The following is a 57,671-nucleotide window of genomic DNA, read 5'->3' on the forward strand; positions in this document are numbered from 1 at the left end:
CACAAACCCGCGAGGTCCTCATCGCCTCCCTCGCGATGCTGCGCACCAAGCACGCCGACCTGCCCTCCCGCAAACACGGCAACCCCCCGCAGTAAGGGCGCCCGGGCGGCCTGATCCCCCCATCCGCTCCCGGGCCCGCCAAGGACCCCCCCTTTGGTCCCCCGACCAGCGGGCCCCGACCCTTTTGGAGACATCTCTTGCACAGCACCCGGCCGTCCCTTGCGGCCGAACGCGACCCCCGGCGCTGGGTCATCCTCGGCGTGATCTGCCTGGCCCAGCTCGTCGTCCTGCTCGACAACACCGTCCTCAACGTCGCCATCCCGGTCCTGACCACCGACCTGGGCGCCAGCACCGCCGACATCCAGTGGATGATCAACGCCTACGCGCTGGTGCAGTCCGGGCTGCTGCTCACCGCGGGCAGCCTCGCCGACCGCTACGGCCGCAAACTGCTGCTGATGGCCGGACTGGTCCTGTTCGGCGCCGGATCCGCCTGGGCCGCCTTCGCGCAGGACTCCGCGCAGCTCATCGCCGCCCGCGCCGGCATGGGCGTGGGCGGCGCCCTGCTGGCCACCACCACCCTCGCCGTCATCATGCAGGTCTTCGACGACGAGGAACGGCCCCGCGCGATCGGCCTGTGGGGCGCGGTCTCCTCCCTCGGCTTCGCCGCCGGCCCCCTGCTCGGCGGCGCCCTGCTCGACCACTTCTGGTGGGGCTCGATCTTCCTGATCAACCTCCCCGTCGCCGCCCTGGGACTGCTCGCCGTCGCCCGCCTGGTGCCCGAGACGAAAAACCCCGAAGGCAAACGCCCCGACCTTCTGGGCGCCGCCCTGTCCACCCTGGGCATGGTCGGCGTCGTCTACGCGATCATCTCCGGCCCCGAACACGGCTGGACCTCACCCCAGGTCCTGCTGCCCGCCGCGGGCGGCGCACTGGCCCTGGCCGCGTTCGTGCGCTGGGAGTTGCACGTCCCCTTCCCCATGCTCGACATGGGCTTCTTCACCAACCGCCGCTTCAACGGCGCCGTCGCCGGCGGCCTGCTCGTCGCCTTCGGCATGGCCGGCTCCCTGTTCCTGCTCACCCAGCACCTCCAACTCGTCCTCGGCTACGACGCCCTGCAGGCCGGCCTGCGCACCGCGCCGCTCGCCCTGACCATCGTGTGCCTCAACCTCGCCGGCATCGGCGCGAAACTCCTCGCCCAACTCGGCGCGGCACGCAGCATCGCCCTCGGCATGAGCCTGCTGGCCGCCGGCCTGACCGCGGTGGCCGTCCTCGGCTCCGGCCCCGGCGCACACTACGGCGGCATGCTCGCCGGCCTGCTCCTGATGGGCGCCGGCATCGCCCTGGCCATGCCCGCCATGGCCACCGCCGTCATGTCCTCCATCCCGCCCGCCAAGGCAGGAGCCGGCGCCGGCGTGCAGGGCACCATCACCGAATTCGGCGGCGGCCTGGGCGTGGCGATCCTCGGCGCGATCCTCGGCTCCCGCTTCGCAGCCCACCTGCCGGGCGCGATCACCAAAACGGGCTCCCTCGACGCGGCTCTGCGCGACGCCACACCTCAGCAGGCCCCCCAGATCCACGACGCGTTCGCCGACGCGGTCAGCACCAGCCAGCTCATCGGCGCGGCCGCCGTCTTCACCGGCGGCCTGCTGGCCGCCCTCCTGCTGCACCGCGCCGACCGCGCCACGACCGCCGAGGCCGCACCCCAACCGGCCGCCCCGCAGGAGGCCACCACCCCCTGACCGCCCGGCGCAGCCCCGCCCCGGGCCCGCCGGGGCGAAGGCCCCGCCACAGCCGGGGCTCCGGCCCGCCCCGCGCCTCAAACGCCGGCGGGGCCGAAGAGGCGCCCGTGCACAGGCCGGTCGGACCCTGGCGGGACAGCGCCCGCCTGCGTGTGTGCCTCAAACGCCGGCGGGGCTGCCCGCGTCCACCCGGTTGGGGCCTGCCGGGGACATGCCGCTGCAGGGGCGCCTCACACTTTCGGCACGGCGGAAAAGGCCGCCCCCGTCGGCCGGTTGGGGCGGCCAGGACCCCCCGCGCCCGGCGGCGTGAATCGTGAAGCGGCGAGCGGGCCGGGTACCGGTCTCGTGCCGCGCGCCGGGCCCGGGGGCGACTCGCAGCCCCCGGGCCCGGCGCATCCCTGTGCGGTTCAGTGGCCGGGGGTGCCGCCCTGGCCCCAGCGGCGCGGGGGGATCGCCGACAGGGCGATCCACGTCTGGTCGCGGATGTCCTCGCCGAACACATCCACCGTGGCCTGGGTCAGACGCTCGATCAGCTCGCGTTCCGACTGCTCGTCGAGCCGGCGGTCGTAGATCTTCACCTCGATGAACGGCACAGCGCCCACCTCGCTTTCTGCTGTCCTGGCATGTCATGTGCGGGCGGCGCCCACCGGGGCCGCCGGGTCGTACGCCTCGTGCAGGGCACGGGTGACCGCCGTGACCATGTGGTCGACCTGCGCGTCGCTCAGGCCCGGATGGCACGGCAGGTTCATGTGCTCCTCGAACCAGATGCGTTCGGCCTGCGGGCACATCCCCGGCCCGTGGCCGCGCAGACGCCACTCGGGGGACAGATGGAGCGGGAAGTACCGCAGCTGCACCTCCACCCCCAGCGCGTCCAGGACGCGCACGAACCGTTCGCGCACCTGGCGGCCGCCGGTGAGGAAGAACGTGTACAGGTGGTAGGCGTGGCGGCTGTCGGGTGCCGCGCGGTGCAGCCGGGTGCCCGCCACCGTGGAGACGGCCGCATCGAGCCGGGCGGCGATCTCGCGGCGGCGGGCCACGAAACGCTCCAGCGAGGCGAGTTGTACGAGTCCCACCGCTGCTGCCGCTTCCGACATCGTGGCGTTGGTGCCCGCGGCGCGGATCCCGACCGCCCGGTGCCGGTAGACACTGTCGGCGAACTTCATCCACGGCAGCAGCGCCGGCACCTCGGCCTGCCCGGCGGGCAGCGCCGCATACACGCCGTCGGCCTCGTTGTCGCGGATCCGCAGCACCCGCTCGGCCCACTCGTCGCGCGCCAGTGTGATCATGCCGCCCTCGCCGAGGGTGGTGATGTTCTTCGTCGAGTGGAAACTGAAACAGCCGATGTCGGCCAGCGCGCCGGGCCGCCGCCCCCGGTAGCGGGCGCCCAGCGCGTGCGCGCTGTCCTCGACGACGATGATGCCGCGGCGCCGGGCCAGGGCCATGATGCGGTCCATGTCGGCCACCAGGCCGCCGTAGTGGACCAGCATGATCGCCCGCGTGCGGTCGGTGACCAGCGACTCCAGCACCACCGGGTCGATGTTCAACGTGTCGGGATCGATGTCGCAGAACCGGACCCGTATGTCGTGGTCGAGCAGCGGCTGCACGGTCGCCTGGAACGTCTGCGGCGTGGCGATCACCTCGTCCCCGGGCGCCAGGTCCAGCATCCGCACCGCCATCTCCAGCGCGACGGTACCGCTGGTGAGACTCAGCGCGTGCCGGGCACCGGTCAGCTCACGAAACCGCTCCTCGAACCTGTCGCGCCACACCCCCGACGTCAACGGACCGTCGCAGTGCACGAGTTCGGCCAAGGCCGCCAGGTCCGCCTCGCCCACGACGCTGCCGCGCCGCGCGAAGGGAACCCGGTAGCCGCCGGGCCCGGACGCGTTCACGCCGCCTCACCCCGCCCCGACGCCGCACCGGCACCGGCACCGGTGGTGGTCTGTTTGGCGGCGATGTCGGCCGCCAGCGCCTTCTTGTCGACCTTGTTGAGCCCGGTCAGCGGGAACGCGTCGACGACCTCCACATGGTCGGGAAGCTTGTAGGCGGCCAGGCCCCGCGCCCGCAGAAACCGCCGCAGCTGCGCCAGAGCGGGCGCGCTGCGCCCGGGCGCGGGCACGATGTAGGCGCAGACCTTCTCGCCCAGCACCGGATCGGGCATCGCGACGACCGCCGCCTGCTGCACATCCTCGTGCGCGCCCAGGTGCCCTTCGACCTCGGTCGCCGAGACCTTGTCGCCGCCGCGGACGACGACGTCCTTGACACGGCCCTCCACCACGATCTCCCCGGTCCCGGTGAGCCGCACCAGGTCGCCGCTGCGGTAGAACCCGTCGGCGGTGAACGCGCGCGCATTGTGCTCGGGCGCACGGTAGTAGCCGCGCAGCGTGTAGGGGCCGCGGGTCAGCAGTTCCCCGATCCCGCCCACCGCGACGGGCCGGTCCTTACCGTCCACGACCCGTATCTCGTCGCCCGGCGACACCGGCCGGCCCTGGGTGCCCAGCACCACCTCGGGCGTGTCGTCGTCGCGGGTGAACGTCAGCAGCCCCTCGGCCATCCCGAACACCTGCTGCAGCCGCACCCCCAGCTCCGGCCCGATCCGCCTCGCGACCTCCCGGTGCAGCTTGGCGCTGCCGACCTGCACCACCTGAAGACTGCTCAGGTCCCGGCCGTGATCGGTGGCCGCCGCCGCCAGCCACAGGTGCACGATCGTGGGGATCAGCGAGGTCAGCGTGACACGTTCGCGTTCGATCAGCGCGAAACACTCCTCGGGCTGCGCGCTCAAGCCGAACACCACCCGCCCCCCGCTGTGCAGGGTGCCCAGGATGCCGGGGCAGCCGAAGGGGAAGTTGAACTCGGCCGGCAGCACCGCCAGATACACACTGCCCTGGTCCAGGCCGCAGATCTGGGCGGTGACCCGGCTCTGGTAGGCGTAGTCGTCGTGGGTGCGCGGGATCAGCTTCGGCAACGCCGTCGTGCCCCCCGACAGCAGGAAGAACGCCACCTGCGAGGCGTCCGGCTCGGGCAGCGGCCGCGGATCGCCGTCCACCTCGGACAGCCACCTCCAGCCCTCCCCGGCCTTGGGGGTGTCCGGGTCCGCGGCGGTGGCGCCGGTGACGAACACGTGCCGCAGCTGCGGATGCTCACCGCGCATCCGCACCGCGAGCTCCCGGTGGTCGAAACCGTTGAACGAGGCGGGCACGATGTAGGCGCAGGCCCCCGACAGCCGCAGCAGATGCCCGATCTCGTTGCTGCGGTAGGCGGGCAGCGCGAACACCGGCAGCGCCCCGAGGCGGAACAGCGCGAAGCAGACCGCGACGAACTCCGGCGTGTTCGGCAGCTGCACCAGCACCCGGTCGCCGGCGCCCACCCCCCGCCCGGCGAACCCGGCCGCGAGCCGGTCGCACCAGCCGTCAAGGTCCCGGTAGGTGATACGGCGGCGCCCGTCCGCGCTGATCAGCGCCTCCCGCTCGCCATAGGAGTCGGCCCACTGACCCAGCAGCCGGCCCAGCGGCTCACCGCGCCAGTACCCGGCCTGTCGGTACCTGGCGGCCAGTTCGGCGGGCCAGGGAACGCATCCGTCCAGCATCGTGGGTCCTTTCCCCTCTCGTCCCTCGCGTCGCGCCCAGTGTCATCAGCGCCGTTGACACGCCGCTGATGCGCCGCACCACCGACGCCGCGTTCCGTCAGGCGCCGCACCACGCCGCGTTCCGTCAGGCGCCGCACCACGCCGCGTTCCGTCAGGCGCCGATCAGGGCGGCGTCAGCCGGCCGGGACACGATGAGCGCCGCACGGCCCGGCCACCCCCGGGTACCGGCGACACGACGCGATCAAGGGGGAGCACCCGATGGAGACCTGGGTCCTGAGCCGGCACGATGTCGCCGAGGTGGTGGCGGCGGTCGGGCGCGATGCGCTGATGCGCCGCATCATCGACCGGCTCGCCCAGGGCCTGGCACAGGTCGGCCGCGGCGAGCGGCACCTGTCCCCGCTGCGCGGCGGGTTCGAACGCCACACCCCGCAGCCCGGCGTCTGGGAGTGGATGCCGCACCGCGAGCCGGGCGAGCACATCACCCTCAAAACCGTCGGCTACAGCCCCGCCAACCCCGCCCGCTTCGACCTGCCGACCATCGTGGGCACCGTCGCCCGCTACGACGACACCACCGGCGCGCTGACCGCCCTGATGGACGGGGTGCTGCTCACCGCCCTGCGCACCGGCGCCGCCTCCGCCGTCGCCTCCCGCCTGCTGGCCCGCCCCGGCAGCCGCACCCTGGGACTGATCGGCGCCGGCGCCCAGGCCGTCACCCAACTGCATGCCCTGTCCCTCGTCTTCCCCCTCGAGCGGGTGCTGGTGTGGGACAGCGAAGCGGCCCACCGCGCCGGCTTCGCGCGCCGTGCCGCGTTCACCGGCGTGCCCGTCGAGATCGCCCCGCCGCCCACGATCGCCGCGCAGGCCGACCTCATCACCACCGCCACCTCCGTGCCCGCCGGCCAGGGCCCCGTCCTGCCCGACGCGAACACCCGGCCGCACCTGCACATCAACGCCGTGGGCGCCGACCTGGTCGGCAAGACGGAACTGCCGCTGAGCCTGCTGCGCCGCGCCCACGTCCACGCCGACCATCCCGAACAGGCCCTGCGCGAGGGCGAATGCCAGCGCCTGCCGGCCCGCGACCTGGCCCCGGCGCTGGCCGACCTGTGCGCCGACCCCGAGCGCGCCGCCCCCCACCAAGGCGCCCTGACCGTCTTCGACTCGACCGGCTTCGCCCTGCTCGACGCCCTGGCGATGGAGGTGTTCCTGGAGGTCGCCGCCGAACGGGATCTGGGCATGCGGCTGCCGATCGAGCACCACCCGGCCGACGCCCTCGACCCCTACGCCCCCCACCCCCACACCCAACCGCAGGCCCGCAACCGGGCCCTGGCTGTGTTCCCGGCCCGCTGACCACACCCCGCGAGGAGAGCACGATGCCCCCCACCACCGCGCCCGCCGCCCGGCCCACGGTCGCCGACGGCGGCAGCGACCTGTTCGCCTGGCTGGCCGCCATGCGCCGAAGCCATCCCGTCCACGAGGACGAGTACGGCGCCTTCCACGTCTTCCGCCACGCCGACGTCCTCGCCGTCAGCTCCGACCCCCAGCTCTACTCCTCCCAGCTCAGCCGGCTGCGCCCGCAGTCCACGGCGCTGAGCGAACAGATCCTGTCGGTGATCGACCCGCCCGTGCACCGCACCCTGCGCCGCCTGGTCAGCCAGGCCTTCACCCCGCGCACGGTCGCCGACCTTCAGCCGCGGATCACCGACGTGGCCGCCCAGCTCCTCGACGACATCGACGGCGACACCTTCGATCTGGTCACCGACTTCGCCTACCCGCTGCCGGTGATCGTGATCGCCGAACTCCTCGGCGTGCCCGCAGCCGACCGCGCCCTGTTCCACTCCTGGTCGCAGAAGATGCTGCAGATGCAGGTCGCCGACCCGGCCGACATGCAGTTCGGCGACGAGGCCGGCGAGGACTACCAACGGCTCGTCAAACAACCCCTGCGCGACCTGCACGCCTACCTCCAGGAGCATGTCACCGACCGCAGGGCCCGCCCCGGCGGCACCGACCTGATCTCGGAACTGGTCACCGCCCGCGTCGAGGGCGAACAGCTCAGCGACACCCAGATCGTCGAGTTCGGCGCCCTGCTGCTGATGGCCGGCCACGTCTCCACCTCCATGCTGCTCGGCAACACCGTGCTGTGCCTGGCCGACAACCCCGAAGCCGAGGCCGCCGCCCGCGCCGAGCGCAGCCTGATCGGGCAGGTCGTCGAGGAAGTGCTGCGGATGCGGCCGCCGATCACCGTCATGGCCCGCGTCACCACCCGTGACACCGTCCTGGCCGGCACCCCCGTCCCCGCCGGGCGCATGGTCGTGCCCTCCCTGCTGTCCGCCAACCACGACGAGCAGGTCTTCCCCGACCCCGAACGCTTCGACCCGCACCGCTTCGACGCCGAACGGGCCACGGGACGCCAGATCGCCTTCGGCCACGGCATCCACTACTGCCTGGGCGCCCCGCTGGCCCGCCTGGAGGGCCGCATCGCCCTCGAGGCCCTCTTCGACCGCTTCACCGACCTCACCATCACTGCCGGCGCACCACTGCGCTACCACCGCGACGGGCTGTTCGGTGTGCGGAACCTGCCGCTGACCGTACGGCGACGCTGACACGAAAGGGGGCACCCGGTGCGCACCGTGCGAACCCTGCTGATCGACAACTACGACTCGTTCACCTACAACCTCTTCCAGATGCTGGCCGAGGTGAACGGGAGGGAACCCCTCGTCGTCAAGAACGACGACGAGGACACCTGGGCGGCCCTGCACGTGGGCGACTTCGACAACATCGTCGTCTCACCCGGACCCGGCCACCCCGCCACCGACACCGATGTGGGCCTCAGCCGCCGCGCCCTGACCGAATGGGACCTGCCGCTGCTCGGCGTGTGCCTGGGCCACCAGGCCCTGTGCCTGCTCGCCGGCGCCGTCGTCGGCCACGCACCCGAACCGGTCCACGGCCGCACCAGCGAGGTCCACCACGACGGCAGCGGCCTGTTCGCGCACATCCCCTCACCGCTGACCGTGGTGCGCTACCACTCGCTGAGCGTGCACAGCCTGCCCGCCGGCATCGAGGCCACCGCCCACACCCGCGACGGCGTCCTGATGGCCGTACGCCACCGCAGCCGCCCCCGCTACGGCGTGCAGTTCCACCCCGAATCGATCAGCAGCCAGTACGGCCACCGGATGCTCGCCAACTTCCGCGACCTGTCCCTGCGCGCCCGCGGCCGCCGCCCGGCCGGCACCGAACGCCTCTTCACCCCCGGGCCCGCCCCCACCACCCCCGTGCCGGCGGGAGCGCCGGCACGGGGCCCGTACCGGCTGCATGTGCGCGAGGTGGACCACCTGCCCGACGCCCACGCCGCCTTCACGGCCCTGTTCGGCCAAAGCCAGGCCCGCTTCTGGCTCGACAGCAGCCGGATCGAACCGGGCCTGTCCCGCTTCACGTTCCTCGGCGCACCCGCCGGCCCGCTCGGCGAGATCCTCACCTACCACACGCACGAGCAGGCCGTGCACGTGCGCGACCACCACGGCACCACCAGCCGCCACCCCGGCACCCTCTTCGACCACCTCCAGCACCAGCTGGCCGCCCGCGCACTGCCCGCCACCGGCCTGCCCTTCGAGTTCAACCTCGGCTACGTCGGCTACCTCGGCTACGAGACCAAGGCCGACAGCGGCGGCACCGCCGCCCACCACGCCGACACCCCCGACGGGGCGTTCGTGTTCGCCGACCGGATGCTCGCCCTCGACCACGCCGGCCACCGCGCCTGGCTCCTGGCCCTCAGCAGCACCCGCCAGACGGCCGGCGCACAGCAGGCCGAGCAGTGGCTCACCGACGCCGCCCGCACACTGGCCGCCACCACCCCCGAGCCCCCCTTCACCCTCCTCGCCGACACCGAACTGCCCGACCTGGACGTCCAGTACCGCCACAGCCTGCCCCGCTACCGCAACCTGGTCGAACAGTGCCGCCGCCTCATCGCCGACGGCGAAACCTACGAGGTGTGCCTGACGAACATGCTGCGCGTGCCCGGCCGGATCGACCCGCTCACCGCCTACCGCGCCCTGCGCACCATCAGCCCCGCCCCCTACGCCGCCTACCTGCACTTCCCCCACTTCGCGGTCCTCAGCTCCTCACCCGAACGGTTCCTGCGCATCGACGCCGCCGGATGGGCCGAGTCCAAACCCATCAAGGGCACCCGCCCCCGCGGCGCCGGCCCCGCCGAGGACGCCGCCATCGCCCGCGCCCTGGCCGCCGCCGAGAAGGACCGCAGCGAAAACCTGATGATCGTCGACCTGGTCCGCAACGACCTCGGCCAGGTCTGCGACATCGGCTCCGTGCACGTCCCCGGCCTGTTCCAGGTCGAGACCTACGCCAGCGTGCACCAACTGGTCAGCACCGTCCGCGGACACCTGGCGCCCGGCGTCTCCCGCCCCGCCGCCGTCCGGGCCGCCTTCCCCGGCGGATCGATGACCGGCGCCCCCAAAGTGCGCACCATGCAGTTCATCGACCACCTCGAGAACGGGCCACGCGGCGTGTACTCCGGAGCGCTCGGCTACTTCGCCCTCAGCGGCGCGAGTGATCTCAGCATCGTCATCCGCACCATCGTCGCCACCGACCAGGCGGCCACCATCGGCGTGGGCGGCGCCATCGTCGCCCTGTCCGACCCGGACGAGGAGGTCCGCGAGATGCTCCTCAAGGCGCAGACCACCCTCACCGCACTGCGCCAGGCCCACGCCCTGGCCGGCACCCCGGGCCGCGAACTGCTGGCCGGCAGCCTGCGGTGAACCCCGCCGAGCCGGCCGCCACCGCTCACCGCAGCCGGTCGAACATCTGCGCACACACACGGGCCAGCTCCGGGCCCTGGTCGCCCAGCACCGAGCGCACCTCGGCGAACAACTCCTCGAACCCCGCCTCGCCGCCGGCCACCGCCCGCCCCACCCGCTCCAGCCCCCGGCCCACCGCCCGGCGCGCGGCCTGCGCACCGGGGTTGGCGGCCTGGATGTCGAAATACACCTCCGGCGTGCCCGACGTGATCCGCGCCAACAGCGCCAACAGCGCCAGATGCGGCGGCGGGGCACTGGCCCGCAGCGCCGCCACATCCACCGACAGCTCACCCAGCGCCAGCCCGAACGCCAGCACCGCGGCATGCGTGGCCACCTGCTGGGCAGCCGTCAGCGCATCGTGCTCGGCCGCCGACATCTCCACCACCCGCGCCCCGAAACCGGCCACCAGCTCCACCAGCGCCCGCACCCCGGGCCCGCCGCTCACCGTCACCGCCGCCACCACACGGCCCGCCCACCCCAGCGACGGCGCGAACATCGGATTCAACCCCACCCACTGCACCCCGGGCGCCTGCTCGCGCAGCCGCTCCGCGATCCGGCTCTTGACCGACAGCGTGTCCGCCAGCACCGCCCCCGGCCGCATCACCGCCGCCAGCGGCGCCACCGCCTCCAAAGCCACCGGCTCCGGCACCGCCAGCACCACCACATCCGCCCGCGCCAGCACCGCCACCGCATCCGGCCCCGGACACCGCACATCCCCGGCCACCGCCGAACCCCCCGCCGCCACGGCCACATCCAGGCACGTCACCGCCACCCCCGCATCCGCCAGCGACCGCCCCAACAGCCGGCCCACCTCACCCGCGCCGCCCACCACCACAGCGTGCCCGAACACCACCCGACCCCCTTCACCACTCACCTCGACCGGCCCCCTTTCGCGGAGGAACACCCATGCCCCAGCCCCTGCCCCAGGCCCCCCCGGCACCCGCGCCCGCCGTGCACGGCGACGACCTCGACCAGCTGCGCGCCCGCCTGGACCGCACCGACACCGCCCTGCTCGACGCCGTCCGCGAACGCCTGCAGATCTGCCTGCGCATCGGCGAGTACAAACGCCTCCACCAGGTCCCGATGATGCAGCCGCACCGCATCGCCACCGTGCACGCCAACGCCGCCCGCTACGCCGCCGAACACGGCATCGACCCCGCCTTCCTGCGCACCCTGTACGACACGATCATCACCGAGACCTGCCGGCTCGAGGACGAGTGGATCGCCCGCGGCGCACGCCCGGCGGCGCAGGCCGGCCGATGAACACCACGCCCGCATCCGCCCCCACGCCCGCATCCGCCTCCACCCTCGGCCAGGCGCTGCGCGAGGCCCAGGGCCAACTCGCCGGCGCCGGGATCACCGCCACCACCGCCCAGGCCGATGCCCGGCTGCTGGCCGCACACGCCTGCAACGTCGCCCCCGCCGACCTGGACGCCCACCTCGCCGGCCCCGTCCCGCCCCGCTTCTGGCCCTGCATCGAACGCCGCCTGGCCCGCGAACCCGCCGAACGCATCGTCGGCCACGCCTACTTCATGGGCCACCGCTTCGACCTGGCCCCCGGCGTGTTCGTCCCCAAACCCGAAACCGAAGAGATCACCAAGGACGCCATCGCCCGCCTGAACGCCCTGACCGACGCGGGCACCGCCACGCCCGTCGTCGTCGACCTGTGCGCCGGACCCGGCACCATGGCCGTCACCATCGCCCGCCACGTGCCCGCCGCCCAGGTCCACGGCATCGAACTCTCCCAGGCCGCCGCCCGCGCCGCCCGCCGCAACGCCCGCGGCACCGGCGCCCGCATCGTCCAGGGCGACGCCCGCGACGCCTTCCCCGACCTCGACGGAACCGTCGACCTCGTCGTCACCAACCCCCCCTACATCCCCATCGGACTGCGCACCTCCAGCCCCGAAGTCCTCGGCTACGACCCGCCCCTGGCCCTGTGGGCCGGCGAGGGCGGCCTCTCCATGATCCGCGCCATGGAACTGACCGCGAGCCGACTGCTCGCACCCGGCGGCGTCCTGCTCCTCGAACACGGCTCCTACCAACTCCACTCCGTCCCCCGCCTGTTCGCCGCCACCGGCCGCTGGAGCCACGCCACCTCCCGCCCCACCTGCAACGACGGCTGCCTGACCGCCATCCGCAACCACACCCCACCACCCCCCGCCTGACCTGCCGTCACCCCGACCCTACCAACACCAAACCGACCGTGCCGTTTCTGCTCATGGGTTGCGCCCAGTACCCTCCCCGGCCCGGCGGCCCGAACAGGACATGGCCGCGGCCGCTCCGGCCGGCCGCATGACAACCCGCCCCCGCATGAGCGAACGGCTCGAGCACGGGCGGTAGTCGGCGTGAGAGCGCAGAGGCGTTGAACCGGTGTGACCTCGCGGTGGGCGAGATCCGGCGGCTACGCCCGTGTGGTGTGGCTGAAGCCGAGGGAGGTCAGTCCTTCGGCCCGGCACAGCCGGTCGGAGGCACCGCCGGCCTCGGTCTGGAGGAGCTGGTAGGCGGCGCCGTGGGATTGGCCCCAGTGCATCGCGGCCCGCCACAGGATCCGGCCCAGGCCCCGTCCTCGGGCTTCGGGCAGGACGGCGAAGTACTGGGGCATGAGACGGGGGCATCCGATGGCGTCGGGGCGTACGGCCATCCGCACCATGCTCGCCAAGCGCGCTTCGTCCCTTCACCTGGGCCAGTGCGGTCACGAGCAGCAGGCGTCAGCCGCCCAGCAGTCCCTCGTCCACCTCCGGGCCGCCCAACAGCAGGCCGCCCGGCCGGCCCTCGCCCAGCTCGCCGCACGCGCCCCGAGTCCCCAAGCGCGGGACCGGCTCGCCGCAGCCGTCCGAGCCATGATCCCCGAGCACGCACACGCATCCTCGCCGACCCGGCTTGGCCCGCGCTGGCGACCGCTCTCGCCCAGGCCGAGTCCGCTGGCACCTCGCCCCGCCGGGCCTTGGCCGACCTGCCCGGGCAACGAGACTCGACACCGCGGACCGACAGGCCGAAATCCTGGTCTGGCGCTTGCGGACGCCACCGCCGTGCGAGTCAGCCAGCGAGCTCGGAGCGCGGCCACCCGTAGTACTCGCAGCACCCGCCTGACGACGAACACGGGCGCACCCGTTCCGGTCGTGCAGCCGCAACCGGCGGACGTGAAACGCCCGCGTCCAGGTCGCTGACGTGGACCTTCCCATGCTGGAAGCTACCGTCGCGCTTCAGCGAGGAGCGCGACGGCAGCACGTGGGGGAGGCAGGGCTGCTCAGGGGTGCAGCCTCTTCACCATGACCGCGTACACCGGGGAGTCGGCGAAGGGCTGCTGCTCGCCCGCCTTCTGGTAGCCCCACGTCTCGTACAGGTTTTTCACCTTCGGGTGTGTCACGTCGACCAAGAGCACCGCGAGATCTTCGCCGCGTTCCTTCAGCAGGGATTCGTGGAGCCGTTCCGAGATCCCCTGCCTCCGCCACTGCGGGCGCACCATGACCTCGGAGACGGCGTAGGTCGCGGTGTACCCGTTGTTCGGCGCGAACGTGGTGGAGCGCCACCACTCACGGCCCGGCTGGAGCGGGGCGCCGTACGCGAAGCCGGTCGGCTCGTCGCCGTCGAAGGCGACGACGCAGGTGAAGCCGTCCATCCCTGACCAGTGATCGACGAACCACGGGAACCGCTGGTTGAACTCGTCGTCCATCGCATCGGCGTAGGCGTCGGCGTGCACATCGATCAGCATCTCCTTGAAGCCCTCGGGGAGGCTTCCCTGTCCGTAGTGCCGCAGGTCGATCACCCTGGTCACGTTCGACTCCATTCATCTCGCATTCGGTCTGCCCAGTCGCGGGCGCACGTCGTCGACGGCGCCAGCCGGAACAGGTCTCGGTGGAAGTCTCCGATCAGGGTGCGCATGCGCCCGGGCAGTGGAGCGCCCTCCATGATCGTGAAGACGGTGGCCGCGGTCGCCGTGGCCTGCTCGGGCTCGCCCTGGCGGAGTTGCGCCAGGGCGAGCTGGCAGGTGGCCAGCGCGCGGTTGCGCTGGAACTCCGCCGGGATCTTGGCCAGGGCTCGGTGCGCCATCGCCTCGGCTTCGGCGGGCTCCCCGTTGTGGTTGAGGATGATCGCCGCGAGGTGGTTGAGTTCGGCCGGCCCGTAGAACGCGGTCCATCGGGGACGCTCGTCCTCGGCCGCCTTCCGGTAGTTCTCCTGCGCTGCGCCCAGGGCCCGCCGGGCGGCCCGCAGGTCCCCCAGCGACGAGTGGGCGAGCGCGAGACGGACGCGGCCCATGGAGCCGAAGAACGGATCCCTGCGGGCGGCAGGGGAGGCGTTGGCCGCCTGCGCGGCCGCGAGCTGTTCCGGCCAGTTCTTCCGCTGGTAGGCGAGCATGGCCATGTTGACCCACACGCGCATGCCCGTGGGCGGGTCCTGGGAGAGGCCGGCGAACGTGGACGACTCGTGCAGGTACGTCCGGGCCTTGTCCAGGTCGCGTAGGTCGATGCACGACCAGGCGGCGACGGTGGTGAACTCGGCCGCGAGTGCGTACAGGGCACGACGCACACGTTCGCTGGCGTTCCGCTGCTGAAGCTCCAGCACCTGGGCGCGAGCTTCGAGGGCTGCGGTCGCCAGGGAGGCGTGTCCGCCCTGGCGGTCGTCGGCCTCCACGAGCTGGTTCATGCCGGCCGATGCTCGGGCCACGTCCGTCATGCCTACCGACCGACGTTGCTTGACCACCGGAACGGCTGCGGCTGCCGTTCCGGTGGCGGAAGCGATGAAGTCGCGACGCCGCACGGGGCCCTCCGGGGGATGTTGCATGGAGCTGGGTGCGCTGAACCCTAAGTCCGCCACGGGGCAGCCGAACACACGCTCAAGTGCGGCGCAAGTGCGTCCGATTGGGCGTCGGCTTGATCCGTTGAGCAGGTTGCGGACCGTCCGGGAGGAGATGTCGCCGGGCCGGCCGGTGATCTCCTGTAACGCGGCGTTCAGCCGAGCCGCCAACTCCTCCTGAGTGAGACCGAGTTGATCCAATCGGCGCTGAAGAACGAGATTCCCTCCCATGTACCGAACGTAGTACCGCCGTCACGCTGACGCCCAGGCCCCAGGTAATGGGAACGCAAAGTCTTCCGGTTGGTGGGCGTGCACGAATCCGGGACTCTTCCTGTTGCCCTGCGCCCGTCGCTCGTTGACTGGTCATCGGTCGCCGAGCCGGGTTCGGCACGGCGGCACGGAGGAAAGCCCGGCCCTGCCTCGCTCGTCCGGACCGGGAACCCCACGCCGGAGGGAAAGACCTCGTGACCACGACCGTCGCTCAACCGAATGCGATCGGCGCCCCGGGTTACACCGCGGAGGTGCCTTGCGTCCGCGAGTCCGTGAGCCGCGCCCGCGTTCTCGTCTCCAATGTGCTGGCGGCCTGGGGCATGGCCGACGACGTGGCCGACTGCGGAAAGATCATCGTCACCGAACTGCTGGCCAACGCCGTCGAGCACACCGAGACCCCGGTGTCGAAGGTCATCATCGAGCGTCCGAGCAACGGCGCCGTCCGCATCGGAGTCTCCGACCGCTCGCACGGCGCGCCCCACCTGAAGACAGCCAACCCGAATGCTGAGAGTGGCCGGGGTCTGAGTCTGGTCGCGGCGATGAGTTCGCGGTGGGGCTACGACATACACCCGTGGGGCAAGGTCACCTGGGCTGTGATCGAGGCTTCGGCGGGCAGAGAGCAGTGAGCACCGCAGTGGCTCCGAAACGCCCGGCCGAGGAGTGGACGCCACCGCTCGGGGCAGACGGCTTACGGCTTGTGCTGGAGCGGTTCGGGGCCTGGAAGCCGCTCGACATCGAGGAGGTCTTTGACGATCTCGACGCGGCGATCGGCAATCAGCCGCCACCTGTCGCAACGACTGTCGCCCTGCTCGACCGCCTCCGCAGACACCTGAAGCAGCTCAGCGACATCACGGTGGCTGACGGCAGCTTCCCGCCCACCGCCGAGATGACCCGACTCGTCGAGCGAGGGGCCCCTCTGCTGGAGGAGCACACACCGGCTGCCTATCGGCAGGCTGTCGGACTCGCCCGCCGTCTCGCCTTCGTAACCGCTGACCTGATCGAAGAGTTGATCGAGGCCCGCTACATCAAGGGGACCGAGTGACGCACGCCCCCACCCACCCGCGTGCCACTCGGCGGGCTGGTCAACACGAACCGGCCCGCCGAACGGCCCTTCGCAGGCGTGGGCCTCCCAGCTCGCCGTCCAGCACACCGCCCCGTTGGTGAGCCGACGAGAACGGAGACCGTTCGCCCCGGCCTCCCGGCCCATCCGGCACGCGATGCCGGCCTGCATCCTCCAACACGTACGACCGAAGGAAGTCCATGACGAACACGACCGTCGAGCCCGAAGAAGCGACCCGCCTCCGGAACAAGGTGGTGGACGAGCTGTGCGCGGACGGAAACATCTCCTCCCCGGAAATTGAAGCCGTGATGCGCAAGGTGCCCCGGCACGCGTTCATTCCCGACACCCCGCTGGACATGGCGTACGACACGTACGCGGCGGTGATCACCAAGACGGACGAGCACGGTGTGCAGCTCAGCTCCGTCTCCGCCCCGCAGATTCAGGCGATGATGCTGGAGCAGGCCCAGGTGAAGCCCGGGATGCGGGTGTTGGAGATCGGGTCGGGCGGGCTGAACGCGGCCTACCTCGCCGAGCTCGTGGGTGCCCACGGTGAGGTCGTCACCGTGGACATCGACCCCGTCGTCACCGACCGGGCGCACCGGCTCTTGGACGAGCACGGCTACGACAGGGTGCGCGTCGTCACCGCCGACGCCACCGAGCCCATTCCGGACCTCGGCGAGGTCGATGTCATGATGGTGACCGCCGGGGCCTGGGACATCGCCCCGACGTGGACAGCGCAGCTCAAGCAGAGCGGCCGGCTCGTGGTGCCGCTGCGTATGCGCGGCCTGACCCGGTCAGTCGCCTTCACCCAGATCACGGGCGAGCACGGCCCCTACCTGGAGAGCGAGTCGGCGCGGATCTGCGGCTTCGTTCCGATGCAGGGCTCGACAGCCCACCGGGAAGAACTCCTCCTCGTCAACGGCACCCCTGAGATCGGGCTGAAGTTCGATGACGGGCTGCCGGCCGACCCGCACCGGCTGGACAACGCGGTCACGTTTTCGCGCCACGAGCTGTGGACCGGCGTCACCGTCCGCATCCAGGAACTCATCGACACCCTCCAGATGGCGATGGCGATCAGCCTGCCCGGCTTCTGCACGATGGCCGTCGACGAGGACCTGGACACGGGCCTGGTCGCCCCCGTGAACAAGCGGTTCGCCCTCGCCGCCGTCGAGGACGACACCTTCGCCTACCTCGTCACCCGCCGCACCGAGGACAACAAGCACATCGAGTACGGCGTGCACGCCCTCGGCCCGAACACGAAGCAGTTCGCCGACAAGGTCGCCGACGTGCTGCGCGACTGGGAGGCCAACCGGCGCGGCGGCCCCAGCCCGGTCATCCGGGTCTATCCGGCCAACACCCCTGATGACCAAATCCCGGCCGACCGGGTCATCGACAAGGTGCACAGCCGGGTCTCGCTCTCCTGGCCCTCGGCGTAACGCCGGAAGCCAGGTCGTTCCACACCATCCGAACACCAAGAGGAAAGGCACCAACATGACGAGCGCCACCCTGGCCCCGCCCGCCCCGCTGGCGGGCCTGGACGACGACTTCGCGCCCTTGGACGTGAAGGTCGTCATCGCCGAGCACGCGTACGGCAAGCTCATGTGCTCCACGGGCGACGGCTGCGGCACCACCTGCGCGACCGGCGCCTCCGCCTGCGGCTCCTTCACGGAGGACCCGGCCTGATCCAGGCCGTTCCCCTTCGGTGGGCCGGGCGAAGTGCTTCGCCCGGCCCACCGGCCCCTCATCCGCCCCGCTTGACGGAGGGCACCTTGGCTTCCCGAGCAGTCGCCGACTACCAGTGGCAAGGCGTTGCGATGCTGCGCGCCACCACCAACCCCGGACCCGCAGACATCCCCCGTACCCTCGACCTGGACAACGTGGCCGTCACCTGCGGATGGCTGAACCGCATCTGGCAGCGCGAGGACTTCCGCAGCGCGCTGGAGCTGGCGACCCCCGTCCTGTCCGAGGCCATCGAAGCAGTCGTCCAAGGTCGGCAGACCGAGCCCCGTCACGTCCGCCGCACCGCGGTATCGACGGTTTCCTATCTCCTGCGGTGGCAGCACCGGCCGACCCCGCTGGGCCTCTTCGCCGGCACCGCCCCGGTGGCAGTTGGGCCCCGAGCGACCGCGCGGTGGGGCGACAAGCACCGGGCGTTGGTCCGGCCGGACGCCGAATGGGTCACCGATGTGGTCCTCCGGCTCCAGCGCACCCCCGCGTTACTGAAGCGGCTCCCGCTCGTCGGCAACAACGCCGCCCACACGCGGGGCGATCGGCTCGTGGCGCCGGGCCCGCCCTCCGACGGCCACGCCGTCCTGCTGGCCCCGGTCGAGATATCCGTCCGCAACGCCCGGCCAGTCGCCGCCGCGATGGACGCGGCCCGCACCCCCATCTTCTACAGCGGCCTGCACGGCCACCTGCGCGACAGCTTCCCGCAGGCCACTCCGGAGCAGATCGACGCGCTTCTCACCAGCCTGGTCGAGCAGCAGTTCCTCATCACCAGCCTGTGGGCGCCCATGACCACGGTGGACACCCTCCAGCACCTGTGCCACGAACTGGAACGGCACGGCGCGGACAGCATCCCCGACGTGCGGAACCTGGTCCACGAGCTGTACGCGCTGCGCGACGAGGTGTCCGCCCACCAGCCGACGCTCTCCGACACCAGCGTGAGCGTCGTCGCCGCGCGGATGCGCGACCTCACCACCGTCACCCCGACACCGCTGCTCATTGACACCGCCCTCGACTGCGAGACCCAGCTCCCGCAGGCCGTGATCACGGAAGTGCAAGCAGCCGTGTCGGCCCTGTACCGGACCACCGCTCAGCCCTACGGCTACCAGCACTGGCGCGACTACCACCGCCGATTCCGGGCCCGTTACGGCGTCGGCGCCCTGGTGCCGGTGATGGACCTGGTCGCCGACAGCGGCCTCGGCCTGCCCGCCGGATACGTCGGCTCCGAACGCGGCGCCGCCCTGAAGGCGCGCACCGACCGCGACGAACTGCTACTGGCCTTGATGCAGCAAGTCCTCCTCGACGGCCGCGACGAACTGCGGCTGACGGACGACATGGTCCACGCCCTGGAGAAGGCCGCCGGAACGGACGAGCGCCTGTTCGTGCCTCGGGTGGAGGCCGCCTTCGAAGTCCACGCCCCCAGCACCCAGGCACTGTCCAGCGGCACCTTCGACGTGCTGCTCACCGCGGCACCCCGCCCCGGCAGCAGCATGGCGGGCCGGTTCGCCCACGTCCTGCCGCCCGAGCATCAAGACGCCCTCGCCGCCACCTACCGCGGGGCACCGGACGGCCTCACGGCGCAGCTCGTGTTCCCGCCGCGCCGGCACCGCAACGAGAACGTCACCCGCACACCGCGGCTGCTGCCGCACGTCATCGAGCTGTCCGGCCACCAGGAGAGCGACGAGACGACGATCCGGCTCGCCGACATCGCCGTCACCGCCGACCCGCGCAGCTTCCACCTCGTGCAGCGCTCCACCGGTCTGCGCATCGACGTGCGGGTCCTGCACGCCCTGGAAGGCGGTAACCAGACCCCGCCACTGGCACGGTTACTCGCCGAGGTGGCACACGGGCGGTACGCCGCCTACAAGCCGTTCGACTTCGGCGCCGGATCCCGGCTCCCGTTCCTCCCCCGAGTCCGCTACCGCCGCACCATCCTCACGCAGGCCCGATGGCTACTGATGGCCGACGAACTGCCCGGCCGGAAGGCTCCGCGGCAGGAGTGGGAGGACGCCTTCACCGCCTGGCGGGACCGGCTGCGGGTCCCGATGCAGGTCGCCGTCATCGAGTACGACCAGCGCCTCCCTCTCGACCTGTCCCATCCGGTCCACCTCCGACTTCTGCGCGCGCACCTCGACAATGCCCGGCGTGTGGAGTTGCGCGAGGTCCCGGAAGCAGACGCCCACGGCTGGATCGGGCGGGCACACGAGATCTGGCTCTCCCTGGGCCGGTCCGAGCAGGGCACCCCCTACGTGCCCCGGCCGCGCCCCGCCACGGCGACGGCAACCGGGAGGCACTTCCCGGGGGCCGGCGGCGTCCTCCACGCGCAGCTCCACGCCCATCCGCGCCGCTACGACGAGATCCTGAGCCACCACCTCCCCCACCTGCTCGCCGCGTTCGGAGAGGAGCCGCCGACCTGGTGGTTCACCCGCCACCGGGAGATGGCCCGGCCGGACGCCGACCAGCACCTCGTCCTCACCCTGCACCTGCCGCCAGACGCACACGGGGCAGGCGCACGGCACGTCTGCGCCTGGGCGGACAGCCTGCACAGGACCGGTCTGGGGGCCGGGCTCGTCCTGGCCCCGTACCAACCGCAGACCGGGCGCTTCGGCAGCGAGGCAGCCATGGACGCCGCACACCAGGTGTTCGCCGCGGACTCCGCAGCTGCCCTCGCACAGATCCAGCTCACCGAGCGCACCGACGCCTTCGCCCCGCAGGCCCTCGCAGCCGCCAGCGCTCTACACCTCGTCACCCCCCTGGCCCCGGACACCGCGGCGGCCGAAGAGTGGCTGGTGCGCAACCTCCCCCAGGGCGCCGGACGGTTGAACCGTGCCCTACGCAGTCAGGTACTCGAACTCGCCGCGCCGAACGGCACCTCCGCGCTCGCGGCCCTCCCCGGCGGCCCACAGGTCACCGAAGCATGGCGGGCCCGCGCCGCAGCCGTGGCCACCTACCGGACAACCTTGGCCGCTGAGCGTGATCCGCTCGACGTCGCCCGGTCGCTGCTGCACCAGCACCACGTCCGGGCTCTGGGCGTCGATCCGCGCACCGAGGAGACCACGATCCGGCTCGTGCGAACGGCGGCCCTACAGCACCGGATGGCGGCCCGATGACCACGCTGGCCGCCACCGCCGCGACGACCCTGCAGCAGTACACCGCCCATCTGGCGGAACCCCTGCCACCGTCCCCGGATGAGCCCTGGGCGGTGCAGTCACTCGCCGACGGCGCCGCCGGAATCAGCCTGCTGCACATCGAGACGGCCAGCCGGTACGGCAGCTCCTGGCGCTCCGCCCACCGATGGATCACAAGCGCGGCCTCCGGGCCCATCAGCGTGGCCGACCAGACTGGCCTGTTCCTCGGCGCCCCGGCCGTCGGCTTCGTCCTCACCGCCGTCCCTCCCGCCTACCAGCATCTGTACGCCTCCGCGCGCACGATCCTGCACCAGCACGTCACCGCCCTCGCCAACCGCCGCGTGGACGCCGCGCTCGCCCGCATCGACAGGGGAGACCTGCCGACCTTTGCGGAGTACGACCTCTTCTACGGCCTCACGGGTATCGGTGCCTACCTCCTGCGCACCGAGCCCGAGAGCCCAGCGCTGGAGAGGATCCTGCGGTACGTCGTCGCCCTGACCCAGCCACTCGCCGCTGACGGGCGCAGTCTTCCCGGCTGGTGGGTCCGCCACGACCCGGCGCGCGGCGAGTCCCCCCACTTCCCCGGCGGGCACGGCAACTTCGGCGCCGCGCACGGCATCACTGGCCCGCTTCTCCTCCTGGCCCAGGCCCTGCGGCGCGGAATCACCGTCCTTGGCCACCAGGACGCCATGTTCACCATCTGCGCCCACCTCGACGCCTGGTGCCAGCACGGTGATTCCAGCCCGTGGTGGCCCGAGCACATCTCGCGGCGCGATCTCGACCGCCGACGGCCCCACCACGACGCCCCCGCCCGTCCGAGCTGGTGCTACGGCACGACAGGCATCGCACGGGCAGGCCAGCTCGCCGGGATCGCCCTGCGCTCACCCACGCTCCAGAAGTTCTACGAGGACGCCCTGTACCGGGCCTTGTCCGATCCCGCGCAACTCGCCCTGGTCACGGACAACGGCCTCTGCCACGGATGGGCGGGCATCTATCAGACCGCTCACCGCGCAGCCGAAGTCGCGCTCGACCCGCGGCTGCACACCCTCCCGGAACGCCTTGGTGAAGCCCTCACCGCACCCGACCAGCTCAGCTCCTCATCGGCTTCCGGCCTGATCAACGGCACCGCTGGCACCGCGCTCGCCCTCACCACCTTCGCCTCGCAGCAGGCGCCGAGCACTGGATGGGACGCATGTCTCCTGATCAACTGACTCAGGCAACCGAGCCGAGCCCTACGCAGCACGCAGTCCTCGCCGTCCTGACCGGCCTGCCGCTCGCCGACGCAGCACAGCAATACCGGATGGACCCCGTGGTCCTCTCCGACGCGGTCGCGGTCTACGACCAAGCCGGCCGGGAAGCGCTGGCCCGCCAAGCGGCCACTACCAACTGGTGGCAGACGTACCTCCACTTCACCGACTGGCCGAACGCCGACACCGTCTTCACCACGCACGTCCTGCCCATCCTGCGCGAAGCGGAGACCGCCGGCGCGATCGAGGGCTGGTGGTACACCAGAAAGCACCCATGCTGGCGTCTGCGCCTCCGGATCCATCCCGCGGGCGGCGTCAAGGTGACCTTTGGAGACGCCCTCGACCGCCTCGTCTCCAAAGGTCACCTTCAACGCTGGTGGCCCGGCATCTACGAACCGGAGACTCCGGCGTTCGGCGGGAAGACCAGCATGACGGCCGCGCACGCCCTGTTCGTCACCGACAGCCGAGAGACCCAACAGTTGCGCCGGCGCGGCGGCCTCACTGTGGGGCCCAGAGAGCTGTCCGTCCTCCTGTGCACGATCATGATGCGCGCCGCCCGGCTGGAGTGGTACGAGCAGGGCGATGTCTGGGACCGCGTCATCACGACGGAACACCGCTCGGCCGTCAGCGACGTTCCGGTGGAACGGCTCAACGCCCGAGCCCAGGAGATCCGCCCCCTGCTTCTCGCCGACAGCGACGCCCTGCTGGGCTCCGGGGGTCCGCTGGAACCCGTCGCCGAGTGGGCCGCCACCTTCCGCAACACCGGCCAGACACTCGCCCAAGCCGTCCAGGACGGAACACTGGATCGCGGGCTGCGACAAGTGCTCAGCTACCACGTGATCTTCCACTGGAACCGGCTCGGGTTGTCCATGCGCGGGCAGAGCATCCTGGCCTGGGCAGCCAGGGCGGCGATCCTGTACGACGGAAAGCACGAGGAGAGCCAACGCCCGTGACGACGCTCACCATCGGCGGTAGTGGCATTCTGGGACCGAATTGATTGTCCGAACAGGTCCATGACCCGCAGCCGCACGGTGCCGGAGTCGCTGAGCTGGCGGGCCAGGTCCACGAACCGCTCGGTGCCGTAGTGCGCGTACCGCCGGTGATTGTAGACACCGATTGCGCCGCCCGTGTCGGGCCAGTGCGGGCTGGCCCCGTTAGATCGGACGTTCCCCGTGGATCTTCCACTGCATTGCTGCGGCCCCTTCCCATCGGCCTCCAGCATCGCAGAGGAACGCCCGGCAGCGGCCAGGTCCAACTGAGCGGTTTCAGCCCCGTCCGGGGAGCCAGGCCCGTCGCGCGGGTTCTCCCTCCCGGGAGGGGGGAAGTCACTCTTTCTCCGTAGCCGCCGAAGGTGAAACACCCCGCGCGGCGCGCCAACGCCCCCCGCGACATTGGCTATTGGGGGCGATGCCCGCGGCGGGCGCACTCCGGCACGATTCGTTCGTGACGAAGCGGACGAAGGAAACCGGGATATCCGGCATACCCGAACAGCGGCGGACCGCATTCCTCGAACTCATGCTGCTCTCCCGCGAATGCGACCGCAGATCGGGCATCGTGCTGCGCCAGGGCGAGGCCTGGTTCCACATTTCCTCCGCCGGGCACGAGGCGCTGGCCGCCCTGTGCGAACTGCTCGACGCCGACGACCTGATATTCCCCCACTACCGCGACCGGGCGCTGATGCTGGCCCGCGGAATGGACGCGGAAGCACAGGCGAGAGATCTCATGGCCAAGGAGAAGTCCCACTCCGCCGGCCGCAATATGAGCGCCCATTTCGGCCACCGGCCCGGCAACGTCTTCTCCGTCGCCAGCCCCACCGGCAGCCAGTGCCTGCCCGCCGTCGGCGCCGCCTGGGCCGCGCAACTGCGCGGCCGCAGCCAGGTGGTCGTCTGCTCCATCGGCGACGCCTCCACGCGGCAGGGCGAGTTCTTCGAAGCCCTCGCCTTCGCCGTCGAGCGGAACCTGCCCGTCGTCTTCCTCGTCAGCGACAACGGCTACGGCATCTCCACCCCCACCGGCTCCATGTCGCCCCACGCGCTGGGCCTGCTGCCGCCCGAACGCACCCACAGCGTCGACGGCGCCGACCCCGACGCCGTCCACACCGCCTCCGCCGCCGCCCTTCACACGGTGCGCGCCGGGCAGGGGCCCGTTGTGCTGTGGTGCCGGCTGGACCGCCTGGAGTCGCACACCTCCTCCGACGACCACCGCGTCTACCGCAGCGAGCAGGACATCGCCCGGATGCGCGACCCCATCGACCTGTTCGCGGCCAAGCTCACCGCCGAAGGCCTCCTGGACGCCGAGACGCTCGAGCGCACCCGCACCCGCCTGGCCGGCGAGATCGAGGACATCTACGACCGGGTCGCCACCGAAACGGCCGCCGACCCCGCACGGATCACCGACCACCTCTTCGCCTCCCGCCCCGCCACCACACAGACCAACGCGCCGCACACCGAGCCGTGCGGCGGCACCATGGTCGCCGCCGTCAACCGCGCCCTTGCCACGGGCCTTGCCCGCCACCGCGAACTCGTCCTGTTCGGCGAGGACATCGACGACCCCAAGGGCGGCGTGTTCGGCTTCACCAAGGGCCTCGGCAAGGCCGCCGGGTCCCGTATGACCAACGCGCCGCTCGCCGAGGCCACCATCGTCGGCGCCGCCGTCGGACTGGCCGCCGCCGGCATGCGGCCCGTCGTGGAGCTGCAGTTCGTCGACTTCGCCGGCCCCGCCTGGAACCAGATCGCCGCCCAGCTGACCACCCTGCGCTGGCGCACCGCCTCCGCCTGGCAGTGCCCCGTCGTCATCTACGCCCCCTGGGGCGGCTACCTGCCCGGCGGCGGGATCTGGCACAGCCAGAGCAACGAAAGCCTCTTCACCCACCTGCCCGGCCTGCACGTCGTCGTCCCCTCCACCCCCGAGGACACCGAAGCCGCCTTCCTCGCCTCCTTCACCGCAGAGGACCCCACCCTGATCCTGCTGCCCAAACACCTCATGCGCCGCCGCCGCGAGCCCGCCGACCACCCCGCCCCCGCCCACGGCGCCCGCACCCTGCGCCAGGGCACCGACGTCACCGTCGTCACCTGGGGCAACGGCACCGAACTCGCCACCGACGCCGCCCGCGCCCTCGCCGCCGACGGCATCGAAACCGACATCATCGACCTGCGCTGGCTCGTCCCCCTCGACCGCGCCGCCGTCGCCGCCTCCCTGCACCGCACCGGGCGCCTCGTCGTCGTCCAGGAGGACAACCGCACCAGCAGCTACGGCGCCGGCCTCATCAGCGAACTGCTGTGCGCGGACGACGACTTCTACTCCCTGCTCGCCCCGCCGCGCCTGGTGACCCGCGACGACGTGCACGTCCCCTTCCACCCCGACCTCGAACGCGCGGTACTGCCCGCCGCCGACGACGTGGTCGCCGCCGTCCGCTCCACGTTGGCCTGACGCATGACGAAGGAAACGCAGTTGACCACCCAGTCCGTGCTGTCCGTCCCGCGCCTGGGCGAGGGCATCGTCGAGGTGCGCATCGTCCGGCTCCTCAAGCAGGTGGGCGACACCGTCGCCAAGGACGAGGTCGTCTACGAGATGGAACACGACAAGGCCGCCGTCGAGATCGAGTCCCCGACCGCCGGCACCCTCGACGCCTGGCTCGTCGCCGAAGGCGACACCGTCCCCATCGGCGGCCCCGTCGCCCGCATCACCCCCACCACCGGACCCGCAACCACCACCCAACCCGCGACCGGAAGCGAACCGGCCGCCGGCGCCTCCGTCCACGGCCCCCCGAGCCACCGGCCCACCACCACACGCCGCATCCCGCCACGCACCCGCGCCCACGCCCGCCGCCTGGGCATCGACGAAGCCACCCTGCCCACCATCCCCGCCGCCGGCACCAGCCTCATGCCCGCCGACCTCGAACACCACCTCGCCACCGCCACCGCCACCACCGCCGCCGCCGAAGCAGCCGACGCCGACACCGGCCCGGCAGCAGTGGCTGAAGACGGGGCGCCCGGGCCGGCCGCCGCGCCGGCGCCCGACCGGCCCGAGGAGCACACCGCGCCGCCCGCGCCCGCGCGGGGTGCCGACCACACCGACATCGAGCAGTCGCCGCGGCAGCGGGAACTGAACCGGGCACTGCGCACGGCACGGGACGCGGTCGTGCCGGCCGCCGTGGCCGCCGTCGTCGCCGAGGACGTACTGGAGGGAGCCCGCCGCGCCCACCAGGGCGCCGGGTTCGCCACCGTCTTCCAGGCCTTCGCCCGCATCGCCGCACACACCGCCCACGCCGCCCCCGCACTGCGCTCACGCCGCCTGGACGAGAACCGGCTGCGCGTGTACGAGCACGTCGACCTCGGCATCGCCTGCGCCACCGACGACGGCGACCTGACCACCGCCGTGGTACGCGACGCCGACACCCTCGACGCCGCCGCGTTCGACGCACGGTACGCCCACGCCGTCGAACACGCCCTCGCCGGAACCTCCCAGGCCGACTCGCGCGTCACCCTGAACCTGTCCCACCTCGGCGACACGGGCGCGACCCTCGCCGTGCCCGTCGTCGTACCGCCCGCCGTGGCCACCTTGTTCCTCGGCTCCCTCGAGAACACCGGCACCACCCCCGTACGCCGCATGGTCCTCGCCTTCGACCACACCGTCCTCAACGGACGCGACGCAGCCGCCTACCTCGACGCCCTGAACGACGCGCTCCGCACGGCGGCCGGCCCCACCCCCCACACCACCACCGAGGCCCCGGCCGCCGCCGCGCTGCCGGCCGGGCAGGACACCCTCGCCCGGCTGACCGACCTCGCCTCCGACGTCCTGGGCCACCGCGTCGATACCGAACGCCCGCTGGGCGAACAGGGCCTGGACTCCGCACGCGCCCTGCGCCTGGTCCGCGAGGTGCGCACCGCCTTCGGCACCGACCTGCCCGCCACGGCCGTCTGGCACCACCCCACCCTGCGCGCCCTGGCCGGCGTCCTGCCCAGCGCCCCGACCGCACAGCCCGCCCCCGCACAGCCCGCCCCCGCACAGCCCGCCCCCGCACAGCCCGCCCCCGCACAGCCCGCCCCGGCCGGCCCCCCGCCGGCCGGCGACCACGGCGACCACGGCGGCGATGTCGCCGTCATCGGGATGGCCGTACGCGTGCCCGGCGCCGACGACGTCGACGCCTTCTGGTCGCTGCTCGCCGAGGGCGAGTGCCGGATCCTGGACGTGCCGCCCGGCCGGCTCGCCGGCCCGGTACCCGAGGGGCTGCGGGCCGCGCTGCTGGAGGGCACCGACCTGTTCGACGCCACGTTCTTCGACGTGACACCCCGTCAGGCCGCCTCCATGGACCCGCAGCAGCGGGCCCTGCTCGAACTGAGCTGGCACGCGCTCGAGCACGCCGGCCTCAGCCCCGACGACCTCGCCGGAACCGGCGTCGGCGTCTTTGCCGCCGCCTGCAGCTACGACTACCGCGAGCAGCTCGTCGAGCGGGATACGGCCGCCGACGGCTACGCCACCACCGGCACGTTCCCCGCCTTCCTCGCCAACCGCATCTCCCACCTCTACGACTTCACCGGCCCCAGCATCACCGTCGACACCGCCTGCTCCGGCGCCCTGACCGCGCTGAACCTGGCCGAGGCCGCCATCCGCGCCGGCACCTGCGACATCGCCCTGGCAGGCGCCGCGAACCTGCTCAGCAACGGCTTCAACGCCCGCGCCTACCGCGCCGCCGGCATGCTCTCCCCGCACGGCACCAGCAAGGTCTTCGACCAGGACGCCGACGGCTTCGTCCGAGGCGAGGGCGCCGGCTGGGTCGTGCTGAAATCCCTGCGCCGCGCCGTCGCCGACGGCGACCCCGTCCTGGCCGTCATCCGCGCCGGCGCCGTCAACCACGGCGGCCGGGCCGCCGCCCTGACCGCCCCCAACCCCAAGGCCCAGAGCGCCCTGATCCGCACCGCCCTGCGCAGCGCCGCCCTGCACGCCGCCGACCTCGGCTTCCTCGAAGCACACGGCACCGGCACCCCGCTGGGCGACCCGATCGAACTCGACGCCGTACGCGAGGCGCTCATGCAGGACCCGCACGGCATGCCCGAGACGGCCGCCGGACCCGAGGGCCGTCTGTGGGTCGGCTCGGCCAAGGCCAACATCGGCCACCTCGAAGGCGCTTCGGGACTGGCCGGCCTGGTCAAGGCCGTCCAGGCGCTGCGCCACGGCCTCATCCCCGCCACCCCCGGCTTCAGCCGCCTCAACCCCCACATCGACCTTCAGGGCAGCCCGCTGGCCGTCGCCGCCCACCCGGTGCCCTGGCCGTCCCGGCCCGGCGGCCCGCCGCGCCGGGCGGCGGTGAGCGCGTTCGGATTCGGCGGCAGCAACGCGCACGTGATCCTGCAGGAAGCACCCGCAGCCACCCTCCCGCAGCCGCGCACCACCGACCCCGCAGCCCCGGTGACCGTGCCGCTGTCGGCCGCCACACCCACCGCCCTTGCCCGCCTCGCCGGCTCCATCGCCCGCCTCGCCGCCGGCCCGGACGCCCCGCCGCTCGACGCCCTGGCCTGGACCCTGCAGACCGGACGCCGCCACCTCGCCCACCGCGCCCTGTTCACCGTCACCGACCTGAACGAACTCGCCCGCCAGGCCGCCGACTTCGCCGCCTCGGGCCACCACCCCCAGCGTGTCGGACAGCCCGCCGGAGTGCCCGCCGCGCAACGGCTTCGCGACTGGCTCACCGGCGCCGCCCTGAGAACCGCCGACTGGACCGCCCTGTGGCCCGGCGGACCCCCGCCACGCCGGGTCCCGCTGGTGCCCTACCCCTTCGAGCGGCAGTCCTACTGGCTGCCCGCCGGACCCGCCGGACCCGCCGGACCCGCCGGACCCGCCGGGCCGGGCTTCACCCTGGACGCCGCACACCCGCTGGCCCGGCACACCGTCGCCGGCCGCGCCGTGCTGCCCGGCGCGGCCCTCGTCGAGACGCTCGCCGACGGCGGACCCGTCGCCCTGAGCCGGCTGCGCCTGCTGCGGCCCGTCGCCGTACCGGCCGGCCGGCCCGTGCACCTGACCCGCCACACCGACGCCGGCAGCGACGCAGGCGGTGCGGGCGGGGTGCGGGTGAGCGTGCTGCACGACGGCGTGATCTGCGCCCGCGCCACCGTGGCCACCACGCCCGCCGCCGCGCCGCGTGCCGTCGATGCGCACGGCGCACCGGTTCAAGAGATCGACCCGGATGAGGCTTTGGCGCGCAACGGCGTTCAGGTGGGCCCCGTCTACCGGGTGCTGCACCAGGTGCGCCGGCACGGGCAGCGCGTCACCGCCACCCTCACCGCCCCGGCCGCCGACGATCCGCGCACCCGGCGGGTGGCCTGGCTGGACGCCGCACTGCAGGCCTCCTGCGCCCTGCTGGACGGCGGCCGGCCCCTCGTGGCAGCCGCCGCGGACCACATCGAGTGGAGCGGGCAGGTGCCCGAGGCCGCGCAACTGGCCGTCCACCGCATCAGCGGCGGCCCGGCCCACACGGTCCTCGACCTGGAGGCGACCGGCCCCGACGGCGCCCCCGTCCTGCGGGTCAACGGACTCCGGCTGCACCGGACCGCCCCCCTGGAGACACCCCCGCCCGCCCCCGCCCGTCCGGCCACCGCCCGTCCGGCCACCGCCCTGCCGGCCGCCGACGACGAGCAGGCCGCCGCGGACGCCGTCGCCTCCCTGCGCATCCTGGTCCCCGAATGGGACACCCCCCACCCGACCGCCACCAAGGCCCCCGAGGGCGCCGGACACGACGGGTCCGCGCTGCGGATGCTGGCACCGCAGTGGATGCCCGAGCCGCCCGCCCGCCACGACCCCGCCCCGCACGGCGCCCTCGTCGTCGTCCACGACCGCACCAGCAGCCGCCTCGCCGACGCCGTCGACATCAAAGCGGCCGGCGGTGTGCGCTGCGCCCTGCACGACGGCCGGCTCGACGCGCTCGCCTTCGCCCGGGCGGTGCACAGCCTCGGCGACATCCCCGAACTGCATGTCGCGCTCCTCGTCGACGGCTCCGGCTGGAGCGAGGACCGGGCCGGCACCGAGACCCTGCGCGGCTGGCTCGAGTCGCTGCTGACCGTGGGCCGGACCCTGGCCGCCGACGGCCGACCGGCCCGCATCACCCTCCTCACCACCCGCCTCGCCGCTCCAGAGGCAGCCCCCGAGACCGGCGCCGGCCCCACCCCGGGTGCCGCGCTGCAGGGCGCCCTGCTGGGAGCCGTACGCACCCTGCCGCGCGAGGCCGGCGCGATGACCTGCGCGGCCGTCGACCTGGACACCGCCGCCACGGCCGACGACATCGCCGCCGCCCTGCGCGAACCGTGCGCCCAGGCCGTCCCGCTGACCGCCCTGCGCGCCGGCCGGCGTCTGCGCCAGGTCTACACCGAACTCCCCGCCCCCGCCGACGCCGCACAGGGGAGCGGGTTCACCCACGGCGGCAGCTACGTCCTGTTCGGCGGCACCGGCGGCATCGGGGCGGCCGTCGCCCGCCATCTCGCCGCCCGCCACAGCGCGAACCTGCTGCTCGTCGGACGCTCCCCGGCCGGCGACCACACCCGCGCCCTGCTGGCCGAGCTCGCCTTGCTGGGAGCCCGCGCCCACTACCGCAGCGCCGACATCACCCGCCCCGCCGACGTCGAACGCGTCCTCGCCGACTGCCAGGACCTCTACGGCCGCCTCGACGGCATTGTTCACAGCATCGGCTCCGTCAGCGCCGCCCCCCTGCACGAACTGACCCCCGACGACCTCGAGCAGGTCCTGGCGACCAAGGTCAGCGCCGTCATCCACCTCGCCCGCGCCCTGCGCGCCAACGCCGCCGCCGCCCCGGGCGCACGGCCCGCCGCGCTCGTCCTGTTCTCCTCCGTCGCCGGCCTCTTCGGCAGCACCGGCGGCCTCAACTACTCCGCCGCCAACGCCTTCCTCGACCACTACGCCGCCGCCCACACCGACACAGACGGTGGTGGGGCGCGTCCGACGGTGCGCGCCTTCGACTGGGGCCTGTGGCGCGACACCGGGCTCGCCCGCCGCTACAGCGCCCACGTCACCCGCGAGTACCCCGGCCTGACCGACTTCGTCCCGGAAAGGGGTGTGGCCGCCTTGGAAGCGGGCATGTCCGGCAACCGACCCCAGCTGGTCGCCGTCAGCGGCGACCCCGAACCGCTGCGCCCCCTCACCCGGCCCCCCGTCACACAAGCGCCCACGCCCACGCCCACGCCCACGGACACGGCCACGGACACGGCGACGCCGACCGCCACGGTCGCGACCACCGCCACCGCCGCGGCCACGGGCACGGTCGCGGTCGCGGCCGACGACGCCGCGCACCGGCTCGAGGACTACGCCCGCGCCGCGCTCGCCCTCACGATGAGCGAACTGGGCCTGGCCCCGCAGCTCGCCGCCCGCCCCGCCACCACCGCCCACAGCGCCGCCCAGCTCCTGGACGCGGTCCCCGAACACCGACTGCTGCTCGCCGCGGTCGTCGAACTCCTCACCGAGCACCACCGCCTGGGCCGGCCCGTGCCCCACGCGGCCGAACTCGCCCGCACCCGCGCACACCTGCTCGCCGACCACCCCGACCTGGCCGGCCACCTCACGCTCCTGGACCGGGCCCTGGCGTCCTACGGGCCCGTGCTGCGCGGCGAAGTGCCCGCCACCGCCGTCCTGTTCCCCGGCGGCGACCTCGGCGGCGTGAGCACCGTCTACAGCGGCAACCAGCTCTTCGACCCGGTCAACACCGCCGCCGCCCGCGCCCTGGCCGACGCCGCCGCCCGCACCGCCGCCCCGGCCCGCATCCTGGAGATCGGCGCGGGCGTGGGCGGCACCACCGCGGCGGCGCTCACCGCGCTCGACGCCCGCTCCGTCGCCGCCTTCGACTACGTCTACACCGACCTCTCGCCCGCCTTCCTCCAGCACGGCCGGCGCCGCTTCGGCGACCGCGTCACCCCCCGGCTGCTGGACATCGAGAAGAACCCCCAGACCCAGGGCCTGGCCGCCGGCTCCTTCGACCTGGTCGTGGCCAGCAACGTGCTGCACGCCACCCGCGACCTGTCCCGCACCCTCGCCCACATCGACACCCTCCTGGCCGACGGCGGGACCCTGCTGCTCGTCGAGATGGTCGCCCCCGCCGCCGTCTACACCCTCACCTTCGGCCTCACCGACGGCTGGTGGCGCTACGTCGACACCGACCGGCGCATGCCGCACGGCCCGCTGCTCGACGTGGCACGCTGGCGCACCCTGCTGCAGTCGTGCGGCTGGAGCCTGACCGGCACCGGCCACCTGCGCGACGCGCCCGGCTGCGTCGCCCTGCTCACCTGCCGCCCCACCACCCCCACCCCCACCCCCGCCCTGGCCCCGGCCGGGACCCGGGCGGACGGCGCCGCGCACAGCACCGCCGAGGACGTCGAGGAGATCGCCGAGGGGCTGCGCCACATCGTGCGCGACCTGCTCGGCGACCCGGCGGCCGACGTGCCCGGCTATCTGCCCTGGCAGGAACTGGGCATCGACTCGCTGCTCAACATGGAACTCATCGAGGCCGTCTCCCGCCGCCACGGCCCGGTGAGCGCGACCGCCCTGTTCGAGCACCGTACGGTCGACGACCTCGCCCGCATGCTCGCCCACCGCCCCGCCCCCACCGCACCCCTTCCTGTCCCCGCGGGCTCGGCGCCCCGCCCCGCCGGACCCGCCGAGCAGGACACACCGCACGAGGACCAGAGCGAGGACGAGAGCGGCGTCGCACGGCTGGTGGCACTGGTCGCCGAACTCACCTCCCAGGAGCCGCGGTTGCTGGATGCGGACACCGACTTCCCCGCTCTGGGCGTCGACTCGCTGCTCCACGAGGAGCTCTCACAGCGGCTGCGCGCCCTGTTCCCCGGCCGGCCCGTGCCCGCCACCCTGATCTTCGAACACCCCACCCCCCGCGCCCTGGCCCGCCACTTCGCACCCGCCGCCCCGGCCGCACCCGCCGCCGTACCGGACGTGCACCCCGCACCGGCTGTCCCGGCCGTCGCGGCCGTGGTGCCGGCGGCGAGCCGTGCCGCCGCCCCGGCCGCCGCGCCCCGGGCCGACGCCCCCGCCCCCGCCCCGGCGGTCGCCGTCGTCGGGCTCGCCGGCCGCTACCCGGGCGCCCGCGACCTCGACGCCTTCTGGGAGCTGCTGAGCTCGGGCCGCACCCCGGTGCGCGAAGTGCCCGCCGAACGCTGGGACTGGCGCACCGCCCGCACGCTCGGCGGCGGCTACGCCCGCTACGGATGCTTCCTCGACGACATCGACTCCTTCGACGCCGCACTGTTTCGCATCACCCCCCGCGACGCGGCCCTGATGGACCCGCAGGAGCGGCTGTTCCTGGAAGTGGCCCGCGAGGCGTTCGAGAACGCCGGCTACGCCCGCCACACCCTCAGCGGCCGGCACGGCGGCCCGCGGGTGGGCGTGTTCGCCGGCGTCACCGCCAACAGCCATCTGCTCGCCCAGCGCGACGCCCACGCCGCCGGCGCCGACAACCCCGAGTACGCGGTCACCGCCGCCGCGTCCGTCGCCAACCGCGTCTCCCACGCCTTCGACCTCAGCGGCCCGAGCCTGAGCGTCGACACCATGTGCTCCTCCTCGCTGACCGCGCTGCACCTGGCCTGCCGCGCGCTGCGCGACGGCGAGGCCGACCTCGCCCTGGCCGGGGGAGTCAACCTCTACCTGCACCCCGACCGGTTCACCGGCCTGTGCGCGCTCGGCATGCCCTCACGCGGTGACCGCACCCGCGCCTTCGGCGCCGGCGGCGACGGCTTCGTCCCCGGAGAAGGCGCCGGCGCCGTCGTCCTCAAACGCCTGGACCGCGCCGAGGCCGACGGCGACACCGTGTACGCGGTCATCCGCGGCACCGGCCTCAACCACGGCGGCGGCACCGGCGGCTACACCGTCCCCAACCCGCGCGCCCAGGCCGCCCTCATCGCAACAACCCTCGAGCACGCGGGCATCGAACCCGCGAGCGTCGGCTACGTGGAGGCCCACGGCACCGGCACCGAACTCGGCGACCCCATCGAACTGCGCGCCCTGTCCCTCGTCTTCGGCCAGGCGACCGCGGACGAGCCGCTGCGCATCGGGTCGGTCAAGTCGAACATCGGCCACGGCGAGGCGTCCGCGGGCATCGCCGGACTGACCAAGGCGATCCTCCAGCTGCGCCACGGCCGTCTGGTGCCCACCCTGCACGCCGAGCAGCTCAACCCGAAACTGGCCCTGGACGGCACACCGCTGCACATCCAGCGAGCCGCGCAGCCGTGGACGGGCGAACGCCTGCGCCGCGCCGCCGTCAGCTCCTTCGGCGCCGGCGGCGCAGGCGCCCACGTCCTGCTGGAGGAATACCGCACCCCCGCGCCGGCGCCGCGGGACCGGGCACGCCAGCCCGTGCTGGTGCCGCTCGCTGCGCCCGACCCGGCCCGGCTGCGCACCTTCGCCGGCCGTCTCGCCGACGCCGCCGACGCCTCGACCGCGACCCTCGCCGACATCGCCCACACCCTGCACACCGGCCGCGACCACGGGCCGCACCGGGCCGCCGTCCTCGCCCACGACCACGCCGAACTGCACGCCGCGCTGCGCGCCCTGGCCCAGGACACCGCCCACCCCGCCCTGACCACCACCGACACCACCGAAGACGGCGACAGCGGGGAAGGCGACGGCGCGGACGGCGGCGCCCGCGCCTGGGTCACCGACGCCACCTACCGGGCGCCGGCCGCACCGGCCCGGCGGGTCCCGCTGCCGACGACGCCCTTCGCCCGCCAAAGCTGCCTGCCGCCGGCCACCGGCCTGCAGGGGCCGGAGCAGCGCTCGCGGATGCCGCTCACCGACACCGTCCGCAGGCCCGCCGCCCGCACCGTCACCGCCCGTCTGGGCGGCGCGTCCCGCTGGGTCGCCGACCACATCGTCGACGAGCAGATGCTGCTGCCCGGCGCGTTCCACCCCGAACTCGTCCACGAAGCGCTGCTCGCCGCCGGCGAGAACCCCTACCACACCGAGATCTGCGACCTGCTGTGGCCGCAGCCCGCCACCGGGCTGCCGATGACCGTCACCGCCGACCTCGCCGAACCCGACCCGGACGGCTCCCGCCGCTTCACCACCACCGTCGCCGGCGCCACCGTCGCCCAGGGCCGCACCCGGCCCACCCCCCTCGCCGACGCCACCGGCCCGCTGCGGCCCCACCTCGTCTACCGGCCCGCCGACCTCGACGCCCACCTCGCCGCCGACGACCCCGACGCCTTCTACCAGGCCTTCGCCGCCCACGGATTCACCTACGGGCCGCTGTATCGCACCGTGCTGCGGGCCACCGCCCGCGGCGAGGAAGCCACCGCCGAACTACGGCTGCCCGACGGCGAGAACCCCGACGGCCGCCATGTGCTGCACCCCGCCCTCCTCGACGGCGCCTGCCAGAGCGCCGCCCACCTGCTGCTCACCGAGGCCGGCACGCCGCGCCGGCTGCGGCCGCTGGCGGTGGACCGGCTGGCCGTCCACGAGCCCGCCGGCTCCGGCGCCTTTGTCCACGCCCGCCGCGTGCGGCGCGACGACACCGCCGGCATCCACGTCTTCGACCTGCGCCTGATCGACCCCGACAGCGGCGAAGTCCTCGCCGAGATCGACGGTTTCCGCATCCGCGTGGACACCACCACCCCCGACACCGCCACCGCCCCCACTTCCGCGGCGCGGCCCGAGCCCGCACCGCCCACCGTGCCCCCCGCCCCGGCGGCCGTGCCCCTGGCCGGCTACCGGCTCGGCTGGCACACCACCCCCCTCGGCGACGACACCCGCCGTGCAGCCGACGGCCCGCTGTGGGTGATCGGCGACCACACCGGCACCCTCGCCCACCACACCCGCACCCCCGCCGCCATCCTGCACACCACCCCCGCCCTCGACGAGGACCAGCTGGAACGGACCGCCGCACGCACCGGCACCCCGGCCACCGTCCTGCTCGACCTCACCCACCTCACCGACCCCGCCGGCGGCGGCGGGCTCGGCACCGGCCCGCTGCGGCCCGAACAGATCCCCGCCGCCTGGGCCGACTTCACCGACACCACCCTCACCGCGCTGTTCACCCTGCTGCGCACCCTGATACGCAGCCGCGCCCTGGACGGCACCCGCATCCTGCTGGTGACCCGCACCGGCCCGGACGGCGAGATCACCCCCACGGTCCGCGCCCTGCACAGCCTCACGCGCACCATCGCGGGGGAGACCGGCCGCTTCACCCTGCGCCTGACCACGCTCGACGCCGCCTGGGCCACGGCCCACCCGGCAGCCGCCGCCCGCGCCCTGGAGGCCGAGGCGCTCGCCGACGACGGGGACTGGACCCGCCTGGGCCCCGCCCCTGCCACCGGCGAGCACGAGGCCGCCCCGCTGCGCCGCACCGCCCACCTCACCCGCACCCCCGCACCCGACAGCACGCACAGCACCGCCGGCCCGGGCGGCCCGGTCGGCAGCGTGGGGGACACGGTCCTGCGGCCGGACGGCAGTTATCTGATCACCGGCGGACTCGGCGGCCTGGGCCGGCACATCGCCGCCGACATCCTGACCCGCGCCCCGGGCGCACGGCTCGTCCTGACCGGCCGCTCCCAACCCGACGAGGCCGCCCTCAAGGCCCTGCGCCGCCTCGCACACGACGCCGGCCAGGTCACCTACTACCGCTGCGACGCCGCAGACCCCGCCCAGGTCGCCGCCCTCACCGACCAGCTCGCCGCCGAGGGGATCCGGCTGCACGGCGTCGTGCACACCGCCGGCGTACTGCGCGACGGATTCCTGCGCGGCAAGAGCCCCGACACCGTCAAGGACGTGTGCCGCGCCAAGATCTGCGGCGCGCTCCACCTCGACGCCGCCCTCGCCGACCACCCGCTGGACTTCTTCCTCCTCGCCTCCTCCCTCGCCGCCCTCGTCGGCAACCAGGGCCAGAGCGACTACGCCTTCGCCAACGGCTTCCTCGACCAGTTCGCCCGCCACCGCGCCCGGTGGGCCGCCCGCGGCCTGCGCCCCGGCCGCACCCTGAGCGCCGGCTGGCCCGTCCTCGCCGACGCGGGCACGGCCCCCGAACCCGACACCCTCGACTACCTCCACCAGACCTACGGCCTGCGGCCCATCGCCACCCGGGCCGCCACCGCCGCCCTGTGGCCCGCCCTCGCCGCGGCCACCGGCCCCGACACGGCGTACACGGCCCTGGTCGCCGGCGACCTGAACGCGTGGGACCGCGCCCTGGCCACCCGCACCCCCCAGCCGCCCACGGCCACCACCCCCACCCCGCCCGCGCCCGCGCCCGCGCCCGTGCCCGAGGCGGCGGGGGCCGAGCAGGCCGCTCTGCGCTGGCTGAGCGGACGCGTCGCCGAGTCCGTCGGCGTGGCACCCCACACGATCGACCCGCAGGCCCCGCTCACCGACTACGGCGTCGACTCCATCTCCCTGATGCGTCTGAGCCGCATGCTCGAGGACGACCTGGGCCGCATCCCCCTGCCGGTGCTCCTCGACAGCGCCACTCTGCACGAGCTGACCACCCGTCTGCTCCGCGACCACGGCCCGCAGCTGACAGCAGCCGTCACCGCCACCACCACCCCCGCCCCGGCCTCACCCGCGAACGACGAGGGTGGCGAGGCTGCCGGGGAGCGGGCCGTGGTGCTGCCCGACCGGCTGGTGGGCATGTGGGCCGCCGACCAGGCCGCCGCACCCCACGCCCCGTACAACATCAGCCTGGCGTGGCGACTGCCCGCCACCGCCGACCGGCAGGCGCTGCACGACGCGGTCGGCGACCTGCTCGGGCGCCATCCGGTGCTCGGCCGGCGCATCGCACCCAGCGACGGCGTCCTTGCGTTCGTACCCGCCGCACCGGACACGGCGACGCCGCTGGTGCCCCGCCTCATCGCCGAGGACACCCTCCAGCAGGCCGTCCGCGACGAGGCCGACCAGCGGCTGAACACCTCCGCCGGGCCGCTGCTGCGCGCGGTGCTGTGGGAGCCGCAGGACGCAGGCCACGGCCCCGTCCTGCAGCTGACCACCCATCACCTCGCCGTCGACGGCCGCTCCGCCGAACTGCTGGGCCAGGACATCGCCGCCCTGTACACGGCCCGCGCCCACGGCGGTCCCACGCCCGCGCCCGCCGCCCCGTTCGCCCCGTCACTGCGCCGCGAACAGACCGCCCACACCGCCAGGGAGCGCCAGGAGGCCGAGTCGTACTGGACCTCCCGGCTCGCCGGCATGCAGGCGAAGGGCGTGCTGTTCCCCGGCGGCGGCGAGCAGGCCGGCGCCGCCGGAGCACACCGCGAGTACCGGATGCCGCCGGCCCTCTCCCGCACCCTCGCCACGGTCGCGCAGCGCGCCGGCGTACCGCCGTTCACCGTGCTGCTCGGCGCGTTCGCCGCCGCCCTGTCCCGGGCCACCGGCCACCGCTCCCTCCTGATCGCCGTCCCCACCTACGGGCGCACCACCCGGGACGAGGACAGCGCCGTCGGCTGCTTCGTCAACACCGTGCCGCTGCGCATCGACCTGGAGCCCGGCCGGCCGGTGGCCGCCTGGCTGAGCGAACTGAACCAGCACGTGCGCGGCGCCCTCGGCCACGCCCGGCTGCCCTACCCGCGCCTCGTCGACCTGTGCCGGGCAGCAGGCGGCGCCGACGCCGTGCCCACCGTCACCCTCGCCTACCAGAACTGGACCCGCACCGGCTCCGGCCGGCCGGCGGGCGACTGGGAGCCGGTGTACCGGCGCGGGCAGCGCGGCCACTTCGACCTCGGCCTGGAGGTGACCGACACCCCCGAGGGCATGGAGATCCTCGCCAACCACCGCACCGCCGTCCTCGACGGCGCCCAGGTCGACGGCTTCGTCGAGGACCTGCGGCGCATGGCGGGCGAACTGGAGCACGGCGCCGCCACGGTGGGGGAGCTGCTCGACCCCGCCGCGTCCACCCTCGTCGCCCGCATCGACGCCACCGTGCGCCGCCACGGGCAGGCCACCGCCGTCGAGGACGGCAGCGACAGCCTCAGCTACGCCGAACTCGAGGCCCTGTCCGACGACATCGCCCGCCGCGTCTCCTCTCTGGCACCGCCCGGCGCGCCCGTCGCCGTACTGATGCACCGCACCGTGCGGCTGCCCGCCGTCCTGCTCGGCATCCTCAAGAGCGGACGCCCCTACGTGCCGCTGGACGACTCCTACCCGAGCGAACGGCTGAAGCTGGTCGTCGAGGACGCCGGCTGCGAGGTGGCCGTCGCCGACCGCGAGCTGACCTGGCTGCTGCCGCAGCGGCTGCGGATCGTGGACCCCTGCGCCACCGGCGACGACGGCGCCGAGCCCAGGACAGGAGCCGGGACCGGTGGGGGTGAGTGCCGGCCGGACGACCTCGCCTACCTGATGTTCACCTCCGGCAGCACCGGACGTCCCAAGGGCGTGGGCGTCACCCACGCAGGCGTCGTGCACACCCTGGAGGCCATCTCCCGCACGGTCGGCATCACCGACCACGCACCGGCACGGCTGCTGGCGGTCACCACCGTGTGCTTCGACATCTCCGTCCTCGAACTGTTCCTCCCGCTGCTGAGCGGCGGCACCGTCGTGATCGCCGAACGCGCCGACGTCGTCGACGCCCGCCGCCTCGGCCGGCTGCTGACCGAACGCCGCATCACCGCCATGCAGGCCACCCCCGCCGGCTGGCAGCTCCTCGTGGACGGCGGCTGGAGCGGCCGTCCGCAACTGACCGCCCTGTGCGGCGGGGAGGCCCTGCCGCCCCACCTCGCCGCCGCGCTCGCCGAACGCACCGGCAGCCTGTGGAACGTCTACGGCCCCACCGAGGCGACCATCTGGTCCACCCTCGCACCCGTCACCGCCACCGGCCCCGTCCACCTCGGCGAGCCGATCGGCGCCACCGGCCTCCTGCTCACCGACACCGCGGCACGCCGCGAAGCGGCACCGGGCGAACCCGGCGAACTGTGGATCGGCGGCCCTGGCGTGGCCCGCGGCTACTGGCAGCAGCCGCAGCTGACGGCCGAACGCTTCACCGGCCATCCGCTGCGCCCCGAGGGCGGCGGCCGATGGTTCCGCACCGGCGACCTCGTACGCCGCGACGACGACGGGCACCTGATCTTCCTCGGCCGGGCCGACAGCCAGGTCAAGGTCCGCGGCCACCGCATGGAACTCGGCGAGATCGAGACCGTGCTGGCCGGCCACCCCGCGATCGCCCGCGTCGTCGTCGCCGTGCGCGGCGAAGGCCCCTCGGCCCGGCTCCTGGCGATCGCCGTACCGCGCGCCGGCGCCGCCCTGCCCGACCTCGGCGAACTGCGCGAGTACGCCTCGGCGACGCTGCCGCCGTGGATGCTGCCGGACCGCCTGGTCGCAGCCGAACAGCTCCCGCTCACCCCCAACCGCAAGGTCGACCGCCAGGCGGCCCTGCGCCTCGCGGACACCACCCCCCAACCCACCCAGTCCACTCGACCCACCCAGTCCACTCGACCCACCGAGCCCGCACCGGCGGCCGCGCCTGCTCCCGCACCGGCGGCCGGCCCGGCACCGGCGGCCGGACGCGCGGCGCTCGCGCGGCACGTCGGGCAGCTGTGGGCCGAGCTGCTCGAACTCGACGACGTACCGCACGACCGGAGGTTCTTCGACCTCGGCGGGAACTCCCTGCTGCTGGGACGGCTGTTCGCCCGGCTCGACGACGCCTACCCCACAACCGGCCTGGAACTGGCCGACCTGTTCGCCCGGCCCACCGTCGACGACCTCGCCGGCCTGCTCGCCACCCGCCTGGACGGCGCAGCCGCCACCGGGGCCGGCGAACCGCAACCGGCCGCCCCCGAACCGCAACCGCAACCGGCGCCCGGCAACGCCCCGGACCCGGTCGTGCCCGCCCGCCCCTCCCGCCGTGAGCTGCGGCGCGCGTTCCGACTCGGAGACGAACGATGACCCCACCCCCCGGCCCCGACCTCGCGCAGGACCCGAACGCCGTCGCCGTCGTCGGCATGGCCTGCCGGTTCGGCCCCGCCACCTCCGTCGACCGGCTCTGGGAGCTGCTCGAGCAGCAGCGCACCGGCATCCGCCGCTACAGCACCGACGAGCTGATCGGCTTCGGCCACGACCCGCAGACCGTGCGGCACGAGGCGTTCGTGCCGGCCGGCGCCGTCCTGGAGGACGCCGACGCCTTCGACGCCGAGTTCTTCGGCTACAGCGCCCAGCACGCCGAGTGGCTCGACCCCCAGCAGCGGCTGCTGCTGGAAGTGGCCTGGCACGCCCTGGAGGACGCCGCCTTCGCCCCCGACGACACAAGGCTGCGCACCGCCGCCTACGTCTCGGTCGGCCAGCCCGTGCGTCCACCGGTCGCGATCACCGAGCTCGACGCCGCCGGAATGATCCGCTTCTCCTCCTCCGACAAGGACTTCGCGGCCGGCCGCATCTCCTACAAACTCGGCCTGACCGGCCCGAGCATGACCGTGCAGACCGCCTGCTCCAGCACCCTGGTCGGCCTGCACCTGGCCGCCGAGAGCCTGCTCGCCGAGGAGTGCGACCTCGCCGTGGTGGCCGGCGCGTCGCTGCACTTCCCGCAGGCCGGCTACCTCGCCGCTCCCGGCATGATCCTCTCGCCCAGCGGCGAGTGCCGGCCCTTCGACGACAGCGCCGACGGCACCGTCTTCGGCAACGGAGGCGGCGCCCTCGTCCTGCGCCGCCTCGCCGACGCGCTGCGCGAGGGCGACCCGGTACGCGCCGTGCTGCGCGGCAGCGCCGTCAACAACGACGGCGCCCGCAAGATGGACTACCACGCACCCTCCCCCGAGGGGCAGGAGGCGGTGATCCGCGAGGCGCTGGCCGTCGCGGGCGTCGACCCGCACTCGGTGGGCTGCCTGGAGACCCACGGCACCGGCACCCACCTGGGCGACCCGGTCGAATTCGCCGCCCTGGAACGCGTCTACGGCGGCGAGCGGCCCCACCCGGCCGCCGTCGGATCGGTCAAGTCCGTCCTCGGCCACCTCAACACCGCCGCCGGCGTCGCCGGCGTCATCAAGGCCGTCCTGGCCCTGGAACACGCCACCGTGCCCCGCCAGGTCCCCTTCACCGAGCCCAACCGCGCCCTCGGCGGCGCGGGCGGCCTGCGCATCGCGCAGGACGGCGGCTGGCCGGTGCCCGACGGGCCGCGCCGCGCCGCCGTCAGCTCCTTCGGTATCGGCGGCACCAACGCCCACGCCGTCCTCGAACAAGCCCCCGACCCCGCCCCGGCCGGCGAGGACGGGGGCGAGGGCCGGGTGCGGTGGGCGGTGCTGTCCGCCCACACCGAGACCGCGCTGCGCACCTGGGCCGCCGCCCTCGCCGGACCGGTCGCCGCTCTGCCGCTCGCCGACGTCGTGCACACCCTGCGCACCGGACGCAGCCACCGCCGGGTGCGGTGCGCACTGCCGGCCACCACGCCGGCCGAACTCGCCACGAAACTCACCGCGTTGGCCGAGGGCGGGGACCTGGCCGCCGACACCCCGCCCCCGGACCTGCACACCTGGATCACCGGCGACGGACCCCTGCCCGACCCCCACACCGACAACCACACCGGCACCGGGCCCGGGGGGCGTCCCGCCCGGCGGGTGCGGCTGCCCGGCTACCCGTTCGCCCGCACCCGCTGGCCGCTGCCGGGCACCGGCCGGGCGCGCACCGTACGGCCCGACGAGGCGGTCGCCGCCGACCATGTGGTCGCCGGCCGGCCCGTGCTGCCCGCCGCCGCCCAGCTCGACCTCGCCCTCACCGCCGCCCGGCACACCACCCCCGCGGCCACCGGCCTCGCCGACATCGCCTTCCACCGCCCGGTGGAGGTGACCGGCCCCGTGACGCTGCGCGCGGTGACCGACGGCGACAGCGTCCGCATCGTCTCCGACCACACCCACACCCAGGCCCGTGTCCTGACCGAGCAGACCGACGCACCCACCCGCCCCGACACGGCCGCCCTGCACGCCCAGTACCCCGACACCGCGCAACCGGCCGAGCTGTACCGGTACTTCGAGGACAACGGCGTGACCTACGGCCCCGCCTTCCAGGTACTGCGCGAACTGCGCCACGGCCCCGGCGGCGCCCTGGCGAAAGTCGCCGCCGCCCCCGGCACGGGCGACGGCGACGGCTGGGGCGGCGGGCGGAGCCTGTCGCCGTACGTCCTCGACGGCGCCCTGCAGACCGTGATCGGCTGCGTGCTGCGCGAGGACCTCGGCGGGCAGACGTTCATCCCGTTCGCGCTCGACGCGCTGCACGTGCACGGCGACCTGCCGCACGAGGTGTGGGTGCAGGTCCGCCCGGTACGCCTGGCCGGCGGCGGCCGGCGGGTACGCAAGTACGACGTGGACGTGACCGCACCCGACGGCACACCCGCCCTGACCCTCACCGGCCTGGCCCTGCGCCCCACCGGCCCCACCACACCACCCACCACGTCCACCGCGCCGGTCCCGGCAGCCGCGCAACTGCCGGACGGGGTGCACCTGTTCGCGCCCGCCACCGAGCCCTGCGGCCCCGCCACCGGCACCGACGACCGGCCCGCTCCGCTGGCCGTCATCGGCGACACCCCGCTGCAGGGCGCCGACCTGGTGCTGCCCGATCCGGCCGACGCGCAGGCCGCCGCGGCCGCCGGCGCCGAGATCGCGGCCCGGCTGCCCGACGGCGGCCGGCCCGTCATCGTCTGGCCCCTGGGCGCCGCCGCGACCCCGGCCCCCGGCCGCCCGGCCGCCGACGCGCTGCGCGTCCTGGCGCTGCTGCGCGCCCTGCTGGGCCCGCTCGCGCGGCGCGGCGCCCGGATCGTGGTCCCCTTCACCGTGGACGCCCTCGACGACGCGGCCGCCGTCACCGGCAGCGGGCTGGCCGCGCTGGGCCGCTCGCTCACCGGGGAGAACCCGCGCTTCGACCTCACCGCCCTCGCCGTCGACTCCGGCGCCGATCCGGGCGCCTGGAGGCGCGCCGTGCTCGCCGCCGCCCAGGCCCCGGACGGCGGCCGGCTGACCGCCGGCCGCGACGGCACCCTCACCCGCACCGTGCTGCGCCCGCTGAGCGTCCCGGCATCCTCCCGACCGCCGTTCCGCCGCGGCGGCCGCTACTGGATCAACGGCATGGGCGGCCTGGCCGCCCTGCTGGCCGGTCACCTCGCCGACACCTACGGCGCGCACATCGTTTTGACCGGCCGCTCCGCCGCCGGCGGCGAACGCGCCGCCGAGATCGGCCGGCTGGCCGAACGCGCGGCCCGCGCAGGCGGTTCGGTGACCTACCACCGGCTCGACAGCACCGACGCGGACGCCGTGCGCGCCCTCGCCGAGAGGCTGCACGACCAGGGCACCGTCCACGGCGTCGTGCACTTGGCCGGGACGCTGCGCGACGCGTTCATCCTGCGCAAGGACAGCGCCGACGCCGACGCCGTGATCACCGCGAAACTCACCTCGGCCGCCGCGCTGGATGCGGCCACCGCCCACTGGCCGCTGGACTGCTTCGTCGTCTACTCCTCCGTCTCCGGCGCCCTCGGCAGCCCCGGCCAGGCGGACTACGCCTTCGCCAACGCCGCCGCCGACGAGCTGATCGCCCGACGGGCCCGACGCGTCGCCTCCGGCAGCCGCCACGGGCGTTCGCTGTCCGTCGCCTGGCCCTACTGGGCCGAGGGCGGCATGCGCACCGCAGGCGACGCCGAGCAGGTCCTCGGCGCGCTCGGGATGCGCCCGATGCCCGCCGGCGCCGGCCTCACCGTCCTGGAAACACTCCTCGCCGCCGACCCGGCCGCCCCCGACACGGCGGAGCCCGCACCCGTCGTCCTCTACGGCGACCGCGAGCACCTGCTCGCCTCCTTCCCGCTGCTGGGCACCCCACCGCCCACGCCGCCCCCACCGCCCGCGCCCGCCGTCCCCGACCCCACCACCGGCACGCAGGCGCAGACGGACACGACGGCGGCGGAGGGCGCGTTGACGGACCGGCTGCGGGCCGCCGTCGCCGAGGCCACCCGCACCCCCCTGGGCGACGTGCGGCCCGAGCGGCCCTTCGACGACCTCGGCATCGACTCGCTGCTCGCCATCCGCGTCGTCGAACTGCTGGAGAAGGACTTCGGCAGGCTCTCCAAGACGCTGCTCTTCGAGTGCCGTTCGGTCGCCGAACTCGCCGAACACCTCCTGGAGGAGTTCCCCGAGCGCTGCGCCGAACTGACCGGCACCACCGGCACCACCGGCACCGCCACCGAAGCCACCGTCGTGGCCCGGCCGGCGCCCGAGCCGCCCGCCTCCTCCACGGCCCCCCTGAACACCGCACCCCCGGCACCCGCCGAGCACCCGGAGCCGGCCCCGCCCGGCGCCGGCGCCGACCCGCGGGCCGTCGCGATCATCGGCGTCGCCGGACGCTTCCCCGAGGCCGACGGCCTCGACGAACTGTGGGCCAACCTCCTGGCCGGCCGCGACAGCATCACCGAAGTGCCGCGCGAACGCTGGGACGCCGCCGCCCTCTACGACCCCGACAAGTCCCGCGTCGACCGCACCTACACCAAATGGGGCGGCTTCCTCGACGGTGTGGAGAACTTCGACGCACCGCTGTTCAGCATCTCGCCCCGCGAGGCCGGCACCGTCGACCCGCAGGCCCGGCTCTTCCTCGAAGCCTGCTGGGCCGCCCTCGACGACGCCGGCTACACCCCCGACACCCTGGTGACCACCGGCGAGCGGGTGCACCGCAAGGACGTCGGCGTGTTCGTCGGCGCCATGTACGGCGAGTACCAGCTCCACGAGGCGGAGGAACGGCTGCGCGGCAACCCGGTCCTGGCCAACAGCGCCTACTGGTCCATCGCCAACCGCGTCTCCTACTTCTTCGACTTCCAGGGCCCCAGCACGGCCGTCGACACCGCCTGCTCCTCCGCGCTCACCGCGATCCACCTGGCGGTGGAGTCGCTGCGCGCCGGCAGCTCCAAGGTCGCCGTCGCCGGCGGCGTCAACGTCCTGATCCACCCCAACAAGTACTTCATGCTCGGCCAGGGCAGGTTCGCCGCCAGCGACGGACGCTGCCGCAGCTTCGGAGCCGGCGGCGACGGATACGTACCGGGCGAGGGCGTGGGCGCGTTCGTCCTCAAACCGCTCACCGACGCCCTGCGCGACGGCGACCACATCCACGGCGTCATCCGCGGCACCGCCGCCAACCACGGCGGCCGCACCAACGGCTACACCGTGCCCAACCCGCGCGCCCAGGCCGACCTCGTCACCAAGGCGCTGCGCGACGCGGGCCTGACGGCCGGCGACCTCGACTACATCGAGACGCACGGCACCGGCACCTCGCTCGGCGACCCCATCGAGATCCGCGGCCTGGCCTCCGCGTTCTCCCGCGACGGCGTCAAGGGCGCGGGGAACCGGCCGATCGGATCGGTGAAGTCGAACGTCGGCCACCTGGAGTCGGCGGCCGGAGCGGTGGCCCTGGCGAAGGTGCTGCTGCAGATCCGCCACCGCACCCTGGTGCCCTCGCTGCACGCGAGCCCCGCCAACCCCGAAATCGACTTCGACCGTGTGCCGTTCACCGTCCAGCAGAGCACCGCGCCCTGGCAGCCCCACGACGGAGCCGACCGGCCGCTGCGGGCGGGCATCAGCTCCTTCGGTGCCGGCGGCGCCAACGCGCACATCGTCGTCGAGGGCCCGCCGCCCGCCGCCCCGCGGCCGCCCGCCGAGCGCCCGCAGCCGGTGGTGGTGTTCCTGTCCGCCCGCACCCCCGCGGCCCTCACGGCCACCGCCCGGCGCCTGCACACCCACCTCACCGACGCCCGCGACCGCGGCCAGGAGCCGCACCTCGCCGACATCGCCCACACCTACGCGGTCGGACGCGCCGACCTGGAACACCGCGCGGCCCTCGAGGCCGACTCCCTCGAGGCGCTGCACGACGCCCTCCAGGCCCTCGCGGCAGGCCGCCCCCGCCCCCGGCGGCGTACCGAGGCCACCGCCGACGACCCGGTACGGGTGTGGCTGGACGGCGGCCGTATCGACCGTGCCACCGTCAGCGGCGCCGGCCCGGCCGCCCGGCGCATCCCGCTGCCGCACTACCCCTTCGAGCGGATCCGCTGCTGGTACGACCTCCAGATCGAGCACCTGCACCACAAGGGCCTGGGCACCGCCGGCAACGAACCGTCCCTGTCCCGCCCCCATCTGCGCGACTTCGGCCGCACCCCCGCGGCCGCCGGCACCCCGGCACAAGGCAGCGCCGGCGGTGCCGCGTCCGCGGAAAGCAGCGCGGCCGGTGCCATGTCCGGTGCCCAGGCCGGCAGTTCGGCCGGCCCTGCCGCCGCCCCCGCCCCGCTCGCCAGGCCGGCGGGCACCGCGACCCGCCCCCCGGCCGCGCCCTCCCCGGCGGCCGATCAGCCCGAACCCCAGGCACAGGAGACGCCACCCATGACTCGTGACCGCAAGATCTCCCTCCGGCCGCTGGGCAGCGCCCCGGCCCCCGCGGTCGCCCCCGCCGCGCCCGCCCCCGCGCCCACTGTGCCCGCGCCCGCCTCAACGGCGCCCGCCTCAACGGCGCCCGCCGCGGTGGACGGCGCGTTCGCGGACCGGGTCGCCGAAGAGGTGGGCGAGGTGCTGGCCGGGGTGCTCTACATGGAGCCCGCCGATCTCGACCCGGAGCAGAGCTTCCAGATGCTGGGTGTCGACTCCATCCTCAGCGTCGAGTTCGTCGCCCTGGTCAACGCCCGCTACGCCACCGACATCAAGGCCACCGAGCTGTACGACCACCCGACGCCGGCCGCGTTCGCCCGCCATGTCGCCCAGCAGCTGGGCGGCACACCACCGCCCGCCCCGGCGCCCGCCACGACGGTCCCCGTAGTCCCCGCCCCCGCTCCGGTCTCCGCGCCGGCGGGGGAGCGGCCGACGGCCGATGTCCTTGCCACGCTGCGCGAGCAGCTCGCCCAGACCCTGTACTGCGACGTGTGGGACATCGACACCGACGCCACCTTCAACAGCCTGGGCCTGGACTCGATCCTCGGTGTCGAGTTCGTCGCCTTCCTCAACAACGCCTACGGCCTCGACGAGAAGGCCGGCGTCCTGTACGACCACCCCAGCCTTGCCGCGCTGGCCACCCACATCACCTCCCGCACCACCCCCGCCCCGGCCGGCAGCACCACCCCCGCCCCGGCCGGCAGCAGCGCCGGCGCCGCTGCCGGGGGCCAGGCCGTGAGCGCGGCGGACCTCGACGCGCTGCTCGCCGCCGTACGCGACAACCGGCTCACCGTCGAGCAGGCGCTCTCGCTCCTGCCCCAGCACACCTGAGAGGACGAACCACCCATGACCGAGGACGAGATCTTCGCCGTCATCCGCGCCCAGATCGTGGACGTACTGCCCGAGACCGCCGACATCGAGATCACCCTCGACCACAGCATGCGCGATCTCGGCGCCAACTCCATCGACCGGATGGACGTCGTGATCGCCGCCCAGGACGAGCTCGGCATCACGGTGCCGGGCGCGGCCCTGACCAAGGCCGACGACCTGCGTTCGCTGGTCGCGGTCTTCCGCGCCCACCGGAGCACGCCCGCGTGAGCGTGAAGCCCGGCCCGGTGGCCGTCACGGCCGCCGCGGTGCTCACCCCGCTCGCCGAGGACCTGGACGGCTTCACCGCCGCCCTGCTCGCCGGCCGCAGCGCGGTGACCCTCGGCGGCGAACAGGACGACGCGCTGCCCCTCGCCCCCCTCGCCGCATTCGACCTCGCTGCCTGGGCCGGGCGCCACCTCGCCGACGCGCCGAAGGCGGCGGCCCGGCTGCGGAAGGTCGCGGGCCGCGCGGCGCTGCCCGCACGCAGCGCCGCCTGCGTCGCGCTGCGCGCCGTGCGCGAGGCGCGCCTGGAGGAGGAGCAACTCGCCCATTCCACCGTGCTGATCGTCGCCGGCAGCAATCTCGCCCTCGCCCACCAGGCGCAGACCGTGCTGGGCCACCACCGGGCGCCCGGCCGGCTGCGCGCCTCCTACGCGCTGACCCACCTCGATGTGGACGTGGTCGGCGCGGTCAGCGAACTGACCGGCATCCGTGCCGAGGGCTGGGCGCTGGGCGGCGCGTCGGCCAGCGGCACCCTCGCACTGATCCAGGCGGCCCGCCTGGTGGCCGCCGGCTGGGCCGACCGCGCCCTCGTCGTCGCCCCGGTGGCCGAACTGTCACCGGTGGAGGCCGAGGCGCTGCGCCGCACCGGCGCGATGGCGCACGAACACTTCCGTGACGAACCCGCCCGCATGTGCCGCCCGTTCGACACCGCACGCCAGGGCTTCGTCCGCGGCGAGGGCGCCGCCGCGCTCGTCCTGGAACACCCCGATGCCGCCCACAGGCGCGGCGCCCCCGTGCTGGCGCAGATCACCGGCCACGGGCAGCGCCTGGACGCCCGCCGCGGCACCGAGCCCGACGCCGCCGGCCAGGCGACGGCCATGCGCAGCGCGCTCGACGCCGCGGGCATCGGCCCCCACGACATCGATTACGTCAACGCGCACGGCACCGGCTCCGTGCTGGGCGATGCGACCGAAGCAGCGTCGCTGCAGGCGGTGTTCGGCACCCGGCCCTCGCTGCGCATCAACTCCACCAAACCGCTGACCGGCCACTGCCTGTCCGCGGCCGGGCTGATCGAGGCGGTCGCCACCGTCGCGCAACTGAGGGCGGGCACCGTCCACCCCAACGTGAACCTGCACCAGCCCGACACCCCCCTGCCGCTGGCCGGCCGCACCGCCGAACAGCGGCCGCTGCGCTGCGCGCTGAGCAACAGCTTCGCCTTCGGCGGCATCAACGCCTCCGTGGTGATCCGCCTCCCCGACCCCCGGCCCTGAAGCCGCACGACCCTGTCAGTTACGGAGAAGACATGAAGCAGGTCGGCATCGAAGCCATCAACGCCTACTGCGGTGAGACCTACGTCGACGTGCCGACCCTGTTCGCGGCCCGCGGCCTCGACGACAGCCGGATCGGCAACCTGATGATGGCCCGCAAGAGCGTCGCCTTGCACTGCGAGGACGCCGTGTCCTTCGCCGTCAACGCCGCCAAACCCCTCGTCGACGCCCTCACCGACGCCGAACGCGACGCGATCGAACTCCTCATCGTCGGCACCGAGTCCGGCGTCGACTTCGGCAAGTCGCTCGCCACCTACGTCCACGACCACCTCGGCCTGCCGCGCAGCTGCCGCCTGTTCGAGACCAAGCAGGCCTGCTACAGCGGCACCGCCGCCCTGCAGATGGCCGCCGCCGTCGTCGCCGCCAGCCCCTTCGAGGGCACCAAGGCCCTCGTCATCAGCAGCGACGTGGCGCGCCCCGTGCCGCACACCTACGTCGAACCCAGCCAGGGCGCCGGCGCCATGGCCATGCTCGTCGGCGACAACCCGGTCGTCGCCGCCTTCGACCCCGGCGCAGGCGGCTTCCACTCCTACGAGGTCATGGACACCTGCCGCCCCGACCCGGAGGCCGAGGCCGGCGACACCGACCTGTCGCTCCTGACGTTCATCGACTGCCTCAAGGGCTCCTTCACCGACTACGCCCGCAAGGTCGAGGGCGCCGACTTCGTCGACACCTTCGACCTGCTGGCCATGCACACCCCCTTCCCCGGCATGGTCAAGGGAGCCCACCGGGCCGCGCTGCGCACACTCAAGCGCGGCCTCGACCCGCAGACCGTCGAGGACGACTTCACCACCCGCCTCGGCGCGGCCGTCCAGTACCCCCAGCAGGTCGGCAACATCTACGCCGGCACCGTCCACCTCGCCCTCGCGTCCACCATCGCCAACGCCGTCGTCGACCGCGAACGCCGCGTCGGCGTCTTCTCCTACGGCTCCGGCTGCGCCTCCGAGTTCTACAGCGTCACCATCACCCCCGACTCGCAGCGCGCCGTGCGCGCCATGGGCATCCGCGAAGCACTCGACGCCCGCTACGAGCTGAGCATGGACGAGTACGACGAACTCCTGACCGCCACCGCCGAACTGAAGTTCGGCATGCGGGACTTCACCTTCGACCTCGACCGCTTCCCGCAGATCACCAAGGCCCGCTTCACCGGCGGCCGCCGCCTGGTCCTGTCCGCCGTGCGCGACTACCACCGCGAGTACGTGTGGCTCGACGGAGCCGCCCGATGACCGCCGTCACCCTCACCCGCGCCCGCGGCGTGATCCGCGCCCGCCTCGAGGCCCCCGAACACCGCAACGCCATCACCCCGCTGCTCCTGGACAACCTGCACGCCGCCGTGGACGCCGCCGAGGCCGACACCGGCTGCCGCGTCCTGGTCCTGTGCGCGCGCGGCGACGACTTCTGCGCGGGAACCGACCTGTCGGACCCGGTGCCCGCCCCCCTGCCCGCCGCCGGCGACATGGAAGAACTCCCGTACTGGCGGCTGCTGGAGCGCCTGACGTGCACCCCCGTCGTCACCGTCGCCGTCGTCGACGGGCGCGCGAGCGCCGGCGGAGTGGGACTGGCCGCCGCCTGCGACCTCGTCATCGCAGGCCCCCGCGCCCGTTTCCGGCTCACCGAAGCCCTGGTGGGCCTCGTGCCCGCCATGGCCCTGCCCTTCGTGGCCCGCCGCACCGGCGAACAGCGCGCCTTTTCCGCCACCCTGCTCGCCGAGGACCTCGATGCGGCCGCCGCCCACGCCGCCGGCCTCGCCGACGAGGCCACCGGCGACACCGAAGGCGCACTGCGCCGCACCCTGGTCCACCTCAGCCGCGTGGAGCGCACCACCACCGGCGCGCTCAAGCAGTACCGGGCCAGACTCTTCCCCCGCGACACACACCTGGGCCTGGACGCCACCCGCACCTTCCTCGACCGGCTCGCCGACCCGGACGTCCACCGGCTCATCGGCCGGCTGGCCACCCCGGAGCGCGCCGCATGAACACACCCGCCGACCCCGCCGCCGTTGTCCGGCTCACCCGGGAAGGGCCGCTGGCCGTCGTCACCATGGACGACACCGCAAGCCGCAACACCTTCTCGCCCGCACTGACCCAAGGACTCGTCGACTGCGTCGAACGCGCCGCCGCCGACCCGCACACCCGCGCCGTCCTCGTCGAAGGCCGGCCCGAGCTGTTCTGCGCCGGCGGCACCCGCCGCGAACTGATCAACTTCGCCCGCGGCGACGCCACCTTCGACACCGACGACTTCTTCCGCGTCTTCGCCCGCTGCCCACTGCCGGTGATCGCCTCCCTCCAGGGCCACGCCATCGGCGGCGGCCTCGTCCTGGCCCTGTACGCCGACTTCGCCGTCTTCAGCGAACGCTCCCTGTACGCGGGCAACTTCATGAACTACGGCTTCACCCCCGGCATGGGCGCCACCCACCTGTTCCCGTCCCGTTTCGGCCGCGAACTGGGCACCGAAATGCTCTACACCGCCCGCAACTACCGCGGCGCCGAACTGCGCGAACGCGGCGCCCCGATCCGCGTGGCCGCGCACACCGACGTACCGCGCACCGCACGGGAGCTGGCGCTGTCGATGTGCGGACCGCCCCGCGCCTCGGTCGAACTCCTCAAACGAGAACTCGCCGCGCCGCTGCTGGCCGCCACCGACGCCGCGATCGCCCGCGAGGCCGCCCTGCACCGCACCTCGTTCCGGCTGCCCGAGGTGCTCGACCGCATCGTCGCCGGATACGGCGACCCCGGCCGCTGACCGCACGACCGCCCGCCCCTGCCATGCGAGGACCGAGGGAACCGAACCGATGGACGCGAAAGAGATCCTGACCACGCCGCCCCCCGCCACGGGGGAGACCCCGTCGTCCGCCCCGGGCGATGCCCGGGTGCCCGCGGCATCCGCGGTGAGCCGGGCCCAGGCGGCTGTGCTGTTGCGGGCGGCCGCGGCCGAGGCGGGTCGCCCCGCTCCGGGCCGTGCCCAGGCGGTGGCATCAACTGCCGCCGCACCGCCGACCGGTGGTGTGGACCGCGCGCAGGCGGCCCCCTTGTTGCGGGCGGCGGGGGAGGAGCCCCCGCTCGCGTCCGTCCCGGGCGATACCCCGGCGACCGCGGCGCGCGGCGCGGTCAGCCGCGCGCAGGCGGCGGCCCTGCTGCACGCAGCCGCGGCCGAGGCGAGCCTCGCTCAGCCGGCCGCGGCCACCGCCCCCGCGGCCGGTGAGCGGGAGGCCATCGCCGTCATCGGGTACAGCGCCCGCTTTCCGGGGGCCGGTGACGCCGATACGTTCTGGCAGCGGCTCCTGGACGGCGACGACCTCGTCACCGAGGTGCCCGCCGAGCGGTGGCGGATCGAGGAGCACTACGACCCCAGCCCCGAGGCCGAGGGCAAGTCCGTGTCCAAGTGGGGCGCGTTCGTCGACGGCGTCGACCGATTCGACGCCGAGTTCTTCAAGATGCCGCCCCGCGAGGCCGAACTCACCGACCCGCAGGCCCGCCTCTTCCTCCAGGAGGCCTGGCGTGCCCTCGAGCACGCCGGGCAGCGCACCGCGGACCTCGCCGGCACCCGCTGCGGCGTCCACGCCGGGGTCATGATGAACGACTACCAGGACCTCATCGAACGCACCAGCGATCACGCCCGTCTCGCCCAGGTCATGCAGGGCAACTCCAACTCCCTCCTCGCCGCCCGCATCGCCTACCACCTCGACCTCAAAGGCCCCGCCGTCACCGTCGACACGGCCTGCTCGTCCTCGCTCGTCGCCCTCCACCAGGCCTGCCAGTCACTGTGGCTCGGTGAGGCCGACATGATGCTCGTCGGCGGCGTCACCCTCTACCTCACCGAACTGCCGCACGTGTTCATGAGCCGCGCCGGGATGCTCTCGCCCACCGGCCGCTGCCGCCCCTTCGACGCCGCCGCCGACGGCATCGTCCCCGGAGAGGGCTGCGCCGTCGTCGTCCTCAAACCCCTGTCACAGGCACTGTCCGACGGCGACCCCGTCCACGCCGTCATCCGCGCCGGCGGCCTGGGCCAGGACGGCCGCACCAACGGCATCACCGCCCCCAGCGCCGCCTCCCAGGCCCGCCTCGTCGCCGACACCCTGAACCGCTTCAACCTCGACCCCTCCGGCATCGACTACGCCGAGTGCCACGGCACCGGCACCCCCCTCGGCGACCCCATCGAAGTCACCGCCCTCAACCGGGTGTTCGCCCCCGCCGGCCTGCCGCCCGGCAGCGTCCCGATCGGCTCCGTCAAGGGCAACGTCGGCCACACCGCCGCCGCCGCCGGCCTCGCCGGCCTGCTCAAGGCCATCGGCGTCGTACGCACCGGCCACATCCCGCCGTCCCTGCACTGCACCGCCGACACCCTCAACCCGGCCATCCCCTTCGGCGAGGGGCCCTTCACCGTCGCCACCGAGCGCCGCACCCTGCCCGCCACCCCCGGCGGGCGGCCCCGCCGCGCCTCCGTCAGCTCCTTCGGATTCAGCGGCACCAACGCCTACGTCGTCGTCGAACAGGCCCCACCGACCGCCCGCACCAGCCCCGCCGCCGACCGGCCCGTGACCGTCCCCCTCTCCGGCCGCCGGCCCACCGCCCCGGCCGCCCGCGCCGCCGAACTCGCCCGCTGGCTGCGCTCACCCGCCGGCGCCGACGCCGCCCTCACCGACCTCGCCCACACCCTCGCCTGCGCCCGCGACCACCACCGCCACCGGGTGGCCCTCCTGGTCGCCGACCGCGACGAACTCCTCGACTCCCTCGACCGGCTCGCCACCGGCCACGACGACGAACGCCGCATCGAACCCACCCCGGATCACCCCCACGACGACCACTCCGACGACGACCACCCCGACCCGCGCCGTGAGACGGCCCGCCGCTACGTGGCAGGCCACCCGGTCGACTGGACCCGCATCTGCCCGCCCACGCAGCACCGCACGATCTCCGCACCCGGCTACGCCTTCGCCACCGACCGCCACTACGCCACCCCCGCCACCCCCGCCACCCCCGCCACCGGCACCACCGGCACCCCCGCCACCCCCACCACCGGCACTGGCACCACCACCGGCACCGGCACAACCACCGACCCGCACGAGGATCTCCTCGACGCCCTGGTGCTCCACACGCCCGGCTGGCAGGATGCCCCGCTGCCCGACCGGCAGCCGCCCACCACGGCGCTCGTCGCGCACGACACGGCCGGCGACCTGGCCGCCGCACTGGGCGCACACCACCCCGGCGACCTGGCGGCACTGCAGGACACCGCACCCGCCGCCGTCGCCCTCGTGCTGCGCCTCACCGGCGACGACACCGCCGACGACGTGGCCGCCTTCGACACGCTGCGCCGGGTACTGGCGGCCTTCCGCACCCAGCGCATCACCCTCCTCGCCGTCACCACCGACCCGCTGCGCGCCGACGCGGCCCGCGCCCTGCTGCAGAGCCTGCGCCAGGAAAACCCCCGCATCGACGGCCGCGCCCTCCTCGTCATCGACGACGGCGCCCCGGCCGCCTCCCGCATTCGGGCCGAGCTGGCCGCACCCGACGCCGAGTTCGGCCACCTCGCCGACCTGCGCGACGGGTGCAGGAAGCGCCGCGTCCTGCACCCGGCCCACCTGCCCCCGGGCGCCTGGACCCCCCGCCCCGACGGGGTCTACCTGATCACCGGCGGCACGGGCGGCATCGGACGCGACCTCGCCCGCCGGCTCACCGCCACCCCCGGCGCCCGCGTCGTCGTGTGCGGCCGCACCCCCCTGGCCGGCCTCGATCAGGCACACCGCCCCGCCGCCGGCAGCGCGGTGCGCTACGTGCAGGCCGACATCACCGCACCCGGCGCGGCCGCCGCACTCGTCCGCGACATCCTCGACCACGAAGGCGCACTCCACGGCGTCTTCCACGCGGCCGGCGTCGTCCGCGACGCCTACCTGCTGCGCAAGCACACCGACGACGTGGCCGCGGCCCTGGCCCCCAAGGCGGCCGGCGCCACCGCGCTGGACCAGGCCACCGCCCACCTGCCGCTGGACGTCTTCGCCCTGTTCTCCTCGGTCGCGGCCGTCACCGGCAACATCGGCCAGTGCGACTACGCCTACGCCAACGGCCGACTGGACGCCTTCGCCGAACAGCGCGCCGCCCGCGTCGCGGCGGGGGAGCGGCACGGGCGCACCCTGTCGGTGCAGTGGCCGCTGTGGGACGTGCCGGGCATGACGATCCCCGAGCCGGTACGGCAGGTGGTCGAGGAACGCGTCGGCATGCTCCCGCTGCCCGCCGGCCTCGGCACCCGCGCACTGCAGCGGCTGCTGGGCGGCGACGGGCCGAGCGTCGTCTCCCTCTTCCACGGCAGGGCCGACGTCTGGCACCACCACCTGAAAGACCTCCACCTGCTGCCCCAGGAGGCCGCCCCGCGACCGGCCCGCACCGCCCCCGAACCGGCGGCAACGGGCCGGCCGCGGGGAGCGGACCGGGACCTGGTGGCACTGGTGGCCCGCACCGTCGCCGAGACCCTGGGCCACGCCGTCGACACGATCGGCCCGCGCACCTCGCTGGAGGCGCTGGGCCTGGACTCGGTGATGATCCGCACCCTCGCCTCGAAACTGAGCAGCCGTATCGCACCGATCGGCCCGGACGCCCTGTTCGGCCTGCGCGACGTGAACGACCTCGCGGACCACCTCGCCCGCGCCCGCCCCACCCCGGACCCCGTTCCCGAGCCCGCCCCCGCCCCCGCCCCCGCCCCCGCCCCCGCAACAGTCCTCGCAACGGCGCCCGTTCCCGCGGCCGTTTCCCGGTCGGGTACCGAGCAGGCGGCGGCCGCGGGGCCGGCGGCGGCGGAGGAGGCGTTCGCCGTCGTCGGCCTCGCCGGGCGCTTCCCCGGCGCCGACGGCCCGGACGCCTTCTGGGAGAACCTCCTCGTCGGCAAGGACACCGTCGGCGACCTGCCCGCCGGCCGGTGGGCCGACAGCGGCGGCGTCCGGGCCAAGGGGCACTTCCTGGACCGTATCGACGCCTTCGACGCGGCGTTCTTCGGACTCTCCGCCCGCGAGGCCGCGTTCACCGACCCCCAGGAGCGGCTGTTCCTCGAGGTCGCCTGGGAGGCGATGGAGGACGCCTCACTCACCGGCGCCCGGCTCGACGCACTCACCGCCCCGGACGGCGAACCCCGCAGCGTCGGCGTCTTCGCCGGCATCACCTCCGCCGACTACCCGCTCCTGGGTGCCGAGCGCTGGGCGGCCGGCGAGCGCGACATGCCCTCCGGCCACTACTGGTCGCTGCCCAACCGGCTCTCCTACCTCCTCGACCTGCGCGGCCCCAGCCAGCCCGTCGACACCGCCTGCTCGTCCTCCCTCGTCGCCGTGCACCAGGCCGTCGAGGCACTGCGGCACGGCGAGTGCGCGGCCGCCCTGGTCGGCGGCGTCAACCTCTACCTGCACCCGTCCCGGTTCCGGATGCTGCGCCAGTCGGGATTCCTCGCCGAGGACGGCCTGTGCCGCAGCTTCGGCGCCGGCGGCGCCGGCTTCGGGCCGGGCGAGGCCGCCGGCGCCGTCGTTCTCAAGCGACTCTCGAGGGCACTGGCCGACGGTGACACCGT

The 57,671-nt window shown here is 74.1% G+C and carries 29 protein-coding genes and 2 pseudogenes (1 of these 31 running past the window's edge); 22 read left to right on the forward strand and 9 right to left on the reverse strand.

Annotated elements, in window-relative coordinates; translation table 11 throughout:
• The first annotated feature begins 197 nt into the window (after positions 1-197).
• Positions 198-1,739, forward strand: coding sequence for an MFS transporter (locus ACZ4SA_RS23220; protein WP_468277611.1), 1,542 nt, complete (start codon positions 198-200; stop codon positions 1,737-1,739).
• 407 nt (positions 1,740-2,146) lie between these two features.
• On the opposite strand, the gene ACZ4SA_RS23225 is transcribed toward ACZ4SA_RS23220, so the two are convergent.
• From ACZ4SA_RS23225 to ACZ4SA_RS23235, 3 genes are read right to left on the reverse strand one after another with little or no spacing between them, the layout of a single operon-like run.
• Positions 2,147-2,332, reverse strand: a complete 186-nt coding sequence (locus ACZ4SA_RS23225) for a tautomerase family protein (protein ID WP_403869107.1) — start codon at positions 2,330-2,332, stop codon at positions 2,147-2,149.
• A 33-nt stretch (positions 2,333-2,365) separates the two neighbouring features.
• Positions 2,366-3,628: a DegT/DnrJ/EryC1/StrS family aminotransferase gene (locus ACZ4SA_RS23230; protein WP_468277614.1), complete on the reverse strand. Its 1,263-nt coding sequence runs from the start codon at positions 3,626-3,628 to the stop codon at positions 2,366-2,368.
• Positions 3,625-5,322, reverse strand: coding sequence for a (2,3-dihydroxybenzoyl)adenylate synthase (locus ACZ4SA_RS23235; protein WP_468277616.1), 1,698 nt, complete (start codon positions 5,320-5,322; stop codon positions 3,625-3,627). Before ACZ4SA_RS23235 ends, ACZ4SA_RS23230 begins: the two co-directional genes overlap by 4 nt.
• A 258-nt stretch (positions 5,323-5,580) precedes the next feature.
• Here ACZ4SA_RS23235 and ACZ4SA_RS23240 point away from each other — a divergent pair, with 258 nt between their 5' ends.
• Genes ACZ4SA_RS23240 through pabB form a run of 3 tightly spaced genes read left to right on the forward strand, consistent with a single transcriptional unit; the run spans position 5,581 to position 10,091 of the window.
• Positions 5,581-6,669 carry an ornithine cyclodeaminase family protein gene (locus ACZ4SA_RS23240; RefSeq protein ID WP_468277619.1) on the forward strand — a complete coding sequence of 363 codons (1,089 nt, stop codon included), beginning with the start codon at positions 5,581-5,583 and terminating at the stop codon, positions 6,667-6,669.
• Positions 6,670-6,692: 23 nt separating this feature from the next.
• Positions 6,693-7,922, forward strand: coding sequence for a cytochrome P450 (locus tag ACZ4SA_RS23245; protein WP_468277621.1), 1,230 nt, complete (start codon positions 6,693-6,695; stop codon positions 7,920-7,922).
• Positions 7,923-7,940: 18 nt separating this feature from the next.
• Entirely contained in the window at positions 7,941-10,091 is a 2,151-nt protein-coding gene (gene pabB / locus ACZ4SA_RS23250) for an aminodeoxychorismate synthase component I (RefSeq protein ID WP_468277623.1), read from the forward strand.
• Between the two features lie 25 nt (positions 10,092-10,116).
• Here pabB and ACZ4SA_RS23255 read toward each other — a convergent pair whose 3' ends face one another.
• Positions 10,117-10,983 (reverse strand): prephenate dehydrogenase/arogenate dehydrogenase family protein, encoded by an 867-nt coding sequence (locus ACZ4SA_RS23255; protein ID WP_468277625.1) that lies wholly within the window; start codon positions 10,981-10,983, stop codon positions 10,117-10,119.
• Positions 10,984-11,036: 53 nt separating this feature from the next.
• Between ACZ4SA_RS23255 and ACZ4SA_RS23260 the strand changes: the two genes are divergently transcribed.
• Complete coding sequence (locus ACZ4SA_RS23260; RefSeq protein WP_468277627.1) at positions 11,037-11,393, forward strand: chorismate mutase family protein; 357 nt, start codon at positions 11,037-11,039, stop codon at positions 11,391-11,393.
• Positions 11,390-12,295, forward strand: coding sequence for a N5-glutamine methyltransferase family protein (locus ACZ4SA_RS23265; protein WP_468277629.1), 906 nt, complete (start codon positions 11,390-11,392; stop codon positions 12,293-12,295). Before ACZ4SA_RS23260 ends, ACZ4SA_RS23265 begins: the two co-directional genes overlap by 4 nt.
• Before the next feature lie 236 nt (positions 12,296-12,531).
• Here ACZ4SA_RS23265 and ACZ4SA_RS23270 read toward each other — a convergent pair.
• The 5 genes and pseudogenes from ACZ4SA_RS23270 to ACZ4SA_RS23290 form a co-directional block, all read right to left on the reverse strand.
• Positions 12,532-12,771: pseudogene (locus ACZ4SA_RS23270) on the reverse strand (GNAT family N-acetyltransferase); the annotation flags it as partial.
• Between the two features lie 67 nt (positions 12,772-12,838).
• Entirely contained in the window at positions 12,839-12,985 is a 147-nt protein-coding gene (locus tag ACZ4SA_RS23275) for a hypothetical protein (protein ID WP_468277632.1), read from the reverse strand.
• Positions 12,986-13,377: 392 nt separating this feature from the next.
• The gene (locus tag ACZ4SA_RS23280; protein ID WP_468277635.1) at positions 13,378-13,905 is read right to left on the reverse strand and encodes a GNAT family N-acetyltransferase; all 528 of its coding nucleotides are present in this window, start codon (positions 13,903-13,905) and stop codon (positions 13,378-13,380) included.
• Entirely contained in the window at positions 13,902-14,774 is an 873-nt protein-coding gene (locus ACZ4SA_RS23285) for an XRE family transcriptional regulator (RefSeq protein WP_468277785.1), read from the reverse strand. Before ACZ4SA_RS23285 ends, ACZ4SA_RS23280 begins: the two co-directional genes overlap by 4 nt.
• A gap of 171 nt (positions 14,775-14,945) precedes the next feature.
• Positions 14,946-15,155: pseudogene (locus ACZ4SA_RS23290) on the reverse strand (helix-turn-helix domain-containing protein); the annotation flags it as partial.
• Between the two features lie 233 nt (positions 15,156-15,388).
• Between ACZ4SA_RS23290 and ACZ4SA_RS23295 the strand changes: the two are divergent.
• The 16 genes from ACZ4SA_RS23295 to ACZ4SA_RS23370 form a co-directional block, all read left to right on the forward strand.
• Entirely contained in the window at positions 15,389-15,820 is a 432-nt protein-coding gene (locus tag ACZ4SA_RS23295) for an ATP-binding protein (RefSeq protein ID WP_468277637.1), read from the forward strand.
• An 8-nt stretch (positions 15,821-15,828) separates the two neighbouring features.
• Positions 15,829-16,236, forward strand: a complete 408-nt coding sequence (locus ACZ4SA_RS23300; RefSeq protein ID WP_468277639.1) for a DUF6415 family natural product biosynthesis protein — start codon at positions 15,829-15,831, stop codon at positions 16,234-16,236.
• Positions 16,237-16,454: 218 nt separating this feature from the next.
• Complete coding sequence (gene fxlM / locus ACZ4SA_RS23305; RefSeq protein WP_468277641.1) at positions 16,455-17,690, forward strand: methyltransferase, FxLD system; 1,236 nt, start codon at positions 16,455-16,457, stop codon at positions 17,688-17,690.
• Positions 17,691-17,745: 55 nt separating this feature from the next.
• Positions 17,746-17,937, forward strand: coding sequence for an FxLD family lanthipeptide (locus ACZ4SA_RS23310; protein ID WP_012380187.1), 192 nt, complete (start codon positions 17,746-17,748; stop codon positions 17,935-17,937).
• Between the two features lie 86 nt (positions 17,938-18,023).
• Positions 18,024-21,089: a lantibiotic dehydratase gene (locus tag ACZ4SA_RS23315; protein WP_468277643.1), complete on the forward strand. Its 3,066-nt coding sequence runs from the start codon at positions 18,024-18,026 to the stop codon at positions 21,087-21,089.
• Positions 21,086-22,318 carry a lanthionine synthetase C family protein gene (locus tag ACZ4SA_RS23320; protein ID WP_468277645.1) on the forward strand — a complete coding sequence of 411 codons (1,233 nt, stop codon included), beginning with the start codon at positions 21,086-21,088 and terminating at the stop codon, positions 22,316-22,318. Before ACZ4SA_RS23315 ends, ACZ4SA_RS23320 begins: the two co-directional genes overlap by 4 nt.
• Positions 22,300-23,307, forward strand: a complete 1,008-nt coding sequence (locus tag ACZ4SA_RS23325) for a thiopeptide-type bacteriocin biosynthesis protein (RefSeq protein ID WP_468277648.1) — start codon at positions 22,300-22,302, stop codon at positions 23,305-23,307. The genes ACZ4SA_RS23320 and ACZ4SA_RS23325 overlap by 19 nt, the downstream gene beginning before the upstream one ends.
• A gap of 490 nt (positions 23,308-23,797) precedes the next feature.
• A complete protein-coding gene (locus ACZ4SA_RS23330) occupies positions 23,798-25,783 on the forward strand; it encodes an alpha-ketoacid dehydrogenase subunit alpha/beta (RefSeq protein ID WP_468277651.1) in 1,986 nt (661 codons plus the stop codon).
• 3 nt (positions 25,784-25,786) lie between these two features.
• A complete protein-coding gene (locus ACZ4SA_RS23335) occupies positions 25,787-41,221 on the forward strand; it encodes an amino acid adenylation domain-containing protein (protein ID WP_468277653.1) in 15,435 nt (5,144 codons plus the stop codon).
• Positions 41,218-48,537 carry a beta-ketoacyl synthase N-terminal-like domain-containing protein gene (locus ACZ4SA_RS23340; RefSeq protein WP_468277656.1) on the forward strand — a complete coding sequence of 2,440 codons (7,320 nt, stop codon included), beginning with the start codon at positions 41,218-41,220 and terminating at the stop codon, positions 48,535-48,537. The genes ACZ4SA_RS23335 and ACZ4SA_RS23340 overlap by 4 nt, the downstream gene beginning before the upstream one ends.
• 15 nt (positions 48,538-48,552) lie before the next feature.
• The gene (locus ACZ4SA_RS23345) at positions 48,553-48,804 is read left to right on the forward strand and encodes an acyl carrier protein (RefSeq protein WP_468277659.1); all 252 of its coding nucleotides are present in this window, start codon (positions 48,553-48,555) and stop codon (positions 48,802-48,804) included.
• The gene (locus ACZ4SA_RS23350; RefSeq protein ID WP_468277661.1) at positions 48,801-50,069 is read left to right on the forward strand and encodes a beta-ketoacyl synthase N-terminal-like domain-containing protein; all 1,269 of its coding nucleotides are present in this window, start codon (positions 48,801-48,803) and stop codon (positions 50,067-50,069) included. Before ACZ4SA_RS23345 ends, ACZ4SA_RS23350 begins: the two co-directional genes overlap by 4 nt.
• Positions 50,070-50,101: 32 nt before the next feature.
• On the forward strand, positions 50,102-51,352 hold the full coding sequence (locus tag ACZ4SA_RS23355; RefSeq protein WP_468277664.1) for a hydroxymethylglutaryl-CoA synthase family protein: 1,251 nt from the start codon (positions 50,102-50,104) through the stop codon (positions 51,350-51,352).
• Complete coding sequence (locus ACZ4SA_RS23360; protein ID WP_468277665.1) at positions 51,349-52,101, forward strand: enoyl-CoA hydratase/isomerase family protein; 753 nt, start codon at positions 51,349-51,351, stop codon at positions 52,099-52,101. Before ACZ4SA_RS23355 ends, ACZ4SA_RS23360 begins: the two co-directional genes overlap by 4 nt.
• On the forward strand, positions 52,098-52,868 hold the full coding sequence (locus ACZ4SA_RS23365; protein WP_468277668.1) for a polyketide synthase: 771 nt from the start codon (positions 52,098-52,100) through the stop codon (positions 52,866-52,868). Before ACZ4SA_RS23360 ends, ACZ4SA_RS23365 begins: the two co-directional genes overlap by 4 nt.
• A gap of 49 nt (positions 52,869-52,917) precedes the next feature.
• On the forward strand, positions 52,918-57,671 hold the 5' portion of the coding sequence (locus ACZ4SA_RS23370; protein WP_468277671.1) for an SDR family NAD(P)-dependent oxidoreductase. 1,513 nt of this gene lie beyond the right edge of the window; 4,754 of the gene's 6,267 nt are visible here — the first part of the coding sequence; it begins with the start codon at positions 52,918-52,920; its stop codon lies beyond the right edge, outside the window.

This window comes from Streptomyces sp. NPDC027962 (assembly GCF_055566095.1).

What these genes read in the sequence shown, in the direction of transcription:
- ACZ4SA_RS23235 (WP_468277616.1), bottom strand. Translation starts at nt 5,322, where the DNA reads ATGCTGGACGGATGCGTTCCCTGGCCCGCCGAACTGGCCGCCAGGTAC.
- ACZ4SA_RS23240 (WP_468277619.1), top strand. Translation starts at nt 5,581, where the DNA reads ATGGAGACCTGGGTCCTGAGCCGGCACGATGTCGCCGAGGTGGTGGCG.
- ACZ4SA_RS23245 (WP_468277621.1), top strand. Translation starts at nt 6,693, where the DNA reads ATGCCCCCCACCACCGCGCCCGCCGCCCGGCCCACGGTCGCCGACGGC.
- ACZ4SA_RS23260 (WP_468277627.1), top strand. Translation starts at nt 11,037, where the DNA reads ATGCCCCAGCCCCTGCCCCAGGCCCCCCCGGCACCCGCGCCCGCCGTG.
- ACZ4SA_RS23265 (WP_468277629.1), top strand. Translation starts at nt 11,390, where the DNA reads ATGAACACCACGCCCGCATCCGCCCCCACGCCCGCATCCGCCTCCACC.
- ACZ4SA_RS23285 (WP_468277785.1), bottom strand. Translation starts at nt 14,774, where the DNA reads ATGAACCAGCTCGTGGAGGCCGACGACCGCCAGGGCGGACACGCCTCC.
- fxlM (WP_468277641.1), top strand. Translation starts at nt 16,455, where the DNA reads ATGACGAACACGACCGTCGAGCCCGAAGAAGCGACCCGCCTCCGGAAC.
- ACZ4SA_RS23310 (WP_012380187.1), top strand. Translation starts at nt 17,746, where the DNA reads ATGACGAGCGCCACCCTGGCCCCGCCCGCCCCGCTGGCGGGCCTGGAC.
- ACZ4SA_RS23320 (WP_468277645.1), top strand. Translation starts at nt 21,086, where the DNA reads ATGACCACGCTGGCCGCCACCGCCGCGACGACCCTGCAGCAGTACACC.
- ACZ4SA_RS23325 (WP_468277648.1), top strand. Translation starts at nt 22,300, where the DNA reads ATGTCTCCTGATCAACTGACTCAGGCAACCGAGCCGAGCCCTACGCAG.
- ACZ4SA_RS23335 (WP_468277653.1), top strand. Translation starts at nt 25,787, where the DNA reads ATGACGAAGGAAACGCAGTTGACCACCCAGTCCGTGCTGTCCGTCCCG.
- ACZ4SA_RS23340 (WP_468277656.1), top strand. Translation starts at nt 41,218, where the DNA reads ATGACCCCACCCCCCGGCCCCGACCTCGCGCAGGACCCGAACGCCGTC.
- ACZ4SA_RS23345 (WP_468277659.1), top strand. Translation starts at nt 48,553, where the DNA reads ATGACCGAGGACGAGATCTTCGCCGTCATCCGCGCCCAGATCGTGGAC.
- ACZ4SA_RS23355 (WP_468277664.1), top strand. Translation starts at nt 50,102, where the DNA reads ATGAAGCAGGTCGGCATCGAAGCCATCAACGCCTACTGCGGTGAGACC.
- ACZ4SA_RS23360 (WP_468277665.1), top strand. Translation starts at nt 51,349, where the DNA reads ATGACCGCCGTCACCCTCACCCGCGCCCGCGGCGTGATCCGCGCCCGC.
- ACZ4SA_RS23365 (WP_468277668.1), top strand. Translation starts at nt 52,098, where the DNA reads ATGAACACACCCGCCGACCCCGCCGCCGTTGTCCGGCTCACCCGGGAA.